We start from the raw sequence: 42,821 nt of genomic DNA, 5'->3' as shown, positions 1-42,821 counted from the left end.
ACTCCACCTGTTATGACTTTAAAACCCGTTGCTGATGCTGGTCAGGACGTTACTGTACCTGGTCAGACTTTGACTCAACTAGACGGAAGCAAAAGCTACTTTCCTAGCGATGGTGTAGATGATGTTCAACCTTCCTTAAGTTATGCTTGGACACAAACTGATGGTCCGGAAGTTACTTTGAACAATGCAGATTCCGTGAATCCCACATTTGTATCACCGCAAGTTGAACAAGAGACTCAACTTACATTCCAGTTAATTGTAAGCACTGATTCTGCAACTAGTGATCCAGATTCTGTGACTATCATAGTCACACGACCACTGGAACCTCAAACGCCTGATACTAATGAACCTCAAACGCCTGATACTAATGAACCTCAAACGCCTGATACTAATGAACCTCAAACGCCTGATACTAATGAACCTCAAACGCCTGATACTAATGAACCTCAAACGCCTGANGAACCTCAAACGCCTGATACTAATGAACCTCAAACGCCTGATACTAATGAACCTCAAACGCCTGATACTAATGAACCTCAAACGCCTGATACTAATGAACCTCAAACGCCTGATACTAATGAACCTCAAACGCCTGATACTAATGAACCTCAAACGCCTGATACTAATGAACCCTTACCCTTGGAGTACCAAACAATACTTGATAACTGTAACGATCGGGATGATACTAGTGCCGTTCAAACTGGTTCTTTGACCCTAAAAACAAATTCTGATTTTTCACAAGTTTATCAAATTACTCCAAACCCCTACAATGAAAACCAGTCCCTTTACTTCGTAAATAACGACTTTTTTGACTGCGATATTGATCCGTCTACAATAACTTTATCTGGCCTAGAATTTGGTTGGTACAAGATTGAAGTTTGGGATCAATTAAACCCTGCCAATTACAAAACTTTTGACATTTCTTTAAATAGGAACCTTACTACCCCAACCATCTATCTGTTTGAAAGATCTTTTACTCCTAATTTGTATTTTGAACCAATCCCTTCCCAGTACATAGTCTGGTTAAATGAAAATATTACTACTGACTCAGAAACATTGTCTGATGAGTATTCGATTAATGGAAACATTAAATTTGTTTTTCAGGATCCGCCTGGTTTCGTAATTAATACAAACGGGACAAGTAGCGAGAATGAAAAGATGTTTATCGACAAACTAACTAAGGATCCCAGGATATTGGCCATAAACCAGGATTTGAATGGTAAAATAGCTTCACTAAGATATAATAATCAAACAGTCCCAGATGGTTTGGAACGGATTAACGCTAATATATTGAATTTTACCGGAATTCATTCCAATAACACTGTCAGGAACTCATCAAGTAATCTTGACTTTTCAAATGTCGATATAGCAATTTTAGACACTGGAATAAGCCTAACCCACCCAGATTTAAATGTGTACAAAAATGTTTCCTTTATAGATGGAGTAGATAACGGTAACGATGATCTTGGTCATGGAACACACATAGCTGGAATTGCTGCTGCAAAAGATAACGCACAGGGGATATTAGGGGTAGCACCTGGTGCGAAGTTGTGGGCAATTAAGGTGTGCGATAAGGATGGAAATTGCCCAGTCTCTTCCCAGGTCAAAGCTATCCAATATGTAAATGACCACGCAAATGAAATAGACATAGTAAACCTAAGTATAGAAAATCCTCCATCCAGCAAATTAGACAAGGCAGTAAATGATTCACTATCTAAAGGGTTAATTTATGTAGTTGCAGCAGGTAATAGTAATCAAAGTGTAGCCTTAACATCTCCTGCACGGGTGCCAGGCGTTATTTCGGTTTCAGCGATATCTGATAGCGATGGAAAATGTGGTGGTAAAGGAAATCGAACCTTTGCTGGGAATGATGATTACGCCGCCTTTTTTAGCAATTATGGCAAATCTATTGATTTTGCCGCACCTGGAGTCAATATATTTTCTACATATTTGAACGATGGATATGCTTTTGACAGTGGCACTAGCATGGCAGCACCATTTGTAGCTGGACAAGCTGCGGTCTATAAAAGTTATCATCCTAATGCCACCTCTTCTGAAATAGTGGACTCTCTTGTTAATTCCAGCATACCGTATTTGACTAGCTGTGACGGTCAAAGCCATGGCCATTTTCTGGATCTGAAGAATCTTCATGAGGAACCTTTAATTTACTCTGTTCCCATGAATTGAAAACTATGACAGTTCATTTGAAAAGTTTCACTTAATATTTCATAATCTAACATTTTTTAAAATATTATTTTACAATTTGATATCTTCTACACTTCTAAGTTGGTTGTATGTTGTGATCCCTCAAATTAAACTACTAACTCTGTTAGTTAAATTATGTCTGTGTCCATATCTTCTAGACCTGCCAATAGATGTATTATCTAAATTATTTTTGATTTACCTGTCAGAGGAAGTCAAGGAAAAAAGTCTCATGGTTATATGAAAGATTTTTAAAAAACCTGATTAATTGCTAAAACCAAACCAACTAGTAATTACAGAGTTACTTTGTAGCCACAAAAATCCTTGGTTTTCAATTAAAGTCTATCCTTAAGATACATTTCGGTTAATGAGGGTATAAGAAATATGTTAGGAAAAATATGAAGGATTTAATGATTGTTTACCGTGGCCTAACTAAAGAAAGAAAACTAAATAATTTTCAACAAGCATTGTTTGAACCATTTACAGTTTTTTATAACGAGAAAATGATTTATTCTAGGTGATACCACCTACAAACAGTCTATTTTCTATCAACTTTATTTATACTTTTTATAAATCTGATACTACCTAGTTTATTAAGGAAAATTAATTAAATGTTTGTGTACTTTACTACACAACTTTTTTGTTTTCTTTTTCATAACAAATAAAGCAAACATTCACATTCATACCCAAGTTCTAGCTATAACAAAGATGCAGATTACAGGTTGTTTATATACTTGCACTCATAACGTTTCAAGATTTTCTTTCTGTTTTAGTCGTGTCTCTATTTCCTAGACTATAAGCATATTTGCAAAGTTTTCTATTTTGAAGTTTTACCCTAATTACTTTTTCTTACTTTGTTGGAAAAGCCAAACTTGAATATTCAAAGCTGACATTTAAGGATTAAATTCCTTAGAATCATACCATTTCCTTTCATAAATTAGATTTCCAATATGAAAACGAAGTAATAAATTAAATATGATGTCAACGAAAAAAAAATATGGAATGTGCAGTTTATGATACATACGTCACTAAAAAAGATGGTCGAATAATGCATTTTGATGTAATCGTCGAGGCAAATACTCCTCACGAAAAAGCAATAGAATATGGCAAAGAGTACTTACAGAGTGTCGATCAAGGTGGACAAAAAATGACTCAAGAAGAGTGTCAATTCTGTCATATACAAGAGGCACCACCAGTAGTAGCCAAAGATATTCAACAAAATGGTTATTATATCCAGAAAATGGAAGGTTGCCCCTAACAAGTTAATAAATTAATATTTATTTTTGATTGATCTTTAAAGTGAATGTTTTATTTTTCATTCTACGCTCCTGCAGTTAGATTATTCAATTTAACAAATGACAAGTTAAAGCAGTCTCCTAAGAATAAATATTGTAAGTTTAAACTAATTATTTCAAACATAGTCATTAAATCAGGCTCAGTATCAAAAAATTTATGATCTATTTCTTTTCTAGTCCTATTGGACTTGGACATGTAACTAGAGATATTGCTATAACCCAAAGAATTATAGAATATTCCAAAAATTTAAAATTCAATTTTGTTACAGGATCTAATGCTTATCAGTTCATGAATAAGGCTGTAATGCAGTGGGAGTCTTGTGGGTCGAGCATCTCCAATCTCTATTTCCCTCCACAATTCTCAATCCGCAATGGGGAACTAAAAAATAATTTTCTATGGTTATTAAAATATTTATTATATTATAAAAAGTGCAAAAATACTGCAACAACTCTACTCCTATCTGTTGATAAAAACCCTAATGGAAAAGACCTAGTAATTTCTGACGAGGATTTTGCCTCCTTGACCGCATCTAAAGAACAAGGTATATCAAGTATATTTATCACTGATATTCTTAATACTAAATTCTTAAGGACCCCAATCATATCATTATTTGAAAAATACTTAAACCAATCTATGCAAAAACTTCTCGCATACAGCAAGTGTGTAATCGTACCTGAAATTGGAGACAGTGTGGATAACATTTTCTATGTGGGGCCCATCGTGAGAGATATTACTATGGAAAGAAACTTGCTTCGACAAAAATTACGTCTACATAAAAAAACAGTTCTCATTACAACAGGAGGTACTAATTCCGGATCATACCTGATAGATAAAGCTCTTCTAACACTATTGGGATTCAAGAATAAATTTGATTTTGATATATTAGTTTCCAATCCTGCTGATATAACTCTCAAAAAGAAATCAGATTGGTATATTGATATAGGTTTTGCACCTAATATCAATGAATATATTTATGCATCAGATTTGGTAATTTCATTAGCAGGCAAATCTACTATCGACGAATGTTTTGCCTATGGAACACCTGGGATATTTATACCAATAAAAAATCATTTTGAACAAGAAGAACGAGCAAAAAAATTAGGATTTTCTGCAAATGATATCAATAATTTATTACCTATCTTTGCAGAATATTTATCAAATTTAGGCTCAAGAAGAAAAAAAAAGAATTTTGACGGTGATGTAAAGGCTGCAAAGATTATTTTAAGTTATCTTAATAAAGACTAAAAAACCTTGTTGTTCATTTAGAAGCGTCTTAATTTGTAAAATTAATTTTCTATTAAAATTCAGCTTACAGCAATAAAGAAAAACAAGCTCACAAATAATTTTAATATGCTTATATATCATCTTGGATACAAAGAAACCTAAATTATGACCGTATTATGAATATTATTTACATACCTAATCAGATGGTATGAGTGTACTTTATTTATTATAGTCTTTAATTACTCAATTTATTGTTACGATTTAATCCTCATGACAAATGTCTTCTACTTTGTCGATTTTTATAATTTTTAGACCTTTATGCTTCTATATGATGATTATTGAGTTGGCTTTGAAATTGAATCAAGAATATGATCATTTGTTTGAATAATCAATTTCGTCGAAAAGGTTTGTAAAAGTATAACATCGAAGCTGGTTTAAGTATCTATTTGAACTTAAGCATTATTATGACTTTTCGCTACATTGCAATTTGTTCCTTCTTTTGAATATCAAGTCTTTCAGTTCACTTGATTTGGAATATCGCCTCTTAATTTGATACCTATAGTGAGCCCAAAGTTAATTAGCAATTCTAAATTTGCTTTTCAATTATTCTTAGATTATTATCTTGATAAATAAAGCATATGGATGCTACTTGAATTAAAATGAAGCACTGTTATATGTCAAATTATTCTTTGATATTTGTTTTCTTATCAAATGAAAAAATTGTAAAAAAAGTTGATATACGAAATAATTTAATACTAAATTAAAGAGATTTGAAACAAAGATTCCAATAAATTAAAAGTATCATAATGTTATGTAAACAGAGGAGTTGCTTTTAAAAATTTTTTAATATACGATAACTATTCTCTAGTGATTTTATTTCTTAAAAATGACCGTGAATATACCCAATCCTTTTCGGGTGAGTTTTATTTCTTGACAATTGGAAAACAAAATCCCTGTGTTAAATTTTAAAAAATAAAAAAGATGGGTCACTAGAGAAAAGGTAAATAGTTCCGCATCTTATTTATTAAATGATTTCTAAAAACTTTAAGTAGATTGGATAAAAATCTCGTTGGAATACATACGTAAACTTATATTTTTTGTCAATGTATATTTCATTTCAAACTTTAGCATTATTCTTTAGGGTTGACTTTGTATGATTTTGTCTTGCCATCAACAAAATGTCTTGCTGGTGCAATTCTGAAAATTTAAAGACGTAGGAGTGAGTTCTGATGGTTGCTTTACTCACCTAAAGTATTAACACTAATCCGATTCGACAGTGCTATTTATAAGATCAGATATCTGCTAGAAAGAGAAACTGACAGTGTATGTACTCAACATTATCATTGGGCAAATATTTATAATGTGATTTAACAGAATTGGATTAGATAAATCTAATTCAAATTTGCAAGTTTTTCTTAAACACGAAATTAAATACAACAGTTAAAACATTATTTAAAATTTATAAGTGATTTATTATAACATAATTTACTTTGAACATATTGGTGATAGATGACAACAAGTTTACTTCTGATGCAATATCTGACTATTGCCGCATGTGTAATATTTCTTGCAAGGAAGTCAACGATGGTAGAAGTGGCTTGCTTGAAATTCAAACAAAAGATTATGACCTTATTATTTTAGATATGGCGATGCCAACTTATACTGGATTTGATATCCTATACCAATTGCAAAAGCAAAGGACAAGAAACAAGAATATTATAATATTAACCGCCGCAAATTTGAAAAAAAAAGATTTTGAAAAATATAAGGAAATAGGTAAAATTCAAGTTTTATACAAACCTATATCTTTATCTCAACTTGATAAAGCGATAAAGAATAGTTTTCGTCAACTCATCCATTTTAATCATATTACAATAGATTGAGTGGTAAGAAATTCTGTGTTATCATCATGCCTATGATAATAATGGCGAATTATGAAATGCGGATCTTTATGACAAGTTAAGTATACATACTTATCAAATTCGATTCACATTATTATCATTTAAATATATATTATTTGATAGCAAAATGGAACTTTGTCTAGATGTTTGAGGTAGAGACAAAATAAGGCTTGGAATTATTGAACATTCTCTATTGTTCAATAAATGTGATTTTGTAGGAATTGATAGGCTATAGTAAAGCATAATCAATAATAAATATCGTTATCTTAATAAATAATAGAAGGCCCTCAAATTTTGGTATTGGAGCAAATAGTTATCGCAAAATTTGGAGGCTCTGCTTTAGGGATAAACGGCGTTCGAATTCCCATAATCATTGAAAGAATTAAACAATTAAGTAAAAAATCTAAAGTTATTTGTGTTTTTTCTGCTCCATTGACAAGTTACGAAGGGAAAAATATGTCCATGACTGATGTAGCCATAAGAATTTCTCGTAATTATGCTACCTCAAATCCAGTAGATATTGATATCCTAAAAAATGTGTATTTAGACATTTCCAGGAAGTTTCTTTCTAAAGAAAACCAAGAAATGTTTGAGACTGAGTTAAACAGCTTCAGTAGAACTGTCTTAATATCCTTGAAGCAAGTGGCAGAAAACCGAAGATTTGTGGATGTAAGTCGTTCAAGAGTACTCGCTTATAGTGGAGAAATTGTGATAGCGAGTTTAATGAATTATATTTTACGCAGCAACGGTATGGTGTCATCTAGCATTGGAATAAACGATTGGCCCATTATTACAGACGATAACTTTGAAGCTGCAAATTTTATGTTGGATGAATCAAAGAAACATCTTGAATACCTTGTGGATTTGATTCAATGCAATGAAGTAGTATGTTTTGGCGGCTTCATAGGAAAAACTGTCGATGGGTTGGAAACAACTTATGAAAGGGGCGGATCTGATAGATCTGCTGCAGATCTAGGTGTTATACTCTCGAACAATTTTAAAGTAACTCTAGATTTTGAAAAGGATAATTCTGTTTTAAGTGCTGACCCGAAAATAGTCTCTGAAAATTTGCGTTTTGTAAAAACCCTTTCCTATAACGAAGCAAAGCTTGCAGGCATGTTTGGAATGAAAATACTCGATCCAATTGCAATAAAGGATATTGATGATCATGGTTTGAACTTATTGATTTTAGTAACAAATATCTCAAACCCAACAAGCTATACTCAAATAATTAAGAAAGCAAGTAATGAAGAAAGTGACAGTGATCCAAAAATTAAATTAGTTACTGGTAAGAAGAATTGTGCAATCGTCAGAATGGAATCCATATCTGCCTCTCATTTGGCGGCTTTATTTGAAAAACAACGTCAGTATCACGATTTCATAAAATTATCACCCTACAGAAAAGACAATCTTGAAATGACTCGGTTTCTCTTTTTAGATGGAGACTATGTTCGACGACACGAAAAAATTTTTCGAGCATTTTATCCCAAAGTTGAAATGGTCTACGGTAGGGGTGTAGTAACCCTAATTGGGGATTCAATGTGGAAGGTACCTAAAATTGTTTCAGAAACTAGTAGCATCGTAAGTCAGCGAGACATTAATATCTTGAATATTGATGCTCAAGAAGAAACGTCTAGGATTTTGATTATAGTTGAAGATAGCAATGTGGAGGAAGTAATTAGATCGATACACTCAAAAGGCACAATAATGAACTAGTATTAAATAAATTTTTTTGGAGTGATAGAAATGATTGAGAGTAATAAAATATGGTTAGACGGACAGATGCTTGACTATCAAGATGCAAGGATTCATGTCCTAACTCACGGATTACATTATGGCACTGGTGTATTTGAAGGAATTCGATCATACGCTACACCACGAGGGAATGCCTTATTTAGATTTGATGACCATATTAGACGATTATATAATAGTGGGAAAGCGTATTTTATGCATTATGAGTTTTCCCCAAATGAATTAAAACGAGCAACCGTAGAAGTAATTAAGGCCAATGAGCTAAATGAATGCTATGTTCGTATCATAGCATATTATGGTTATGGTAAATTGGGTGTAAATCCTTTACCAAATCGAGTATCAATTGCTATATCTGCATGGCAATGGACTGAACATATCAAGAAGCAAGATTTGGATCAGGGAGTCCATTTAATGGTATCTTCCTGGGAAAAGATTGGTATTAAAAGTATGCCTACACACGCAAAAGGAGTTGCTAACTATGCTAATTCTGCTTTGGCTCGGATGGAGGCCTTAAAGTCTGGCTTTGATGAATCTATTCTGTTGAATTCTAATGGTTATGTAGTAGAAGCAAGCGCTGAAAATATTTTCCTTGTCAAGAACGGGGTATTGTATACTCCACCAATATCAACCGGTGCGCTTGAGGGTATCACACGTGATTCTATAATAGAGATTGCCAAAAAAAACCGAATAGAAATTAGATTTGAAAATATTACTAGAGATGAGTTATATTACTTTGATGAAATATTTTTGACCGGTACAGCTTCAGAAATTGTTCCTGTTGGACATATTGATCATCGAAAGATAGGTGGGGGTTCAATAGGTCCTATCACTAAAAAGCTGAGGGAAGAATTTGATGATATTGTAAGAGGTAGGTCTGAACTTGTCGGTGATTGGCTGACTTTTCTCTAAAATAAATCATTGAATCTAAACCCATAAAACCGTGTCTATCAAATTACAGACAGAAATTTTTCACATTTTATAGCATCCACACTTACATTTTTTTAATTTAGAGCAAATAAGTTAATGAGGTTCTGATTCAGCGGTTTGAAGTGGTGTAATAAATTAAAGGTTCGATTAATCTACAATTACAAAAATTCCTAATTCAAAGTGCCAATTAACGCATAAAGCCACAGTATCTTGAATCGATACATATAATCGCATCTATATGTGTTATTAACTATAATTTGCATACAAAATCAAATTAACTTGTTTTCCTTTCATTAGATATATTAATGATTATGCTTGGTTGAATAATACTTTACTATGTAAAAGTACATGTCTATCTATTTTGCGAATTACCTATAAAAAAATTAATACCTAAAGACTACTTTAATACATTATAAATTTTTGGCAATGAAATACTAAAACGGTAATTTGTATTAAAGTGCCCTCCATGAAATACCAAATATTCATGTTTTATTCCCAGACTATGACATTTTTGACTAAAACTTTTGGTACCAATATTTAGGTTGAACTCATCATTTGCTCCGCAGTCTAGATATAAGTAACCAATTTTTTTAAGGTTTTCTGATAATTCGTCTAGCATATTAATGGGATCATTTTGTTTCCATCTTTCCCAGACATTGATTCTGAAATTACCTGATATAGTATCAAAAGGTAGATCTATGCTAAGATCATTTGAAGATAAGCTCGGAGAATAGTGAGCTGACATTGACAAAATATTAAGTGTAGCATAATCGTCTTTTGTGCGTTTTTCTTCTGCATTCCAAAATTCTTCGAGCCATTTTGATGGTTTATCATATTTACCTAAAGTTCTGATAGCTGCTGGAAAATCCGGAATGTAGCAATATTCAAAGCCAGAATCAAATGAATGGGCTGCCACAGCGTTAAATAAGTCTGGGTGCCTCATTCCCAGAACCAGTGCACCATAACCTCCTGATGATTTTCCCATGATGGCTTTTTTTGAAATGTTGAATTCTTTATCAATAAATGGAATGATTTCTTTAATGAGATAGTCTTCATAATTTCCAATTGCTGGGGAATTAATATACTGACTGCCACCTAGTCTATTAAAGCAATTTACAACTATTAAGATCATATTCCCACATTTTTGTCCTTCAGAGAGCATTTCCAGTCTTTCAATTATTGAATAGGAAAATGGATCATGCTTAAGTGATGAGTAATTGTCATTGCCAAATGCAGGTAATAAAATAACTGCGGGGTACTTTAAATTAGATTGTGGTTCATAGCCTGGAGGAATATAAACGATCAAATCTCTTACACTGGGATCACCTAGCGGGTTATCCTGTAAAATTTCACTCTTAAATGATAAATAGTCTATCTTGCCATTCAATTATTCATCCATAACCTGGATATCTTTCTTTTATCTTTCTTCTTATATTTTGAGATAATTTGTCTGATACCGTGTTCTCATACTTGCTTTTCCCTAATAGATTTTTATTAGTATAAAGAAAAGGTCCATACAAATAGTCTTTACCTTTTGTAGGGACAGTAGGTTCTAATGAGTTTAAAATGGAATTAAACTCGCTATTTAATATGTCTGAATTCTTTTTAGATATTTTATCTTGATCGTCTGATAGCTTCTTAAACATGTCCATAAACAATGGAGGATCAATCTTCCTATAGCCAAATGGGATCAATTTATCGTCTAGAGTTCTTTTGATTGGTTTTAAATCAATATCTAGTCGTGTACCAAGTATAATGGGGGAAGGTTTGTAAATGGAGTCTATTTTAAGCTGCCAAGCTTCGTTTGGACTGGATATCGTGGCGTCATAAAAGCCATCCTTCATTGAGTTGGTGGAAATAATGAAATTCCAGTCACGAGGGTTAGACGAATATCTTTTGAATATTTGTTTGGCCAGTAATTTTTCATCCAATATTTCCATAATAGAAATTGATTAATCACTGAATAATAGGTTTGCGATTATTCATTCATTGAATAATACCCGAAATTGCTTGTTATCCTGATTCAATAATTTTATCCAAGGACAAGAAGGGTGGTAACTTGCCTGTGGTTTTGTATTTAACTGAATTTCCTTTTTTGCCAACGTTAGTTATAAATCCAAGCTCTTTAAATATTACTAAGGCTATTTTTCCTCTCTGACGATTGTTGCCACAAGCTTTTCTCTCCTTATCCTGTAAATCTTGTAAAATGAATGCATTATTATTTCCATCCGCATCTTTAGCAAGAATCAAACATGCTCTCCACAATCTCGAAATTATGGATTGATTTTGCCTTAACGAGCCCAGATGCATAACTCGAGAATCTCTTTGGGTAATGATTTGCGCTGCAAATTCTAAATCGTCTGTTTTCTTTCGGTAAAAATTATAAATACTTTTTTTCCGTCTTGGACTCTCTTCCAAATTAAACCAAAAACTATATCCTTCTGGTTCTGAATAATATTGATGGATACTCTCGGAAAGACTGCGTCCGCTTTCGTGGTTACTACTTCTTTCAGTACCTAACTTCCAATTTCTATTATCGTTAAGAATTTTTTGGGCCTCGATTAATTTATCATAATTAACTACAAATTTCTTTTTTTTATTTGTTTCTAGACGTAATAGAATCCCACTATCAACCAAGCTGTTTAGTGCAATCTTTAGATTGTCTTCATAATTATGACCTGCCAGTTTTCTGATTTGATCTTCAAAGAGAACGTTATGTACACCTTCACCGATTAGATTGTAAATCAACCAACGTTTCCAAATTGTAATGGGTGTCATATTATTTTCTCTGATTATTACATCTTAATATTACAATCATTTAATCTTTAATATTGTACAATCAAACTGCATTTCTTATATTTATTTTTGGTTTATTTTTAGGTTTAGGTGATGATTTAAATTCGTAAAATAATCCAATAAATTTTTATTCAAAAAAATTTGAATTGATCTGTTAATTGTATATTCTTTTCCAACAAAATTATAATAAGAAAATCTGTTATTTTAAAAACCGCCGTAAGAAAAATTTTTGTTTCCATGAACCATAAACATACCTAAAAAAGCATGTTTAGACATTCAGATAATAATATTAAAACATCCACTAAATTTTTATAATTATCTAATATACACCACATCAAACATGTTAATACGGCCCCGAAAACTATCTACTTTATAATCGTTGAATGCCATCTATGCATCAGGGAAGCATCTACTATCATTATTTATTCACCCGTATCTATTATCATTTGAATATTGCTATACCAAATTATTATTTTTGACGATATTCATATACATTTATTAAAATTTCTTTATTACCTTACAAACAAAATCCTTTTTTTACACCTGTTGTCTCAAATCGACATGTTGGCTCTGTATGAAAGGATAGAAAAAATCTCAAAATGTTGAGCGTCGATAATATCGAACGATTCTCAATCTATGATTTGATTGCTATAGTCGTTATATTCTATCTAGTTATGGTCGCGAAGAAGTTTTCATTCTTTATTACCCCCTTAATCGTTGAATCTATTTTACTATAATAAGAATTAAGAGCAAAATAACAGCACTATCTGCTGAAATCCAATTATAAGTTTACTCCGTAGAATTTGCATACATATGAGTCGAACGATTATTCCAATTATCTTGGGCTGTTTTATGATATTTATAACACTCAGCATTAGCCCTGAAAGTTTTGGACTTTCAATCGTGCAGTCACCCACTATCTCCTCTAATTATCATGTTAGTTATAACTTCAACCAAACTGCCATCGACAGATGTGACTTTTTGAATCTTTGCAATAGCGCGAACATGGTTAACCTAAATGATGTTTCTCAATCATTTAACAAGGGTATAGTAGATATATCATATCTAAAAATCGACGTTGATCTGCCATTCCCATAGGGATGATACATTCTTTTAATTTACAATATTTATAGCTCTTTTAAAATGTCTGGATTCATTTTTTTCAATAATATAATCAGGTTTTCCAACTTCTCTATAGTCTGAGCATGCAAATGATGCTCAATTCCTTCAGCGTCTAAGTGTGCTACATCATCTTCTACTCCGATCATCTTTAAAAATTCTGCAAAAAGACTATGCTTTTCTCTGATGTTTTTTGCAATGTTAATTCCATCTATTGTTAACCTTAGACCTCTATATTTTTCATAAATTAGGTACTGATTTTCATCAAGTTTTTTTACCATTTTAGTAACACTTGGGGAACTCACATTCAAATACTTTGAAATGTCTGCAGTTGTAGCATAACCTTTTTGTTGAATCAACTCATAAATAACTTCCAGATAATCTTCCATTCTGTCAGTTCTAATCTCACCTTCTTTTTTTTCATTATGCGCGTTACGAATAAAATCCAGTCGACTTTCAGAAGACTCCCTCTTTTTTTTGGAATCATAATCGTCTATGGACAAATAGAATGGTTTAATCTGCGTATTAAATAATTCTTTCTTTGTATTTATTGATTTGTTACCCTGCAAAAACATATTGAAAATTTGTGTCATGTTTCGTCTAGGGATAGTTGATTGGAAATTTTCTTACTCAATTATGTTTCTTTCTTTCTTTCTTTCTTTCTTTCTTTCTTTCTTTCTGTATCGATTCACCTTGACCGGATAGCAAGGAACTGACTGAAATAGCGAGTATTGGCATTCAAGTTGATAATCTCTTACAAACCCGTAATCAAACTTTGCTGTTAAAATAATCTCTATGATCTCCTAGATTGTTAATAAACTGGTGCAATTATAATATTCATGTTAAAGATTGGGATCATATGTCTATAATTTCTAAAAAAGGAGGGAGGAAAGGGCATTAGAATAAGATACTCGCTTTGATTAATTGCTATGTTGCTAAGATGGACTAGAGTTTTTTTGCTCCCTTAAATCGAGGGTGAGTTAGAAAATTGATGCTATACATGCCGCCACGATTGTAAGAGGAAAAGCGGAAATAATGTAAGCATCCATCTCCTGGTTTTATATCGGATTAGATGCCCGTATCCATATAGATACTTAATTAAATAAAAATTGAAAATTGCTATCTGTATTTTTTACTAGTTCATTTAATTCTAAATTACATCTACATCGTGTGGATGGCTCTCTTTGTATCCAGCAAGTGTTATTTTAATAAACTCTGCATTTTCCTGCATTTCTGCAATTGTGTTTGCTCCACAATAACTTAAACCCGACCTTAAACCTCCGACCAACTGTCTAATGATGTCGATAACACTTCCCTTATAAGGTACCATGGCCTCAACTCCTTCGGGAACATAATCATTCAGGTCTTCATCTTCACTAGGAGATTCTGCATTTTCTCTGTATTTTCTACCCAGGGCAGCATAAAAAGATGCCATACCTCGATACATTTTGTACTTCTTACCATTCTTTACCAAAGTCTTACCTGGACTCTCATCAGTGCCTCCAAATAGACTGCCTACCATTACTGATGATGAACCCGCCGCTAATGCTTTTGTCAGGTCTCCTGACGTTCGGGTGCCACCGTCCGAAATTACTGGAATATCATATTTCTTTGCCATTTTTACACTATCTATAACTGCGGTTAACTGGGGAACACCAGACCCAGTCACTATTCTAGTTATACAAATAGAACCTGAACCTACACCAACTTTTACTGCATCTACTCCTGCCTTGATGAGGTCCTCAGTACCTTTTCCTGTCGCCACGTTTCCAGCTACAAGTTCGCATGTTGGAAATGCCTTCTTGATTAATTTAACTGTGTTTAATGCATTGTCGCTGTGACCATGTGCAATATCGACTACAATTATGTCAGCTCCATTGCTTAACAAAGCCTCTGTTCTTTCTAGATAATCTCCTTTAACTCCGACCGCAGCACCGACTAGCAATCGTCCTTTCTTATCCTTTGAGGCATTTGGAAACTCTTCCATTTTCAAAATGTCCTTACCCGTAATAAGACCATGAATCTCTCCTGCTTCGTTTATTACAGGTAATTTTTCGATCTTGTGCTTATGAAGTATTTCTTTTGCTTGCTCAATATTAGTACCAATTTTGGCAGAAACAACGTCTTTTGTCATCAAGTCAGACACTCTGGTATCGGGATTCCTTTCAAATACTGTATCTCTTCTTGTGAGTATCCCGCATAATTTGTTATTATGATCTTTAACTAGCAGACCAGAAATTCCGTTTGCAGCCATGATGCTGTTAGCCTCTTTAATCTTACTGTCTGGACTAATTGTATAAGGTTGTTCTATTACTACTGATTCACTTCTCTTGACTTTTAATACTTGTTCTACTTGCTCCTGTATGGTCATGAACCTGTGGATTATTCCTATTCCGCCTTCTCTAGCCAAGGCAATTGCCATCCTTGATTCTGTTACTGAATCCATATTCGCGCTAATGATAGGAATATTCAAATACACGTTTGATGACAACCTTGTCTTTAAGTTGGTTTGCGATCTGGAAACTATAGGAGATTTCTTAGGAACTAGCAGGACGTCATCAAAGGTGAGACCTTCTTTGAAGTACAATATTACCTTTATCCATATCGATTCATAGGATTATAAGCGTTTTCATTTCCTTTGATCAACCAATCTGCATACGAAAGTCTATTTATAAATTAAATTAAATACTCTTTTAATACAATTCTGTAAAAGACTCGAAAGTAACCTTATCTCAATGTCAGTTAATAATCTTAAAAAAAGGATGGAATGTACTATATTCCTTTCAATTGGATTTTGACTTTTGCTAAGATGTTGTGGGAAGAGGAGGGGCCTGACCTGACGGAAGTGTTGAGCTGTTTGAAGGAGGAGTATTCGTCGTCCTTGCTGGCGATTCTGAATTTGAAGTTGAACCACCTAGAGGGATTTCTATGAATGGGATAGCTCCCAAGTTATTTGCTCCGGCACCACCACTGCTACCTGTGACTAGTGGTAATTTGCCATCCCATCTTTGTGCTTGTAGCCAATTAAGATATTCGGTGCTGTTTCTGAGCTGTGTGTCTATTATCTTGATAGCTTCGGATTCACCTTGAGCCTTTAATATGTTGGCTTGACGCTGACCCTCAGCAGATGCGATATTAGCTTTCTGGTCACCCAAAGCTTTGGCTTCAGTCTGTTGTGCTTCAATTTGTATTCTACGAAGTTCATTTTGAGCCTGAAGTGCGCGTTGCTCGGCTTGAACCTTGGCCTCTACAGCCTGAACGAACTGGTCAGAAAATTGGAAATCGGTAATAGATATCGTATCCATAATTATGTTATATGGGGTTAACCTTGCTTCAATTTGTTCTTCGATCTCTGATTTGACTTGATCTCTTTTTGTGATCAGCTCCTCTGCATTGTAACGAGCAGTGACCTGCTTTACTGATTCCTGAATTGTGGGAACTATAACCCTGTTAGAATAATCCAGTCCAATTTCCTTGTACAGAATTGGAACCGTATCAGGATTTATACGATAATTCAAAGCAACTTCCGTCGCAACATTCTGAAGGTCTTTTGAAGCAGATGTTGTACTTTCAACTATTTTTTGGGTTCTTACTTCCATAGGTACAATCGAATCTCTAAAAGGTAACACAAAATGAAGACCTTCACTCAATGAAACGGATGTATCAACTGCCCCAAACTTTAGCAAAACACCTCGATTACCGGCCTCTACAATCTTGAGACTTGAAGTCAAAACTACAAAAATAATAATAACGGCAATTATTGCAGGAATAGCTATCTTCAGTGGGCTTGAGAAACCAAAACCTCCACCACCTCCAACATCTTCTAGGGGTTCACCGTCTGGAGTGATCCTTCTATTTCGCTTGGATTTAAAAAAATCTACCATGTTTAATTTGAATTACACATATACGTGATTTAAATATTTATAAAATTGCAGTTGAGACATTATAAATTTCCATAACGATCAGTAAAATCTTTAGAAAAATCGGCCACTTGGTGTAGTTGATATTCCTGATCAATGTTATTCTCCTTAAACCACACGATATTTCCATCCAAGTCTACAATAATTCTTTTTGACCTTTCCAAAAATTTTAGTATTGCATTTATTTTAGATAAAGAGAGTTTAGGTGCTAGCAAGCTTCTTAGGTCCCTTAACTTTGGATATGGTTTTACATCCTTGATTGTATTTACAAAAAAATCTACTTCGTCTTCTGTAAATTCATTTAAAGCTTCAAGCCTCCTCTTCTTGTTTTTAGATTTCTTTTTAATATTTTGATTTAAAAAATTATAGTAATTAAACGTTCTTAATTGATAAACATATCAAAGGAGAGTAGAATGAGCTCTTAAATTTTTTTAGTAAATCCAGTCTGAGTTTGATCTTCTAATTTTATAGCATAGTACTTTCCACCTTGAAAAAAATTATTATTTTGTTGAATTTCTTCTGTCTATGGTATCCATGATTTCTGCTCCAGTTCCAATTAGAGTTACAGGAAGTCCTGTCTCTGACTCAATCTTGTTTACAAAGTCTTTGGCCTCAGCAGGCAAATCTGAAAAATTTTTTAGTCCTTTGCATTTAGGAAAAACCACGTCTAGTTTGGTCAAGGCTATTTGACTGGCGCTATTAACTTGAATTGCCTTTCTTGCTAAATCAAAATCAAATGGTGCTGCCCTCCTTTGTCTACCTGTTACACTTCCAAATTCAAGCCAATTTTTTGCTTTAACTTCGTCTTCACTCATTTCAAAACTGAGGGGACCTTCTCCTACTCTGGTAACATAAGATTTGAAAACTACCAGTACTTCATCTATCTTTTTTGGACCTACTCCAACGTCTGAGCATATTGCAGACGCAGTAACGTCTTTAGAGGTTACGTAAGGATATGTACCATGAAATAGCGATAAGAAGGTACCTTGTGTTCCTTCGATCAAAACGTTTTCACCATTATCAATAGAATGGTTAATAGAGTTACTTACGTCTTCGAGATAAAGTGCGATTTCTGGAACATCCTTGGCAAGTTTAAGTTTTCTAAGGGCTCTTTCGGCATTGGCTGGTCCTGTACCACTACCGGTAGTACCTATAGTTTTTTTAAGATACTGGTTGTTCTTATCATCTTCCTGATGTTCTTTATCTATGATACCACACTGAAAATCAATAAAAGTTCTATCTGTGGATTTGAAGGTTTCTATCTCCTTTAGCAAGACGACAGGGTCAACAAGCACTCCTGCACCTATAAGAAGTCTTGACCCACTGTTTAAAACAGCACTAGGTAGCATTCTGACTTTGAATTCTTTTCCGTTTTGAACAAAGGTGTGTCCGGCATTTGGTCCAGCACCGCCTCTGGCAGCTAAATCAATGTTATCTTTTATTGAAAGGTAGGCTACTATCTTGCCCTTCCCCTCATCTCCATAAAACCCCCCAACAGTTACTAAGCATGGCATGGTATTTAGTGAACAGAGTATGATTATTTAATTCTAATACCTCATATGAAAATCTGGAAAGACAAAAATAAAGATGGTTCGTTCACTTTCTCGTGAAGTCTAACAACGAATCTTCGCAATTTGTAGAAAGCATACTAAATATATTATCAAAACTTCCCTTTGGACTAAGAACTTCAATAATGAAAAACAGAATGGATGAGTTCTTGTCATTTGATGATGAAGAAAAAAATGAAATAGTTTTAAATATCATTATGAATTATCCAAAAATTGATGAAACATCCTTAAATAATTTGATTGATTCGTGGTTGTCAAATTTAGTTGCAATGCCAAATGGTAAGATTAATGAACTCTTGTACCGTTACCTTTTGATGCTTTCTATCAATCCTGCTGTCATGGAAAATTTTAACAAGGATATTATCAACAAACTGTCAAGTAAATTAGAAGGTATGTCTGATGATAATCAAACAAAGTTGAAAAACTGTGTGTTTGAAATGATTCTTAATACTCCCGCTCCAGATGATCTTCTAGCACTGATTCCTAAAGACTTGATGAGGTAAGATCAAATAGTTTTGGTTTCGCTATTTGTTTTCAGGGTTTTTCTCGATTTCTCCCATGGTTTTGTCAAAAAACCCTCTCTCATACTTTCTTAATGCTTTTCTATGTTCAGGTAGTGACATATCAAGTCTCATTTCATTCATTACCATAACTGCATAAGTTGTCCATTCCTTCCAACATTCTGGACATGATGGATATTTTTGTGAATTTTCATCTTCAACCTCTTCCTCATTATATGATTTATTACACCTTAGGCAAGTTTTCGACATTGAATATGTAAACACATAGGAAAGATGCTTATTATATATTGTTTTTTTTAATAGGTGATCGTTCTCTAGTTTAAATAATCGATAATTGCTTGTTAGGGGCGTTCTTACCGTCTTATGATATCAGAATATCTACGTTGAATTAATCTGAATTTTCAGATATTAAAACGAAAACTTGAAGTCACTCGATGACATTTGCTTCTTGGGTTTAAGTTATACCAAGCAACTGTTCCTCTTTAGTTTTCACATGTTGAATTACCAGGGATAATATTATTGTCGATAAATTTGATCACTATTTCAAAGCTCCTTGATTATAATGCAAAGTCTGATTTGTTGATTTAACTTGTTTAGTACAGTATCCTATATTGACAATTTTCAAGAAACAGAAAACAAGGTGTGAATTGAGCAGATTCAAATAAATACTCAGTTAGTCAACTGAAAATTTTTCCTATAGAATTCTAAGGTTAAATATTCAATGACCTTAAATAACGTCTCTTAAATCAAAATGTCGTTACTATACATTAAAAGAAATTGAAGCGGATATATGAATTCGAATCTAAAAACTATCAATAAACAGACACTGATAAAGGTAATTATCACTTGTATCAGAGATACTATATATCGTTATTAGGCATTTATTTTCACCACGAAAAGGTAATTTGCATTTGATACGTCTATTTTTTTATTGTTTTTGATTTAACAGATTTTAATTCAGTGGATTTTTGCATACCCTACTGGTTCATAAAATGTTCCAAAAAATCTTTTCAATCTTCTAAACTTTCTAGACTTTTTCGTCTTATGGTCAGTTAAAAGTGCATAAATTAGTTTTTTTATTTTCGTTTATTGAGATAATATTAAACCTTTCATAAGAATATAATCTATTTAAACTGAACTTTCCAAATGATGTGATGAGATAATTTTGTATAAATTAGTTATCGGTGTTATTTACTGTCAATTATTTGGTTATAGCATTATAATTTTTATTAGAGTATTATTTAAACAAAGATTGATAAAAATGGTAAATAAACCAATTTATCTTGCAGCAAGTTTACTTGCGATCCTTGGCGTTATAGCCATAGGAGCAAGCGCAGACAATAGTGTTTTCGCTCAATCAGATGATGAAGTTCATGTAACAATTGTGGCAGGTGCATCAACCTTGACAGATACGGCCTACAGTCCAAATCCAATTAATGTAAAAGTTGGTCAAACAGTCGAATGGACAAATGAGGATTCTGCCTTTCATACTGTAACTTCTGGAACCGTAGGAGCCGCTGACGCAGGCAAAGAATTTGACTCGGGTTTAGCAGGTCCAACAGCTTTAACAAGTAAAGGGAAAGAATTTGAGCACAAATTTGATGCAGCAGGCGAATTCCCATACCACTGTACATTACACCCAGCAATGGTTGGTACAGTAGTAGTACAATAACATAATCTCACCACTTTTTTTGTTTGACATTTTTTGGCTATCATCCTCTAAAATTATTATCTCAATTAGATTCTAACCCTCAATCGGTAGATTTACAAATACTAAAAAGCAATAAATTTCAAGAAGTATATTCAAACCTAGGTATTCCATCAAAAAGTACGACAACACCCGATGATATGTCATACTACAAGATTTTATTAGCGCTATCAGCTGTGGAAAGAGGATCCAATTTTATGGATGTTTGTAAACTTATTTGTTGGAAAGATTTTGAAATCTTCTCTTCTGAAATTTTGAAATTCCATGACTTTGAGGTACTTTTAAACTACCGCCTAAGAAATCCTACCAGACAAATAGATGTTATAGGCACAAAGTCAGGATTGGCTTTGATAATGGATTGTAAACATTGGCGGAAAAATTCCTATTCGGCTATCAGAGAGGCTGTTAAAAAACAGAAAGAAAGAGGTTTGTTGTTAAGCAATAAAAAATCATTAAATGGGGTTTCCAAAGTATTGCCAGTCGTAGTGACATTTGTTCCACTTGCCTACAAACAGGTTGATATGGTTCCAATCATACCTATACAATTATTAAATTCCTTTCTATTGGAATTTGAATTCCACATTGAAGAGTATTTTACAATTTAAATGGGTTTTATCTACTTAAAATTTTTTCATGTATTGGACAGAAACTCATTAGCCATGCGTAATACCTTTCTACTGTTTTCGAATGAAAGCTTTTCTAGTGCTTTTTCAAAGTTAAACCATCCAAAATTAGTGTGTTCGTCAGACAAGATAACTTCCCGTGTAGATGTCTTTGCAAGATAATAAATAACGGCTTTGTTTACAAGTTTGGATTTTTTCCTATATTTGTATGTGATTTGTTGCCTAAATCCGTCTAAAATTTGAAGGTCTTTAATCCCTGTTTCTTCGGAAACTTCTCGAAAAACTGTTTCTATCTCAGTTTCACCTTTTTCAATATTTCCTTTTGGGAAATCCCAATGACCATAACTATAATTTAATATTAAAAATTCCTTCGGCGAGTTGTGATCATTTAAAATAAGGACAGCTCCAGCCGAAACTTCATCATACATTGACTTGAATAAATTTATCAATTATAAAAATTTGTTTGTGCTCGTTAGAGATTTAGAAATTTGCCTACTGCTAGGTCTCACCTTTTTCTATGGATGTTTCTTCCGAGTCTTCTGATTGAAAAGAATATTTGTGAATTTCTTCCCATTCTAGCGGACTCATCCAATAACCACAAAAAACCTTTTTCTTTTCTTTATCATAGTCGCCATGTTCGGGCATATTTTTATGTTATCTTGATTGTCGATATTTATACATACAAACATGCATACATTCTTGGACATTCATTTGCCATATCTTCGAGCTCTATTCTGATATGTTCTGATGGCTCTCATCAAATCAATTTTCCTAAACTCTGGCCAAAAAATATCTACAAAAATCAGTTCGCTATAAGCACTTTGCCATAACAAGAATCCGCTCAACCGTTTTTCACCTGAAGTTCTAAGGATGAGGTCAGGTTCGGCTTGGGGCAAATGAGCAGTATATAGATTAGCTTCAATCACCTTTTCGTCTATATCATTGATTTCTAGTTCATTATTCTTTACTGATGTTGCGATTTTCTTTATTGCAGTAATTAACTCCTTCTGACCGCCGTATGCAATTGCAATGTTCAAATACATGTTATTATATGACTTTGTAATACCTTCTAACTTGGACAATATCTCCTGTAACCTCTTGGGGAGTATATCGAAATCTCCGATCGACTTTATACGGATTTGCTTCTTATGTATCCTTTGATCATTATAAAGACTGGAAAGCTTGTTTTCTAGTAATGTGTAAATATTCTCAATCTCTATTTTATCTCTTCCCAGGTTTTCATTAGACAAAACGTAAACGGTGGTAATTTTGATACCTAGATCGTAAATCCAATTCAATAGGTCCTCAGCTATGTCAGCACCCATCTGATGACCTATGACTTTGTCAAGATCTTTGGTCTTTGACCATCTCCTATTACCGTCGAGTATAATCCCTATGTGCTGAGGAAATGGAAACTCTTTTATCTCTTTAATTAAGCGTTTTTCGTAAATAGTATATATCACGTTTTTCCTCAACGTGGAATACAATATCTTTAATATGGTATCAGTTATAGACATTCGTAACTACTACGATGTAACTAGAAGATGAGTTGGATTTGCTATTGATCATCGTGTTTTAATACTTCTCCTCCCTTTCGATTTCTAAAATATTGGAACAAGAATGTAGCTGCTATTAGTGTTACTGCCAAGCCTATCAGTAAAGAAGAAATAAGATTAAAGGGATTTCCCCTCTCAGTAATAAGCGAGGTTAATTGAAGCATTGGGATATAAAAAAGTGCCAAAACAACCAATCTCAATATATCGTAGATTATCTTTATACTTCCTTTAAACCAGTTACTAAGCAATACACCGGCAAAAATGGTCGCAACTCCAATCCAAAGAAGAGTGATAGTTCCGTTAGCGAAATTACTTAATACTTCCTTATTGGTAATTATTGAAGAGATACCCTCGTTTGATTCTATCATTTCCTGAGGTATATGCGAGATTCCATTTAGTATGGATGCAATGATTATCATAGTACCGGCAAAATAAGAAAATACCCTAATAAACGCTGAAGGACTAGGCTTTGATAGTGTAGCAATGGATTTATCGATATCAAATGCTCTTAAAATGAAAGCAGCTCCAAGAATGCTAATTCCCAAAGCAAACGCTTCTCTTGAAAAACCAAAAATAATTGATAGACCACTTGTTACCAATAATGCCCCAGGTAGACCCAAAAAAAACTTTGAATATCTAGGATCATAGAAAAGGATTTTTATATATCTAGCTAGAATGGCGTATGAATATTCAACACTTCGGCTTTGCCTTACAATAACTCTCTGAATGGATATGATGGGAATACGTCCTTGAATCAATGGTATAGCTGTTTCATCATCTTCACCATCTGAAATGACTACTGCACCATCCGCAGAGTATAATTGAAGAACTTTGTCTATTTCTTGAGTGATTTTTAAATCCCCTTCGATACCTCTATTGTATTTGCCCGCAACCAAAGCAATTTCGACGTCATAACCTTTCATCTTAAATTCTTCATAAGATTTTACAGCTCCGAAAATCGCATTACAATCAGAATCCTCTGGATCCTCTATTGCTAACTTTATTCCAGCATTTACACACGATTCCTTACCTATGATTGGTGTTTCAATGCCCGCTTTAATACCAATATCGTCGTCTCTATCTATACAAATGACTATTACTTTGGAGTATTCCTGAAAAGGACCTGAGTTGTCATACTTGTATTTATTTCTTAAACCTGTATTGTTTTCAAGTTGGCCCCATTTAGGCATAACTACTACAACTCATACAATGGTACACTATTTAATTAAGTTACTCAAACTTTTAACCAAGGATTTTCGGTTCGAATATGTTTGATTTGACTCATGCAAAATTACTAAAATAGCCGAGAGTGCTCTTCTAACATACACCTATTAAATATGACAATCACTCCATTCTGTTCCATTATTTCCTTAGCCTCTTTGTTGATTATTCCTAGTTGCATCCAAAATACTTTTAAACCTTTTTTTAGTATTGCATCTTTTGCGACCGGCAAAACATCATCTGATTTTCTAAATACATCTACAATGTCGATGTGAAATGGGATTGATGAAACAGTAGGGTATGATTTTAGCCCAAGTATAGTATCATAATTCGGATTGACAGGTACAACATTATAACCATTCTTAATCAAATATTTTGGAACATAATTGGCCGGCTTTCCTTCAGTGGCTGACATACCAACAACGGCAATATTTTTAAGATCATAAATCGCTCTTAGTTGGACATCAGTATGATTATCAATGTCTTGCAATCCCATGTATTTAATTCGAGAGGCTGATAGTTATCTATTTCTAAATTATCTGAATTTATTATTTTGATGCCTGCATCGCAAAATTAAGATATATTACTCATTTGTTTATAATATTATTATTTGCGATTCAATGACTGGTATCCTCATTATCTGGTAATAGCACACTCCTTGGGATTAAAAGCACGGGATGATTTTGTATGTACTTTGATTTTGTCAGAATTATTGAGCCGTTCCTGTTTGGACCCCAAATGTCTTGTTAGGTTATCGGGCAAAAAGGTTCTAATCATTGGAGCCGGACCAAGTATTGAAGAGTATCCTATTCAAGAATTTATAAAGGATTGTGTCAAAGGATCCGGGCCAAATCCAAATAAAAAAACCGTAGTTATTGTTGCAGATGGAGCTTCTGAATTATGCCTAAGCCTGGATATAATCCCTGATTTTGTCACCTCTGATCTTGATGGAGATCTTAATTCCTTGTTCATTGCTGAAGAAAAAGGATCTACAGTTATAGTGCATGGTCATGGCGATAACATTGATAAAATCAAAACTCATGTATCTGATTTTTCAAGAGTAATAGGTACCACACAAACTTTTCCTCTATATAATATACATAATTTCGGAGGATTCACGGATGGAGATAGGGGTATTTTTTTGGCCCAACATTTTAATGCAAAGCAGATTATCCTCGTGGGGATGGATTTTGACTCAAAAATTGGTCATTATTCTAAAAAGAATATCCTGAATGCGGAACAAAAGAAACGTAAGTTAAAGGTTGCAAAGTACCTTGTTCAACTGCTTTGTAATAACAATAACAATAATAATTCTTCACAATTCTTAAACATCGCAAGTTCTAAATATGGTTCGTCCATTAGTGGAAATATCAAGAATAAGTTAATATGAATTCTAAGAATGTTTTGGCGTATATCGGAATTGCACTTGCTTTAATTGGCGGATACTTGTGGATGATTAACTATATTTCCATCGCCTTGATTCTTTGGGGTATAACTTTTCTTATAATCTTTCGATTAAAAAAACTAAACAAAAATAAGTTCAAAAATGTAGGTGTAAAACAAAGAAACAAACATAGACCTAACGAAAATAAGGAAAAAGACTCACAAGACCTTTAATCCCTTAGCATACCATTAAGCTAAGTAATTTGGATATATTTTAGCACCAACATTTCTTAATTCATGGGCAATAACAAGAGTACTTTGCACGTCACAAACAGATCTAAAGAGGCTCGATCGTTGCCGGCGGTTTGCTTGAAATGGTGTAAGTAACCCAAGTAACGTTATTAATTTCATTTGTAATACGTGAGCTAATTTTTTCTAAGACATGATATGGGAGTCGTACCCAATCAGCAGTCATGGCGTCGACTGACTCTACCACTCTTAAATAAACTACATGACCGACGATTCGTTCATCCCCCAAAATTCCGACAGCCTTGTCGTCTCCAACTATTGCAAAAGCTTGCCAAACCTTGTTATAAAGATTTTCTTCCAGTAAAATCTCCTCAACTATAGCACTTGCTTTTCTGACGATAGAAATTTTCTCGGCAGTAATTTCACCGAGAATTCTCACTGCTAAACCAGGACCGGGAAAAGGATGTCTCTTGAGTATATGATCGGGAACATTTAATATTTTAGCTATACTGCGAACTTCATCCTTGTATAATAACCTCAAAGGTTCTAATACTTTTAAATTAAGCCAATCAGGTAATCCGCCTACATTATGGTGAGTTTTTATGATTGTGGCTGGTCCCCCTGATACGCCGCTTTCAATAACATCTGGATACAAAGTACCTTGAGCAAGCCATTGAAATGGACCATTAGATTCTGCAAACTCTGTAAATACTCTAGCAAAAACTTCGCCAACCTTCTTTCGTTTAATCTCTGGATCTGTGATTTTTTCTAAAGCATTCAAGAACTTGTCGCTAGCATCTATTACATTTAAAGGTATTTTCAATTCTTCTTCAAACATCTTAATTACCGACTCCCTTTCATTTGCTCTCAATAATCCATTGTCCACAAATACACAAGTTAAGTTGGATTTGATAGCTCTATGAATTAAAATTGCACAGGTGGTTGAATCAATACCGCCACTAACAGCACATAATACCTTCTCGTTGTGGACAAGATCCTTGATGTTAGTTATTATATCTTGGGTCAAATCGGTGATATTCCATTCTTGCTTGGCTCTGCTAATTACATTCGCAAAATTGAAAAGTACTTTATTTCCTTGTTCTGTATGGGCAACTTCGGGGTGAAACTGAAGCCCAAATATATTATTATTTTTATTTCCTATTGCTGCCGAGAATGAACTGGATGTTTTACCTAGTACTTCAAACCCTTCTGGAAGGACCTCTGCAGCATCACTATGACTCATCCAGCATTTTAAACTGTCTGCTTGGATATTTTTAAACAAATTTTGCTTGCTGGTAATGTTAAGTAATGCATTTCCATATTCTCTGTTTTCGACTCTTTTTATCTTGCCCTTGAAATGATCTACTATTAACTGGTGACCATAACATATACCGAGAATGGGAATCCCTAATTCGAAAATTTTATTATCGGGTTTGGGGGAATCCTTTGAATATACACTTGCTGGCCCACCAGAAAAAATAATACCCTTAGGATTTAGTTCTCTAATTTTATCAACATTAATATCAAATGGAACTAATTCGCAAAATATGTTGAACTCCCTCAGTCTTCTACATATCAAATGACTGTATTGCGAACCAAAATCTAGTACAATTATCTTGTCCATTTGTCGTCACTTTTCGCTTTTCTCTAACATTCTTGTAATTACCCAAGCTGCAGTATTAAAAATTTCATTTATTCTCTCTTTTTCTTTAAAACGACTGATTCGTATATTTTTGATTCTTCCGGGGTATTGTTCATCGGTAATGACTTCAAAATCCATGACATCTGGCTCTGAAATTATTCCTTGTTTAACTTTTTCAAGATCCTTGTTTTTCATCCCCTGTAAAATCCTGTTCAGGAAAAACGACTTAAATGGAGGAGTTTCGATGCTAATATTGATGCTTCCTTCTGGGATGATGTCGATATAATCTTGAAATATGTGGAAGCTGGCTACCATTAAGTTGTCTTTTGGTCTTTTGATTGATCTAACTTCACGTTCGTTATCGATTGATTCGTCTTTCAGGTCCTGCGTGTCACTGGGATTACTAGATTTTGACACAAGAGTATTTGAAGGTCTTTGCTGCAATTTAAGATCCTGTTTGTTATTTGATTTTGTAACATTATAATTTGATGCAGCCCTAAAACTTCCTTGTTTTAATAATGAATCAACCAAGTTAAGTGTAATCTGCAGCTTTTCAATTTCATCTTGTTTCTCAAGAATTTGTTTGGTTAACCATTCCCTAATCTCTGCTGCATTTCTTATATCATCATCAGAGTAATCTGGCATGACATAGATTGTTTTTTTCGATATTAAATGTTATTTGATGGAATGCTGCAAGTTATAATTTAAATTTTTAATCCCTTTTTTAATCAAACTCTATTTTATGCCATTTATTGTTTGATTAGATATTATAAAATTTTAAGGATCAGTTGATTTTGAGTTGATGCAAAACTGAACCGTTTGACATTCATAAATCAATCAATATAACTGTCTTTTTTTTAAATGAATATGATTTCCTGAAGTTGCAATTGCCATAATTTTAATTTTATGTCATATTGCTATTTATTTTGTGTTTCTTTATTTCACCTGTATAAAAATTATATATGGAGCGTTTTACCAATGTCATGAGTAAACTACAAGTTGTTGAAATCTCCCATTTACATCAGGTTAAAAACCATTAATGATTTATCGAGACTAGTTTGTTCACTCGAAAGAGTTCCTATCCCTATCTTTACTTATAGTTTTAAGAATAAAGCCATTTTGGCTTCTCCAATGGACTCTGTCAGTGGAAGATCAATAATATACTACGTCGAAATCTCCGATATTTGTAAGCACGAATTTCTGTCGTACAAAATTAACAAAAACGTAGAGGAGGTAACATTGGTCAACGACATGAGAGATACGTCGGCAAATTATTCTCCTATAATTAAGATCGCATCTCCACCCGAACAATTTATCAAACCTTCAAGAATAGGAACAGCCTTGAGATACACTGGTATGGGTTTACAAGATTTATTAAGTCTCTCAAAATTGGTGGCATATAGGACCATTTATGAGGAAAATACCATACCCTTGTTCTTATTCCCTCTATCTTCAAAGAATTCAACATCGGAAGTAAAAAAAGAAAAGATGCACTTTGGTACTTATTTACTTGGAACCGCCTTAAATATGCTAGATTCAACAGATGTAAATTATTTCTACTATGTAAACCTAGACAAACCAATAACTAATTACTATCTCAAATTTAACATGCAAAAATCAATTGAGCCAACGTTTTCAAACCATCCAGACGAGCATGGGTTTGTTTATCTCAAAATAATCCAAATGGCTGAACCTCACCCTCTGGTGGAAGCCTAACATGAGTTCACCAAATTCCTTCCAACACAAAATTAACGAGGTAAGATTGTCTAAGAAAACAAATATAGTTCTAGCACTAGACCCCAAATTTCAAACACCAGATCTTTTAGAATATTTGAATCGACATATATCCGAATTAAGCCGATATTTATGTGGTATTAAATTAAATTTCCACGTTATTTTACCCTTATCTGAATCTGAACTGAAGGAGATAGTGAGAATTGCGCACGATAATCAAGTACCAGTGATTGCCGATTTAAAAATAAATGATATTTATGATACCAATGCGGTAATTGTTCAAAGACTCGCAGATATCGGATTTGACTGTGCTATCGTAAATCCTTTCATTGGTCGAGCTAGCTTGATATCGCTTGTAAAGTTTGCTCATTCCATTAATTTTGGTATAATATCCTTGGTATATATGAGTCATCCTGATGCAGTAGAAGGCTATGGGGCATCTATCTTGTCAACAAAATCGACAAATGAAGTGGGAAAATTGCGTAAAGTTTACAGAGTTTTTTACGAAAATTCCTTGGAAGCCCAAGTTGATGGTATTGTTGTGGGTGGTAACCGGATTGACATTTTAAGGGAGTTATCTTCTGAGGGAAAACCTAAAATTCCCATTTATTCTCCCGGGTTAATTACTCAAGGGGGTAATATTGATTTAGCTCTTGAGGCAGGCACAACATATTTGATCATCGGCCGTGCAATAATCGACTCCCAAAATCCTCTTTCAGTGCTAAAAGAAATTCTGAATTCTGTATCTTGCATGATGCAATAGCTAATTTTATAAATAGATGTATTCGAAGATCAAGAAAATAGATAAAGATGCTAATAATTTCCCACAAAATTAAAAATCATTAAAAAAGGTATATTGTCAAACACCTTTACGCTGTTACTTTTGGCAAGTTTTAATGTAATTGCCAAATTTACGATATTTTCACCTACTAAATTCATTATGGAAGAAGATTTTAGTAGTTTTTTGGCCTCATTTTCACTGATTGCCTCATCGAGAAAGAATTCCTTGGAGATGTTAATCTCAAAATCGCTCTTGTTTATTATTCTCCCAACTAAATTCATATCGCAAATGTTGAGCATCGTAGCTCCTTGAAACATAGTTTTTCTCAGGGCGAATGTCTTGTTCTCCTTATCTTTGGTTTCCAATCCTGCATACAACCTTTATCCATAAATCACATGTCAAATGGATATTAATTTTATGACCAACAAATAAAATAATATTAACCCACAAATAACAAAATTCAATGAAATTTACTCGGGGTAGTGCAGGAAGTGGTGACAAAAATAATTCAAGCAAGAAGAATACTGTTAACAAAAAAGGAGTTATTTTAACATCGATACTTGTGGCCGGCATAATTGCGGCTAGCTTCATTGTCTGGTTACTGCCTGGTGGAAATACTGGTAGTCCTATAACTAGTAACATGACAGTCACTTTTTTGGATCCAAACATGACTCTTGCCTCTGTAAAGAGTCAATTTGGTGTATTGAAGGACGAAGTTCAGAACCAAGTTAATGCTCAGAGAATGAATCAAACTCAAAATACTTCCTCTTTCGATTCTTTTGTGACTGCCTCGATTAATCAAAACGAAGAACTTATGAAGACTTTGTTGAATGGAAATCCTGATCAAGGGTTGCTTCCAGAATATTTAACTCTAATGAGCGAAATGAAGAACTATTCGGTTTTTCTGGATAATATGAAGACCAATATTTCTGGTTGACTTATCATTGGCATTTTTGACAGATTCCACTCGAATCGTTTCTTTAAATTAAAAAGAATTATTTATCTGTAGTATTTTTAAGCTTTTTAAAGATGCGACTTCTCGAATATCAAGGAAAAGAGCTATTTAGTCAGGTTGGGATTAATATTCCTGAATCAATATTAGCCCAAAACATTGATAGTGCAAAAATGGCTGCAGAAAAGTTGGGATTTCCTTTTGTCTTAAAATCGCAGCTTACCGTAGGTGGACGTGGTAAAGCTGGAGCCATTCAAAAATGCAAGGATTATTCCGAATTAGAATCAAAATTTGACGAATTAGTACATAAAGAAGTGAAAGGCGAACTGCCGAGAGGAATTTTATTAGAAAAAATGGTCGAAATTGTAAAGGAAATATATCTTTCAGTGTTTCTAAATAGAAGTAAACGTTGCTATTCTATAATTGCCTCTTCTGAAGGAGGCGTTGATATAGAGCAAACTGAAAACAAGGTAATTTTGAATGTTTCAATAGATGGTATTACAGGAGAACAGTCAAACGAAGTTGCAGTAAAGTTAGATATCCCTCCGGAACTTAGGACAAAATTTGTAGATTTGTTGAATAGTCTTTTTAGAGTAATTATTGAGAAGGAAGCAGAATTAGCCGAAATTAATCCACTCGCCATCGTTTCAAACGGTTCATTTGTAGCATTAGATGCTAAAGTAATAATTGATGATAACGCACTTTTTAGACATACTGATCTGCAGAAATATTTGTTCCTTACAGACTTGGAGAAACAGGCCTCAGATAATGGTTTTTCCTTCGTTGAATTGGATGGAGATATTGCTATAATTGGAAATGGAGCTGGATTGGTGATGTCAACTTTGGATATGGTTACTGATGCAAATGGGACTGCCGGATCATTTTTGGATTTTGGGGGTAGAGCGACTAGCGAGACTATTTATGAAGCTTTGAAAGTCATTAGTAGAATACCCAAAATCAAAGCTATATTGGTAAATTTGTTTGGAGGAATTGTGAGGACTGATTTAGTCGCGCAGGGAATACTTGATGCATATAAAAATAATATTCTAAAGGTACCTGTGTATGCCCGAATATCTGGAGCAGAGTCAGAAAGAGCGAAAGAGCTTTTGAAAGGTAGTGATGCTAAGCTTTTTGATACCGTCGAGGAAGCAATAAATGCTGTGGTATTAAAGGTAACTAGTAATATTTAGGTGTATGAAATTGAATAATATTTACAATATTTTTAGTATTCTTGTTGGCAACAACTCTGATGTTGATTATGAGAAAAAGCCTGTTATAATTCAAGGTATTACTGGAAGTTTTGGGTCTAAACATGCTAATTTGATGAAGTCATACGGAACCAATATCGCAGCTGGAGTTACGCCTGGGAAGGGAGGATCCAAATTCGAAGATGTTCCAATATACAATACTATGAAAGAGGCCGTCGAGGCTACAGGCTCTGTAATTTCTGGTGTGTTTGTGCCAGCACCATTCTTTTACAAGGCCGCTAAAGAAGCCCTTGATAGTGGGATCAAGCTCTTGGTGGCAATTCCTGAACATGTTCCCATCATTGACTCTATTAAAATATTTCAGTATGCCGAGGAGAAAGGTGCTAGAATGATCGGACCAAATACCCCTGGTGTAATTGTACCTGGAATAATGAAAGTCGGGATTATGCCAGCACAGCCATTTACAAAGGGTCAAACAATAGTGTTTTCAAGAAGTGGAACACTGATGTATGAGGTATCTCACCATCTTTCAAATTCTGGTCTTGGTCAGCGTCTTGCACTGGGCATAGGTGGAGACCCTATTAACGGCACTAATCTTATCGATTCTTTCAACCTTATTCAAAATCGAGATGACGTTGACTCCGTAGTAGTTGTGGGCGAAATAGGTGGTGACGCTGAAGAAATGTTAGCAGATCACATAATAAAAACTGGATTCACAAAACCTGTTGTTGCATACATTGCTGGAAGGGCAGCACCGAAGGAAAAACGGATGGGTCATGCGGGGGCAATAGTTTATGGGACATATGGATCGGCTGATTCAAAAATCACAAATTATGCTCGTGCTGATGTGCCTGTTGCAAAGAGCCCGCGAGAGGTTCCCTTATTATTAAAGACCAAACTAAGGAAATAGAAAGATATCTCAGTGAAATTTTTCTTTTTATTTATCTTGGATATTTAATGAGGTTTGAAGTTTGGACTTGGAAAAGCGGTTTTGTGCTCAATGCATGATACGAACACTTCACGAACCTTTGGAAGATAAGGATCTGATTTACACATACAAGAGAAAGAGACTTTTTAAATGTCAAAATTGTGGATATACTTCAAAAAAAATGGGATTAAGACCTTCTTCTGAATCTGTATATTAGCGAATAAAATGTCGTCCAATATTGATCTCTTATAGTATAAAGTACATCAGTTAGCATTAAGAAATTGACTTCAAATTCTCGCTCGCTCAAATATCGTTATCTTGTCTACTTGTCAAACAAGACCAACTATGTTGGTAAAGATCACAAGATTCTTCTTCAAGAAATTCGATCCTCACTACAAAATTCTTCCATGTATGACATTAGAGATTTACGTATATCTAGTTATTTTATCGAACTCGATGTTGCTTCTGATGAACTAGTTTCCTCTAAAGGTCAAAATTGGAATTATTTACTACCCATTAGCAAATTTGGTTATTTTTTGAAAATTGAACAGATTTCGGATCATGAGGATAAGATTAGGATAGAATTCTCAATTTCTACGGCAATCTTTCTCTTTAATATGGAAAGGTTCTGGAAGTCTCACGAAGTTTTGGAACAAGTTTGGAAAGAATCTACTGGACTTACAAAATCTATTCTAAATGGAATTATTCTTGTTGATGCAGCTTTTGTACATCTTCAAAAGGGTGAATCTGAAATATATTTTTCAATACTTCATCGCTCAATCGACAAATTCGTCAATGCACCAGATTTTTTTTATGGTATAAACTTAGAGGACTTTGTAAAACAGATACGTGTAATACTATCTACAAAAAAAGAGACATACTTTAAGATCAAGGTGAATTGAAATCTAATAAAGAGGTGGGGAAGGGATTCGAACCCTTATATATTCGCTAACTGCCCTGGTCTGCAGGCGAACGCATGGCCGCTCTGCCACCCCACCATAGGATTTGTTTAATCAATTGGTGAAAACTTATATTTCTTTGTAAAAGGGGGTTACTAATTTTTCTTGACCTTTATTTTATTGGTCAAATTAATATTACACCATTACTTTATGAAATTCTTAGAAGCCAATATAATGTCTTCTGGTTTAATGGTCTTTCTATGCGCGTGAAAAGCAAGTTCGACTGCCTGTCTTGATATGTTTTCACCCAATAGTTCTAATATTTTTCGTAACTCATCAGCAGCACTATCACTTACCCTTTCTGCTCCAAATTTTTTTATTATTCTGTGGGTAGAGGCAAGTGCTATTTCTGAACCCATATTAACACTCAATTTTACCAATTCTTGATTCAATATTTATTAAACTAAAATGTGAAATTAATTAAATTAAGATGTTAATGTTCTGTTTTCAATTTTAGGTTATCACTTAATTACTCTATATTGTAGATTTTAAGTAAATCCTAATTTTAAGAAGCCTGTCAAATAGACGCGATCACTCTCAACCTAAGAAATAAGTATTGGTATGGGCTTGAAATTCATGATTGAAATTTGTAGATTCTCACATTCACCTGTGTGATGTGGCATACAAAAAATATTATGACATGATTTTTCAATTAATCAATAATTCTAACATTGAGTGTTTCTGCATGTCTGAGAATTTAGAGACCTCAGTTGAAACTATTTTATTACGACAAAGATGCCTCGGTAATCCTGATATGATCCATTCATTCGTAGGTATCCATCCCCAATTCGCTAGACAAAAATCTGATTATGAAGTGTTCGAAGATTTTTTTGGTTCTCATTCAAAATTGATTACAGGTATTGGAGAAATCGGTTTGGATCCTACTTATTTTGATCTCCATGGTTGTTCATATATGAATACCCAAAAATGGATTTTTGAACAAATGTTGAATCTTGCTGAAAAGAATAATAAACCAATTTCAATCCACTCAAGGCGCTCAGTTGATCAAATTCTAGAGATTCTGCCTTCATTCAGGATAAAACGTGCAGTTTTTCATTGGTACGATGGTAGTAAGAAAAACCTCAGAAAAATAAATGATCATGGTTTTTTTGCTTCTTTCGGCCCGTATTTGCTTTACAATATTGACAAGCAAAATTTGTTTAAAGAATGCAATCCTTCCTTCGTCTTACTGGAAACAGACGGCCCGGTGAGCTACAAAAACTGCTTCCAAGATGTTTTTACGACACCTTCATTAATTATCACACTAGTGTATTTTATCTCAACATTATTGAGAATCTCATTTGAGGAGGCAACAAGGATGATAGTTGCAAACTCCTCTAGGTTTATCTCTTATTGAATATCGAATCATTGAAGCAAGCAATCAATTGTATGAAAAAAGATAAAATACCCTTATTTTTTCCATATGATGTGGATCGAGTAAAAAAAATGGCCAACGAATTGTTGGAGCGTTATCCTGATAAATTTACGAGTGATTTCGGTGAAAATAAAGAGACCATACATAATTTTGCCATTGTCCGTTCAAAAGAATTACGAAACAAGATTGCTGGTTACATTACCAAAACAGTAAACAGAAATTTAGCTCAGCAGAATGCTTCGCTTTCATATACAGATGAGGCCAGTGAAGTTAGTGAAGAAACAACAGAATAATATTGATAACAGTGGACTTATTAGGCGGGATTAGAAAATTAATTGGTACATCTCAGATTTTGATAAGTTCAAATGAACTGAGTGTCGATAATCTGCTATCATACCTAGAAAAAAAGTATACATTGCAAAACAAGATAAAAAAAAATGAATTAATGATTGCCGTAAATGGCGTAGAGTCTTCTTTACTTGGGGGTGGGAATGCAAAGGTGGCTGCCGGTGATGTGGTAACCATTTTAACGGTTGTTCATGGTGGTTGATGCTTCTATTTACAAAATTTTTAATGGGTTGTTGGTCTTAGGAGTATTGTGACTACGGGCAGTATTTTTAAGACAATCAAAGTATCCAAAGATCGCATTGGTGCCATTGTCGGAAAGAAAGGATCAGTCAAGAAAGAGATTGAAAAGAAATGCAATGTCGAGTTAAATATCGATGGTGAAACTGGAGACATATCAATCAAGTTAAAAGGTAACGAGTCATTGATTAACAGTGGTGTTTTTAAAGCATCTGAGATAGTTATGGCTATTTCAAAGGGATTTTCCCCTGAAAGGTCGTATCGATTATTATCTGATGAATGTATTCTCCAGTTATTGGACTTAAGAGAGTACTCTGGTAAATCGCTTAATTCATTAGATAGGATAAAATCTCGATTGATTGGACAAAGTGGAAAATTCAGACGTAATGTAGAAGACTTTTCGGGAGCCGAGATCTCGATATATGGTCATTTTGCTGGATTTATAGGAACTTTTGATGAAATATCTTTGGCAATGAATGCTGTACAAATGATTTGCAAAGGTTTCCCTCACAAGAGCGTTTATAGCATGCTTGAAGAATATAACAGAAAGAAAAAACTTGAAAAGTTGGAACTCTGGGAAAATAACGAATAGTCTAATAGGCCATAACGCGTTTGTTTAAATAGTGGGATCAAAAGACCATGCGGATAGCAACTGTCCAACTCAATCTTTCTTCTCAAAGTTAGGTTACTCTTTAATACTCAAATTGTTTTCGAATCTGTGGTCAAATCCTAATTTACGAATAGACTTTAAAAGTTCAATTTGTATCCCATCTTTTAAAGGAATCATTTTTTATCTCAAATTGATCAAGTGTTTTTCCTACTATGTGGGATATCAAGTCCTCAATAGATTTTGGTTTGTGATAGAAACCAGGCATGGCAGGTAAGATGGTCACACCTAACTCGGATAATCTCAGCATGTTTGCGATGTGTATAGTAGACAGTGGAGTTTCCCTTGGGACTACAACGAGCTTTCTTTTCTCTTTAATGGTTACTGATGCTGCTCTTGATAAAAGATTATCATCATATCCGTTCGCTATGCTTGATAACGTTTTCATACTACAGGGGATTACTGCCATACCACCAGTTTTAAAAGAGCCGCTTGATATGGATGCTGCCATATCTTTTTCATCGTAAACAAAATTAGCTATTTTTTCAATGGTGCGAATGTCTTCATTTGTTTCTATTTTTATATTTTGAACTGCCCATTTACTCAGGATCAAATGAGTTTCTATCTCCATTCTTACTAATGCCTGAAGAAATCTGATACCATAAATTACTCCGGAACTTCCACTAATTCCTACGACTATTCTTAATTTCTCACTCATTATAATATAGGACTTTAAGCAATATTTTATATTTAATACTCTGTTACACAATCCTCGTGTTAACTGTTTTTGGTTCTGTAGCTTTAGATACTACCCGAACTCCGTTTGAAACTAAAGAACGCATCATGGGGGGTGCAGCTACCTACGCTTCTATGGCTGCATCATTCTTTACTCCTGTTTCATTAATTGGGGTGGTTGGTAACGATTTTCCAAATGCTTATTATGACATGCTAAAAGAAAGGGTGGATTTAAAGGGCCTTTCGATAAATAACAACAAAAAAAGTTTCTTTTATGATTCATCGTTTGACTATGATTTGTCTCACCGGACAACAAACGTAACCCAACTTAATGCTTTGGAAGATTACAACCCAGTTGTTCCGGCTGAATACACTGAAACAAAGTATTTATATTTGGCAAATAATGATCCTATTCAAAATATCAAAATAATTGAAAAATTCAAACAACCGTCATTGGTGGTTTGTGATACTATTGAATACTGGATTCAAAATAAAAAAGATGCAGTATTCTCAATGATCGAAAAAACTAATGGTGTTGTGATAAATGATCAGGAAGCACGTTTGCTTTGCGAGACTTCAAACCTTTTGAAATGTGGAAAGGAGTTACTTTCTAGAGGTCCAAATTTTGCGATAATAAAAAAGGGTGAACACGGTGTTCTGTTTTTTACAAAAGATACCGTAATTCCAATACCAGGCTATCCATTGGAATCTGTGGTGGATCCAACTGGTGCAGGAGATTCTTTCGCGGGCGGATTTTTTGGATACTTGATTTCCCGCAAGAGTGATAAGGTAATCTCTGATCTATCGGTTATGAAGAAAGCAATTTTAATGGGAAGTGTCATGGGCACATTTGCCATTGAGGCGTTTGGCCCAGAAAAATTGTTCGCAATAAGTATAAAAGATATCCATACTAGGTATAACAAATATAAGCAAATGCTTTTAGTATAATTTTTGCAGAAAATATTATTTACTGCATTAGCGAAAATAATTAGTGACTGCTTGTATTCATGAAAATTCTAATCCTTGATAATTATGATTCTTTTGTTTATAATATTGCACAATTGGTAGGATCGCTAAATGCTCTACCTATAGTAATTCGAAATAATGAGACTACACTATCTGAAATTCAGAAGAATAATTATGATGCTATTGTGATTTCTCCTGGCCCAGGACACCCAAAGTATAAGCGTGACTTTGGTATCTGCACCGATGTTATAAGAAAACTAGGGCCATCAATCCCTATTTTAGGAATTTGCTTGGGGCATCAGGGTATTATTCATGCATTTGGAGGTAAGGTAACGAGGGCCGTTGAAATAAAACACGGCAAAACAAGTTTGATAAAATTTGACGGCAATCCTTTACTTTTTGAAGGCGTAAAAAATCCCTTCGTTGCAACTAGATATCATTCCCTAATCGCAGATAAACATACGCTACCCAACTGCATTAAAGTCACTTCTAAATCTTTGGATGATGGAGAGATAATGAGTGCACGTCACGAGAAATATCTAATTGAGGGAATTCAATTTCACCCAGAATCTGTAATGACCATTGAAGGAAAGCAGATATTATCAAACTTTCTTCACATGGTCAAAAAATAGAGTAAAAGTTACATGACTTCTGATATGGACCCTAAGCATGATAAAAAAATGGATGAGACATTCGGGAAACATGTTCTTAGAAAGCTTGCAAAAAAGGAACACCTTACCTTCCAAGAAACCGAAAAAGTGATATTAAATTTAAAAGATGGTAATTGTACCGATACTTTCAGTGCGGCTTTCCTGATGTCTTTGATTCTAAATGGTGAAAATGAAGAAGAGCTATCTGCAATTATTGACGTAATTCGATCTTCGTCTAACCGCATTACACCTCAAACCTCAGTGCCGTTAGTGGATAATTGCGGAACTGGCGGTGACATGCTAAATACTTTTAACATAAGTACTGCTGCTGCTTTGGTTGCAGGTTCTAGCAAAAAAATTGCAGTAGCTAAACATGGTAATAAATCATCCTCCGGAGTAAGTGGCAGTGCTGACTTCTTTGAACGTATTGGATATCCAATTCAAGATAACAAAGTTGATACTCATGTGAAATCGATAGAAAAACATGGACTGGGGTTTTTGTATGCACCTGTGTTTCATCCAAGTCTAAAAAGTGTGATAAAGTTAAGAAAGGAATTGGGTATTAGAACTGTATTCAATACAGCGGGACCATTATGCAATCCTTGCACAAATCTGCACTCGCAGGTTATTGGATTGTCCAATCCAAATGATCTGGATTTAATACCTAAGTTGATTCCCATTCTGGGATTAAACCGAGCATTAATTATTCGTTCTCAAGATGGGATGGATGAACTTTCAATAACTAGTACAAATACTGTAAAATATGTATTCTTAGAAGACGGACGTTATAATACCCGAACAGAAATACTAGATCCAGTTTCTTTAGGATTGACTAAATGTTCTATAAGTGATATAGCGGTTAAAAATAAAAATGATTCAATTAATCAAACGCTTAGGGTCGTTTATGGCTGCCTTCCTAATAGTCCCAAAGAAAATATGGTTTTATTAAATAGTGCTGCAACTATTGTTGCGGGGAATGGTGAAATAAGTTTTGAAGATGCGTTGTCCGAATCACTTGATTGTATAAGGAATGGGCGTCCCCAACTTTTGCTACGAAATTTGATTGAGGATGTAGGGGATATCTCTAAATTAGAAATTGCAGAAAAAACATTGGATTTATGATATAATTGTGTTGTGATTATCTCCATCGAACTTTTGCGAATTTTTGAGTTTAAATTTCTTACAGACCAAATAGATTTCGCTACTTTGTTTTCTGCTCGCATCTGGTTTTGTTATTAACACTTCTAAAAATACATCTTTCATATCTGAAATAAATTCTGAGGTCGTTTCACCTTGAAATACCTTGTAAATTGCATTTCCATTTTGTCGAAGTAATTTAATTGTTGCCCTAACTGCTTTTCTTGTAAGATCTATTTGTTTGAGATGATCCATCTCCCAAATTCCTGATACGTTGGGAGCCAAATCTGAAAGTATTAAATCAGCTTTGCCATCTAAATTTTTTTGCAATAATAAAATAGTCTCTTCTTCTGTTATATCACCAATTAATGTAATTACATTAGATATGGGTTCAATTTCTTTAATATCTATTCCAATCACCAAACCATCTGGGCCTACCATTTTTGACGCCAACTGTAGCCAACCTCCAGGCGCTGCTCCTATATCGACGACTTTGGTTCCACGTTTCAAAAAGTGATATGACTTGTTTAACTGGGCCAACTTAAAGACTGCCCGACTGCGATAGTTTGACTCCTTTGCGAGCTTTCTATATTGATCTTTCTTAGCATCAGCCAGTTTCAAAGTATTTCCTTTTTGACTAATCTAAAAGAAGTAATAACTGTTTCCTGGATCACCTAGAAATGTTTTTTATGGGACTTCATCTTAGGAATTCACGTGTTATTGGACAAAAACTATATTCAAAATTTAATTAGAAATTATCCTGATTTCCCAAAAAAGGGTATACTATTTAGGGATATAACTCCGGTATTCAGAGATCAACGATCCTTACACTATCTGGGAGATTATTTTCATGAAAAATTTGATAGAATTGATATAGATTCTATTGCCGGGATTGAGGCCAGGGGATTCATTTTATCGACTATTCTTGGATTGAAATTCAATAAGGGCATGATAATGATTAGAAAAGCTGGAAAACTTCCTGGAAATACTGTCAAAAAGGAATATGGAATTGAATATGGAAATGCTGTAATGGAAATACAATTGGATACTTTTAAGAAAGGGACAAAAGTCTTGATTGCGGACGATTTGCTTGCCACGGGTGGAACTGCCTTGGCAGCGGCAAATCTGGTAGAACAGCTAGGAGGTATAGTAGTAGGGTTTGCGTTTATTGTTGAGTTATCATCTTTAGGTGGGAATAGACTTTTAGAGTCAAAAGGTTATTCCATTCACTCGATGGTGGTTTATCCATGAACCAAAAAGGCGAATCTGTAGAAATAGCTGTAATAGGAGGCACCGGAATCTATGATGCTAATATATTCATAGAGGATAAATTAGTAAATCTGCATACACCATATGGTCCTACATCCGACTCGATTGTTATAGGGAGTTTTAAGGGTAAGAAAATTGCATTTCTTCCAAGACATGGAAAAGGTCACAAAATACCCCCTCATATGATAAACCATAGAGCTAATATTTGGGCTTTGAAGGAACTCGGGGTAAAGAGAATTATAGCTCCCTCGGCCGTTGGAAGCTTGGATTATGATTTTGCACCAGGACATGTAATGCTTCCAAACCAGTTTATCGATTTTACCAAGAAAAGACACTATACTTTTTTTGATGGACCTACTGTTTGTCATGTTTCAACAGCAGATCCATTTTGTAATGAATTGAGAACCTTGGCCATCAGATGCATTGGAGAGTTAAATATTAAGTTCCACGATAATGGAACATATATTTGTGTGGAAGGTCCCAGGTTTTCAACCAGGGCAGAGTCAAAAATTTTTAGAGATGTCTTCAAAGCAAATATAATTGGTATGACGCTAGTCCCCGAGTGCACTCTTGCCAGAGAATCTGAAATATGTTACCTTTCTGTTGCCACGGTAACTGATTATGATGTTTGGGCGGATAAGCCCGTTTCAACAAAGGAAATTATAGAAACCTTGCACAAGAATGTGGAAAATACCAAAAAAATCCTATCCAGCCTGATCCCTGAAATTCCTGAAGAACGAACTCATTGTAATTGTGGTACAGCATTAAAAGATGCAGTATTGTAGCAATTACTTGTTTGCACTTGTTTTTTTTCTATCAAATATGTTGATATCGCCTTCTATGATTTTACTTTGAACAAGGAGTACTATAGTTTCGGGATCATATCCCATTTTTTTAATTTCCTTTGAAGCGCTTTTGGAAATCTTTACATTTACATTTTGGCCCCCGATCCTTCCAAAAGCTACGGCCGAAAAAACATACTTTTTTTCATTAATAAAAAAGAATCCTGTTAATTTACTTGCTACTGAACCCTCAATTACATTCTTAATATTGACTTCGAGATTCAGGTTGTTATATTCTTCGGGAAATTCTCCAAGCATATTATTTCATTTCATTTGTGATTTCGATACTTTTATTAACATTTTCTGCCACTAAAAAGCTCCACCATTCTTTATCAATTATTTTGAAGTCAACTGATTGGACAGTAATTCTTGTTTCTTCATCGGTATCGACAAATTGATTCTCTCCATCTTTGATAATGCTTATCAATCGCCATTTGTCTTTTCCTTTCCGGTATCTATTCACTGCAACCGCCCAAACTTGATTA

The 42,821-nt window shown here is 34.2% G+C and carries 49 protein-coding genes and 1 tRNA gene (1 of these 50 only partly in view); 27 read left to right on the top strand and 23 right to left on the bottom strand.

From position 1 onward, the window contains the following. The first annotated feature begins 12 nt into the window (after nucleotides 1-12). The 6 genes from F1Z66_RS10170 (at nucleotide 13) to F1Z66_RS10145 (ending at nucleotide 9,284) form a co-directional block, all read left to right on the top strand. A complete protein-coding gene (locus tag F1Z66_RS10170; protein ID WP_438502943.1) occupies nucleotides 13-2,187 on the top strand; it encodes a S8 family serine peptidase in 2,175 nt (724 codons plus the stop codon). A gap of 1,012 nt (nucleotides 2,188-3,199) precedes the next feature. Beyond that, nucleotides 3,200-3,460, top strand: a complete 261-nt coding sequence (locus F1Z66_RS10165) for a DUF2024 family protein (RefSeq protein WP_149863496.1) — start codon at nucleotides 3,200-3,202, stop codon at nucleotides 3,458-3,460. A gap of 194 nt (nucleotides 3,461-3,654) precedes the next feature. Next, nucleotides 3,655-4,743: a glycosyltransferase gene (locus F1Z66_RS10160; protein WP_149863495.1), complete on the top strand. Its 1,089-nt coding sequence runs from the start codon at nucleotides 3,655-3,657 to the stop codon at nucleotides 4,741-4,743. A gap of 1,481 nt (nucleotides 4,744-6,224) precedes the next feature. Further along, nucleotides 6,225-6,605 (top strand): response regulator, encoded by a 381-nt coding sequence (locus F1Z66_RS10155; protein ID WP_195907524.1) that lies wholly within the window; start codon nucleotides 6,225-6,227, stop codon nucleotides 6,603-6,605. 312 nt (nucleotides 6,606-6,917) lie between these two features. Next, nucleotides 6,918-8,339 (top strand): amino acid kinase family protein, encoded by a 1,422-nt coding sequence (locus tag F1Z66_RS10150; RefSeq protein ID WP_230207517.1) that lies wholly within the window; start codon nucleotides 6,918-6,920, stop codon nucleotides 8,337-8,339. Nucleotides 8,340-8,369: 30 nt separating this feature from the next. Then, nucleotides 8,370-9,284 (top strand): branched-chain amino acid transaminase, encoded by a 915-nt coding sequence (locus tag F1Z66_RS10145; protein WP_230207516.1) that lies wholly within the window; start codon nucleotides 8,370-8,372, stop codon nucleotides 9,282-9,284. A gap of 415 nt (nucleotides 9,285-9,699) precedes the next feature. Here F1Z66_RS10145 and F1Z66_RS10140 read toward each other — a convergent pair whose 3' ends face one another. The 3 genes from F1Z66_RS10140 to F1Z66_RS10130 all read right to left on the bottom strand — a co-directional run bounded on the left by F1Z66_RS10140 (nucleotide 9,700) and on the right by F1Z66_RS10130 (nucleotide 12,080). Continuing rightward, nucleotides 9,700-10,689: an alpha/beta hydrolase gene (locus tag F1Z66_RS10140; protein WP_149863493.1), complete on the bottom strand. Its 990-nt coding sequence runs from the start codon at nucleotides 10,687-10,689 to the stop codon at nucleotides 9,700-9,702. Nucleotides 10,690-10,693: 4 nt separating this feature from the next. Continuing rightward, nucleotides 10,694-11,242, bottom strand: a complete 549-nt coding sequence (locus F1Z66_RS10135) for a hypothetical protein (RefSeq protein ID WP_159357492.1) — start codon at nucleotides 11,240-11,242, stop codon at nucleotides 10,694-10,696. Between the two features lie 73 nt (nucleotides 11,243-11,315). Next, nucleotides 11,316-12,080 carry a hypothetical protein gene (locus F1Z66_RS10130; RefSeq protein WP_149863491.1) on the bottom strand — a complete coding sequence of 255 codons (765 nt, stop codon included), beginning with the start codon at nucleotides 12,078-12,080 and terminating at the stop codon, nucleotides 11,316-11,318. Between the two features lie 831 nt (nucleotides 12,081-12,911). Between F1Z66_RS10130 and F1Z66_RS10125 the strand changes: the two genes are divergently transcribed. Beyond that, nucleotides 12,912-13,196: a hypothetical protein gene (locus F1Z66_RS10125; protein ID WP_149863490.1), complete on the top strand. Its 285-nt coding sequence runs from the start codon at nucleotides 12,912-12,914 to the stop codon at nucleotides 13,194-13,196. A gap of 29 nt (nucleotides 13,197-13,225) precedes the next feature. On the opposite strand, the gene mntR is transcribed toward F1Z66_RS10125, so the two are convergent. From mntR to F1Z66_RS10100, 5 genes are all read right to left on the bottom strand, one after another. Beyond that, the gene (gene mntR / locus F1Z66_RS10120) at nucleotides 13,226-13,810 is read right to left on the bottom strand and encodes a transcriptional regulator MntR (RefSeq protein WP_230207515.1); all 585 of its coding nucleotides are present in this window, start codon (nucleotides 13,808-13,810) and stop codon (nucleotides 13,226-13,228) included. A gap of 557 nt (nucleotides 13,811-14,367) precedes the next feature. Then, nucleotides 14,368-15,804: an IMP dehydrogenase gene (gene guaB / locus F1Z66_RS10115; protein ID WP_149863489.1), complete on the bottom strand. Its 1,437-nt coding sequence runs from the start codon at nucleotides 15,802-15,804 to the stop codon at nucleotides 14,368-14,370. A gap of 217 nt (nucleotides 15,805-16,021) precedes the next feature. Next, entirely contained in the window at nucleotides 16,022-17,101 is a 1,080-nt protein-coding gene (locus tag F1Z66_RS10110) for a prohibitin family protein (protein ID WP_149863488.1), read from the bottom strand. A gap of 59 nt (nucleotides 17,102-17,160) precedes the next feature. Further along, on the bottom strand, nucleotides 17,161-17,352 hold the full coding sequence (locus F1Z66_RS10105; RefSeq protein ID WP_149863487.1) for a hypothetical protein: 192 nt from the start codon (nucleotides 17,350-17,352) through the stop codon (nucleotides 17,161-17,163). A 285-nt stretch (nucleotides 17,353-17,637) separates the two neighbouring features. Continuing rightward, entirely contained in the window at nucleotides 17,638-18,651 is a 1,014-nt protein-coding gene (locus F1Z66_RS10100) for an adenylosuccinate synthetase (protein WP_149863486.1), read from the bottom strand. 92 nt (nucleotides 18,652-18,743) lie between these two features. Here F1Z66_RS10100 and F1Z66_RS10095 point away from each other — a divergent pair, with 92 nt between their 5' ends. Continuing rightward, nucleotides 18,744-19,208, top strand: coding sequence for a hypothetical protein (locus tag F1Z66_RS10095; protein ID WP_149863485.1), 465 nt, complete (start codon nucleotides 18,744-18,746; stop codon nucleotides 19,206-19,208). Nucleotides 19,209-19,229: 21 nt separating this feature from the next. Here the strand turns inward: F1Z66_RS10095 and F1Z66_RS10090 are convergent, their stop codons facing one another. Further along, nucleotides 19,230-19,475 carry a Fe(2+)-trafficking protein gene (locus F1Z66_RS10090; RefSeq protein WP_149863484.1) on the bottom strand — a complete coding sequence of 82 codons (246 nt, stop codon included), beginning with the start codon at nucleotides 19,473-19,475 and terminating at the stop codon, nucleotides 19,230-19,232. Between the two features lie 1,012 nt (nucleotides 19,476-20,487). On the opposite strand from F1Z66_RS10090, the gene F1Z66_RS10085 reads away from it, so the two are divergent. Together F1Z66_RS10085 and F1Z66_RS10080 are read left to right on the top strand one after the other, a co-directional pair. Beyond that, nucleotides 20,488-20,898 (top strand): cupredoxin domain-containing protein, encoded by a 411-nt coding sequence (locus F1Z66_RS10085; RefSeq protein WP_149863483.1) that lies wholly within the window; start codon nucleotides 20,488-20,490, stop codon nucleotides 20,896-20,898. Between the two features lie 23 nt (nucleotides 20,899-20,921). Next, nucleotides 20,922-21,539, top strand: a complete 618-nt coding sequence (locus F1Z66_RS10080) for a hypothetical protein (protein ID WP_149863482.1) — start codon at nucleotides 20,922-20,924, stop codon at nucleotides 21,537-21,539. A 26-nt stretch (nucleotides 21,540-21,565) separates the two neighbouring features. Here F1Z66_RS10080 and F1Z66_RS10075 read toward each other — a convergent pair whose 3' ends face one another. The 5 genes from F1Z66_RS10075 to F1Z66_RS10060 form a co-directional block, all read right to left on the bottom strand. Beyond that, nucleotides 21,566-21,985 carry a bis(5'-nucleosyl)-tetraphosphatase gene (locus F1Z66_RS10075; RefSeq protein WP_149863481.1) on the bottom strand — a complete coding sequence of 140 codons (420 nt, stop codon included), beginning with the start codon at nucleotides 21,983-21,985 and terminating at the stop codon, nucleotides 21,566-21,568. Nucleotides 21,986-22,055: 70 nt separating this feature from the next. Further along, complete coding sequence (locus tag F1Z66_RS15525; RefSeq protein ID WP_154670539.1) at nucleotides 22,056-22,202, bottom strand: hypothetical protein; 147 nt, start codon at nucleotides 22,200-22,202, stop codon at nucleotides 22,056-22,058. A 62-nt stretch (nucleotides 22,203-22,264) separates the two neighbouring features. Then, entirely contained in the window at nucleotides 22,265-23,074 is an 810-nt protein-coding gene (uppS, locus tag F1Z66_RS10070; protein WP_149863480.1) for a polyprenyl diphosphate synthase, read from the bottom strand. Nucleotides 23,075-23,115: 41 nt separating this feature from the next. Continuing rightward, nucleotides 23,116-24,303 carry a DUF373 family protein gene (locus tag F1Z66_RS10065; RefSeq protein ID WP_149863479.1) on the bottom strand — a complete coding sequence of 396 codons (1,188 nt, stop codon included), beginning with the start codon at nucleotides 24,301-24,303 and terminating at the stop codon, nucleotides 23,116-23,118. A gap of 104 nt (nucleotides 24,304-24,407) precedes the next feature. Continuing rightward, entirely contained in the window at nucleotides 24,408-24,830 is a 423-nt protein-coding gene (locus F1Z66_RS10060; protein ID WP_149863478.1) for a CoA-binding protein, read from the bottom strand. Nucleotides 24,831-24,944: 114 nt separating this feature from the next. Between F1Z66_RS10060 and F1Z66_RS10055 the strand changes: the two genes are divergently transcribed. Further along, nucleotides 24,945-25,724: a 6-hydroxymethylpterin diphosphokinase MptE-like protein gene (locus F1Z66_RS10055; protein ID WP_149863477.1), complete on the top strand. Its 780-nt coding sequence runs from the start codon at nucleotides 24,945-24,947 to the stop codon at nucleotides 25,722-25,724. Continuing rightward, nucleotides 25,721-25,951, top strand: coding sequence for a hypothetical protein (locus tag F1Z66_RS10050; RefSeq protein ID WP_149863476.1), 231 nt, complete (start codon nucleotides 25,721-25,723; stop codon nucleotides 25,949-25,951). Before F1Z66_RS10055 ends, F1Z66_RS10050 begins: the two co-directional genes overlap by 4 nt. Nucleotides 25,952-26,054: 103 nt before the next feature. Here F1Z66_RS10050 and guaA read toward each other — a convergent pair whose 3' ends face one another. Together guaA and F1Z66_RS10040 are read right to left on the bottom strand one after the other, a co-directional pair. Further along, on the bottom strand, nucleotides 26,055-27,590 hold the full coding sequence (gene guaA, locus F1Z66_RS10045) for a glutamine-hydrolyzing GMP synthase (RefSeq protein WP_149863475.1): 1,536 nt from the start codon (nucleotides 27,588-27,590) through the stop codon (nucleotides 26,055-26,057). A gap of 6 nt (nucleotides 27,591-27,596) precedes the next feature. Further along, nucleotides 27,597-28,253, bottom strand: a complete 657-nt coding sequence (locus F1Z66_RS10040; protein ID WP_149863474.1) for a hypothetical protein — start codon at nucleotides 28,251-28,253, stop codon at nucleotides 27,597-27,599. 354 nt (nucleotides 28,254-28,607) lie between these two features. Between F1Z66_RS10040 and F1Z66_RS10035 the strand changes: the two genes are divergently transcribed. After that, complete coding sequence (locus F1Z66_RS10035) at nucleotides 28,608-29,324, top strand: hypothetical protein (protein ID WP_149863473.1); 717 nt, start codon at nucleotides 28,608-28,610, stop codon at nucleotides 29,322-29,324. 1 nt (nucleotide 29,325) lies between these two features. Further along, nucleotides 29,326-30,105, top strand: coding sequence for an orotidine 5'-phosphate decarboxylase / HUMPS family protein (locus F1Z66_RS10030; protein WP_149863472.1), 780 nt, complete (start codon nucleotides 29,326-29,328; stop codon nucleotides 30,103-30,105). Between the two features lie 50 nt (nucleotides 30,106-30,155). On the opposite strand, the gene F1Z66_RS10025 is transcribed toward F1Z66_RS10030, so the two are convergent. Continuing rightward, complete coding sequence (locus tag F1Z66_RS10025; protein ID WP_149863471.1) at nucleotides 30,156-30,488, bottom strand: DUF424 family protein; 333 nt, start codon at nucleotides 30,486-30,488, stop codon at nucleotides 30,156-30,158. 98 nt (nucleotides 30,489-30,586) lie between these two features. Here F1Z66_RS10025 and F1Z66_RS10020 point away from each other — a divergent pair, with 98 nt between their 5' ends. The 4 genes from F1Z66_RS10020 to F1Z66_RS10005 all read left to right on the top strand — a co-directional run bounded on the left by F1Z66_RS10020 (nucleotide 30,587) and on the right by F1Z66_RS10005 (nucleotide 34,113). Then, entirely contained in the window at nucleotides 30,587-31,060 is a 474-nt protein-coding gene (locus F1Z66_RS10020) for a hypothetical protein (protein ID WP_149863470.1), read from the top strand. 92 nt (nucleotides 31,061-31,152) lie between these two features. After that, on the top strand, nucleotides 31,153-32,265 hold the full coding sequence (locus F1Z66_RS10015; RefSeq protein ID WP_149863469.1) for a succinate--CoA ligase subunit beta: 1,113 nt from the start codon (nucleotides 31,153-31,155) through the stop codon (nucleotides 32,263-32,265). A 19-nt stretch (nucleotides 32,266-32,284) separates the two neighbouring features. Then, nucleotides 32,285-33,193, top strand: coding sequence for a succinate--CoA ligase subunit alpha (locus F1Z66_RS10010; protein WP_149863507.1), 909 nt, complete (start codon nucleotides 32,285-32,287; stop codon nucleotides 33,191-33,193). 299 nt (nucleotides 33,194-33,492) lie between these two features. After that, nucleotides 33,493-34,113, top strand: a complete 621-nt coding sequence (locus tag F1Z66_RS10005) for a DUF309 domain-containing protein (RefSeq protein ID WP_149863468.1) — start codon at nucleotides 33,493-33,495, stop codon at nucleotides 34,111-34,113. 12 nt (nucleotides 34,114-34,125) lie between these two features. Here F1Z66_RS10005 and F1Z66_RS10000 read toward each other — a convergent pair. Both F1Z66_RS10000 and F1Z66_RS09995 read right to left on the bottom strand, forming a co-directional pair. After that, nucleotides 34,126-34,209, bottom strand: a tRNA-Cys gene (locus F1Z66_RS10000). Nucleotides 34,210-34,313: 104 nt separating this feature from the next. After that, on the bottom strand, nucleotides 34,314-34,529 hold the full coding sequence (locus F1Z66_RS09995) for a histone family protein (protein WP_149863467.1): 216 nt from the start codon (nucleotides 34,527-34,529) through the stop codon (nucleotides 34,314-34,316). Nucleotides 34,530-34,750: 221 nt separating this feature from the next. On the opposite strand from F1Z66_RS09995, the gene F1Z66_RS09990 reads away from it, so the two are divergent. Genes F1Z66_RS09990 through F1Z66_RS09975 form a run of 4 tightly spaced genes read left to right on the top strand, consistent with a single transcriptional unit; the run spans nucleotide 34,751 to nucleotide 36,722 of the window. Further along, the gene (locus F1Z66_RS09990; RefSeq protein WP_149863466.1) at nucleotides 34,751-35,527 is read left to right on the top strand and encodes a TatD family hydrolase; all 777 of its coding nucleotides are present in this window, start codon (nucleotides 34,751-34,753) and stop codon (nucleotides 35,525-35,527) included. Beyond that, nucleotides 35,524-35,838 (top strand): 30S ribosomal protein S17e, encoded by a 315-nt coding sequence (locus F1Z66_RS09985; protein ID WP_201448585.1) that lies wholly within the window; start codon nucleotides 35,524-35,526, stop codon nucleotides 35,836-35,838. Before F1Z66_RS09990 ends, F1Z66_RS09985 begins: the two co-directional genes overlap by 4 nt. Before the next feature lie 11 nt (nucleotides 35,839-35,849). After that, a complete protein-coding gene (locus F1Z66_RS09980) occupies nucleotides 35,850-36,095 on the top strand; it encodes a MoaD/ThiS family protein (RefSeq protein WP_230207519.1) in 246 nt (81 codons plus the stop codon). 48 nt (nucleotides 36,096-36,143) lie between these two features. Beyond that, nucleotides 36,144-36,722: a KH domain-containing protein gene (locus F1Z66_RS09975; RefSeq protein WP_230207513.1), complete on the top strand. Its 579-nt coding sequence runs from the start codon at nucleotides 36,144-36,146 to the stop codon at nucleotides 36,720-36,722. Between the two features lie 163 nt (nucleotides 36,723-36,885). Here the strand turns inward: F1Z66_RS09975 and F1Z66_RS09970 are convergent, their stop codons facing one another. Beyond that, nucleotides 36,886-37,455: a UbiX family flavin prenyltransferase gene (locus F1Z66_RS09970; RefSeq protein ID WP_149863464.1), complete on the bottom strand. Its 570-nt coding sequence runs from the start codon at nucleotides 37,453-37,455 to the stop codon at nucleotides 36,886-36,888. 56 nt (nucleotides 37,456-37,511) lie between these two features. Between F1Z66_RS09970 and F1Z66_RS09965 the strand changes: the two genes are divergently transcribed. Genes F1Z66_RS09965 through trpD form a run of 3 tightly spaced genes read left to right on the top strand, consistent with a single transcriptional unit; the run spans nucleotide 37,512 to nucleotide 40,210 of the window. Next, on the top strand, nucleotides 37,512-38,420 hold the full coding sequence (locus F1Z66_RS09965; RefSeq protein WP_149863463.1) for a PfkB family carbohydrate kinase: 909 nt from the start codon (nucleotides 37,512-37,514) through the stop codon (nucleotides 38,418-38,420). Between the two features lie 59 nt (nucleotides 38,421-38,479). Beyond that, nucleotides 38,480-39,070 (top strand): anthranilate synthase component II, encoded by a 591-nt coding sequence (locus F1Z66_RS09960; RefSeq protein WP_149863462.1) that lies wholly within the window; start codon nucleotides 38,480-38,482, stop codon nucleotides 39,068-39,070. 12 nt (nucleotides 39,071-39,082) lie between these two features. Next, complete coding sequence (trpD, locus tag F1Z66_RS09955) at nucleotides 39,083-40,210, top strand: anthranilate phosphoribosyltransferase (protein ID WP_149863461.1); 1,128 nt, start codon at nucleotides 39,083-39,085, stop codon at nucleotides 40,208-40,210. Here the strand turns inward: trpD and F1Z66_RS09950 are convergent. Next, the gene (locus tag F1Z66_RS09950; RefSeq protein ID WP_149863460.1) at nucleotides 40,205-40,846 is read right to left on the bottom strand and encodes an RlmE family RNA methyltransferase; all 642 of its coding nucleotides are present in this window, start codon (nucleotides 40,844-40,846) and stop codon (nucleotides 40,205-40,207) included. The genes trpD and F1Z66_RS09950 overlap by 6 nt on opposite strands. Before the next feature lie 99 nt (nucleotides 40,847-40,945). Between F1Z66_RS09950 and F1Z66_RS09945 the strand changes: the two genes are divergently transcribed. After that, complete coding sequence (locus F1Z66_RS09945; RefSeq protein ID WP_230207512.1) at nucleotides 40,946-41,476, top strand: adenine phosphoribosyltransferase; 531 nt, start codon at nucleotides 40,946-40,948, stop codon at nucleotides 41,474-41,476. Continuing rightward, nucleotides 41,473-42,279, top strand: a complete 807-nt coding sequence (locus F1Z66_RS09940; protein WP_149863459.1) for an S-methyl-5'-thioadenosine phosphorylase — start codon at nucleotides 41,473-41,475, stop codon at nucleotides 42,277-42,279. The genes F1Z66_RS09945 and F1Z66_RS09940 overlap by 4 nt, the downstream gene beginning before the upstream one ends. Before the next feature lie 3 nt (nucleotides 42,280-42,282). Here the strand turns inward: F1Z66_RS09940 and F1Z66_RS09935 are convergent, their stop codons facing one another. Both F1Z66_RS09935 and F1Z66_RS09930 read right to left on the bottom strand, forming a co-directional pair. Beyond that, nucleotides 42,283-42,594 (bottom strand): hypothetical protein, encoded by a 312-nt coding sequence (locus F1Z66_RS09935; RefSeq protein WP_201448584.1) that lies wholly within the window; start codon nucleotides 42,592-42,594, stop codon nucleotides 42,283-42,285. A 1-nt stretch (nucleotide 42,595) separates the two neighbouring features. Beyond that, on the bottom strand, nucleotides 42,596-42,821 hold the 3' portion of the coding sequence (locus F1Z66_RS09930) for a hypothetical protein (protein WP_149863458.1). Its footprint extends 194 nt past the window's final position; only the last 226 of its 420 coding nucleotides appear in the window; its start codon lies off the right edge, out of view — the gene reads right to left on this strand; its stop codon occupies nucleotides 42,596-42,598.

The organism is Candidatus Nitrosocosmicus agrestis (assembly GCF_008389435.1).
Taxonomy (GTDB): domain Archaea; phylum Thermoproteota; class Nitrososphaeria; order Nitrososphaerales; family Nitrososphaeraceae; genus Nitrosocosmicus; species Nitrosocosmicus agrestis.
The sequence above is the reverse complement of the archived record's forward strand: the minus strand, read 5'-3'. Positions and strand labels throughout refer to the sequence as shown.

Bases quoted from the DNA above. Each gene is read 5' to 3' on its own strand.
- F1Z66_RS10165 (WP_149863496.1), top strand. From the start codon at position 3,200: ATGGAATGTGCAGTTTATGATACATACGTCACTAAAAAAGATGGTCGA.
- F1Z66_RS10160 (WP_149863495.1), top strand. From the start codon at position 3,655: ATGATCTATTTCTTTTCTAGTCCTATTGGACTTGGACATGTAACTAGA.
- F1Z66_RS10145 (WP_230207516.1), top strand. From the start codon at position 8,370: ATGATTGAGAGTAATAAAATATGGTTAGACGGACAGATGCTTGACTAT.
- F1Z66_RS10135 (WP_159357492.1), bottom strand. From the start codon at position 11,242: ATGGAAATATTGGATGAAAAATTACTGGCCAAACAAATATTCAAAAGA.
- F1Z66_RS10130 (WP_149863491.1), bottom strand. From the start codon at position 12,080: ATGACACCCATTACAATTTGGAAACGTTGGTTGATTTACAATCTAATC.
- F1Z66_RS10125 (WP_149863490.1), top strand. From the start codon at position 12,912: ATGAGTCGAACGATTATTCCAATTATCTTGGGCTGTTTTATGATATTT.
- mntR (WP_230207515.1), bottom strand. From the start codon at position 13,810: ATGACACAAATTTTCAATATGTTTTTGCAGGGTAACAAATCAATAAAT.
- F1Z66_RS10110 (WP_149863488.1), bottom strand. From the start codon at position 17,101: ATGGTAGATTTTTTTAAATCCAAGCGAAATAGAAGGATCACTCCAGAC.
- F1Z66_RS10100 (WP_149863486.1), bottom strand. From the start codon at position 18,651: ATGCCATGCTTAGTAACTGTTGGGGGGTTTTATGGAGATGAGGGGAAG.
- F1Z66_RS10090 (WP_149863484.1), bottom strand. From the start codon at position 19,475: ATGTCGAAAACTTGCCTAAGGTGTAATAAATCATATAATGAGGAAGAG.
- F1Z66_RS10085 (WP_149863483.1), top strand. From the start codon at position 20,488: ATGGTAAATAAACCAATTTATCTTGCAGCAAGTTTACTTGCGATCCTT.
- F1Z66_RS10075 (WP_149863481.1), bottom strand. From the start codon at position 21,985: ATGTATGATGAAGTTTCGGCTGGAGCTGTCCTTATTTTAAATGATCAC.
- F1Z66_RS15525 (WP_154670539.1), bottom strand. From the start codon at position 22,202: ATGCCCGAACATGGCGACTATGATAAAGAAAAGAAAAAGGTTTTTTGT.
- uppS (WP_149863480.1), bottom strand. From the start codon at position 23,074: ATGTCTATAACTGATACCATATTAAAGATATTGTATTCCACGTTGAGG.
- F1Z66_RS10065 (WP_149863479.1), bottom strand. From the start codon at position 24,303: ATGCCTAAATGGGGCCAACTTGAAAACAATACAGGTTTAAGAAATAAA.
- F1Z66_RS10060 (WP_149863478.1), bottom strand. From the start codon at position 24,830: ATGGGATTGCAAGACATTGATAATCATACTGATGTCCAACTAAGAGCG.
- F1Z66_RS10050 (WP_149863476.1), top strand. From the start codon at position 25,721: ATGAATTCTAAGAATGTTTTGGCGTATATCGGAATTGCACTTGCTTTA.
- guaA (WP_149863475.1), bottom strand. From the start codon at position 27,590: ATGGACAAGATAATTGTACTAGATTTTGGTTCGCAATACAGTCATTTG.
- F1Z66_RS10040 (WP_149863474.1), bottom strand. From the start codon at position 28,253: ATGCCAGATTACTCTGATGATGATATAAGAAATGCAGCAGAGATTAGG.
- F1Z66_RS10030 (WP_149863472.1), top strand. From the start codon at position 29,326: ATGAGTTCACCAAATTCCTTCCAACACAAAATTAACGAGGTAAGATTG.
- F1Z66_RS10020 (WP_149863470.1), top strand. From the start codon at position 30,587: ATGAAATTTACTCGGGGTAGTGCAGGAAGTGGTGACAAAAATAATTCA.
- F1Z66_RS10015 (WP_149863469.1), top strand. From the start codon at position 31,153: ATGCGACTTCTCGAATATCAAGGAAAAGAGCTATTTAGTCAGGTTGGG.
- F1Z66_RS09995 (WP_149863467.1), bottom strand. From the start codon at position 34,529: ATGGGTTCAGAAATAGCACTTGCCTCTACCCACAGAATAATAAAAAAA.
- F1Z66_RS09970 (WP_149863464.1), bottom strand. From the start codon at position 37,455: ATGAGTGAGAAATTAAGAATAGTCGTAGGAATTAGTGGAAGTTCCGGA.
- F1Z66_RS09960 (WP_149863462.1), top strand. From the start codon at position 38,480: ATGAAAATTCTAATCCTTGATAATTATGATTCTTTTGTTTATAATATT.
- trpD (WP_149863461.1), top strand. From the start codon at position 39,083: ATGACTTCTGATATGGACCCTAAGCATGATAAAAAAATGGATGAGACA.
- F1Z66_RS09940 (WP_149863459.1), top strand. From the start codon at position 41,473: ATGAACCAAAAAGGCGAATCTGTAGAAATAGCTGTAATAGGAGGCACC.
- F1Z66_RS09935 (WP_201448584.1), bottom strand. From the start codon at position 42,594: ATGCTTGGAGAATTTCCCGAAGAATATAACAACCTGAATCTCGAAGTC.